The following is a 57,671-nucleotide window of genomic DNA, read 5'->3' as shown; positions in this document are numbered from 1 at the left end:
GTGAGCGATCATCTAACTGCGCTTGCTGAGGCGATTATTGCAAAGGCCGTCGATATTGCTTGGGGGCACATGGTCGCGCGTTTTGGTGCGCCTGAAGGTGCAACATTAGAAGAAAAAGGCTTTGCCGTGATAGCTTATGGTAAGGCGGGCGGATATGAGCTTGGCTACAACTCAGATCTAGACTTAGTGTTTGTGCATAATCGCGACGGCGAAAGTCAAACTCAAGGTGATAAACCTATCTCTTCAAGACAGTTTTATATGAAGCTGGCGCAGCGTTTAATGCATTTATTTAACACCAAAACGCTCTCTGGCATGCTTTACGAATTAGACACTCGACTTCGTCCCGAAGGAAACTCAGGCTTACTTGCTATCAATCTAGAAAGCTTTTACCAATACCAATTAGAGCAAGCTTGGACGTGGGAGCATCAGGCGCTAGTTAGAGCTCGCATGGTGTTAGGTGAGCCGCAAATGGCCGCACGATTTGAGGAAATTCGTCATGCAATACTAATGCAGCAGCGAGATGTGTCTAAATTGGTGGAAGATGTTCGCAATATGCGTGAAAAAATGCGAGCCCACCTTAACCAAGATAGCGACAGCCTTTTTGACTTAAAGCAGGGAGTGGGTGGAATGACTGATATTGAATTTATCAGTCAGTTTATCGTTTTGCGATATGGTAATCAGTACCCGGAACTTTGTACCTATCCAGATAATATTCGTATTTTAGAGGCTGCACAGCAGGTCTCAGTTATATCAGAGGATGAGTGCAAAAGTTTAGTGAATGCTTATTGTTTCTACCGTGATACTTATCATTATCAGTGCCTAAATGCGGGCACACGATGTATTGATTTAACGAAATGCGAAAGCATGAGGAACGCTGTAAGTGATATTTGGCACACAACTTTAAGTATTTAGTGAAACTGGTATAAGCTTCTTTAGTTGTTAGTTTTAGCGTCGAGTGTCCTAAAGAAGGGCAAAAAATCAGTGTTTTAGTTTTTATCTGGGCTTCACCATTATTCAATGGGAGAAAGCAAACTACAGTACTGTGGTTGCGAGGTAAATAACCAGAGGTTTGGATAAGGAATGAGCTAACTCATTGTTTTTTAATCACCTTAAACTATCTTCTTATCTAGCCAGAGAGTTTTGGGGATAACTCCGCTCTCGTGTCCTACTACCGCCCTGGTACCTACATCCTGTAGGCAAGGCGAATTTACGCACCAATAGCTGGCTATTGGAAGTGAATTCAACGAAGTTAGCGCTAAAACTGGCCGCTAGAAAGGCATTAATTATCCGAAGCTCAGGTTAAATATAAGGCCAATACAAATCGAGTGATTGGCCTTATTTCAAGTATTTACTATTAAGGGATCATGCCACAGCGCCACACTCTCACTGTTTGAGTTTCCGTGCGGCAGTTGGTCTTAATTGTCTCGGTTGATGTTGTGGTTACTAGCTTGTTGTTAGTTAACCCTATATTACCGCTGTAAGTGTAATTGCTAATCCACCTTCTTCCTTCTGGATCTGTGTACCAATAAGTTCCAGTTCTTGAAGTGTAAACGCTAGAAGGGCAAGTATTAGACTGTTCAATGATCCTCAAGCCTGTTTCATAGCTTGTCATTGGTAGTGGAAAGTCTGGTTCATGCCATAAATGACCTAACCAAGTGACACCCCCATAGCTACAATGTCTTTTTGTAGTTTCAACCGTTCTCGTTTCAGTGTCACAAACTTGAACTTGTCGTGTTTGATAATCCCAATAACCTTGCCCTCCTGGGCAGTCGATTCTGGCTTCAGAGACTGAGCTACATGCGAGTAGTGTAGTTCCCAATACGGATAGATAAAAGTACTTCATTTTATTCCTTTATTATTAGTTATAGTTAAATGCAACTTTAATCAGTATGTAAACTGTTGGAGCTGCTGTTCATTGAAAAGTGATTTTATTTCAGCCAGCTTTTCAAAGTCGGTGGAAACTTGTTGCTTGGCATAAGGGCTACCTGCTGTACCTAGCGTGATATCACTTGGCGCACTAAAAACAGATTGACTTAATCGAGATACCTCTTGTTTTTGATACTCTGATAATACAATTTTATTTAATTCATTTTGTAACATGGCTAACTTTTGACTTACTAACAGCTTTTGCTCTCTTAATTCAAAAGCTCGATATTGCTTAATTTGATCTGCGCTTAATAAGCTGCTAACGGTTGTTGCGAAAGACTTGGCATTATTTTGTAGTTTATACTCGAAATCAGCTCGAATTTGAGGAGCATTCGTAGGATCTGATGATGCTGTCGCTTGATAATGCTCCCAGATCTCATAGTCTTGATTTGCCTTTGCCATTAAGGCTTCTTGTAATTCGACTTTTTGAACATCATCAAGCTCCATCTCTGCAGACAAGTGACTGACCGTGGGCATAACATTGACAACCTTCAAGTTATCAAGTGAAACAGCGCGAGGCGCTGATAGTTCAGGCTTTGGCCGTTGAGAGAAGGTTGATTGAAGATCGTCTGTGTTATCTAAGTTCGCAAAGTTTGAGTCTCTCTTTGTTTGGCTTTCAACTAATCTCTTTTGTAATTCACTATTTTTAGATTCGATCTGCGCTAATTCTGTTTGAAGTGTATTAATAGTTCGCAGATGAGTTTTATTAATTGACTCTGCAACCTGTGGCTGATTAGTGGAGAAGATAAAATAAGCAGAAGCCAAAGTAATGCCCGTAAAAAAGGAAATCAAGGTGTTAAATATGATGCTCATTGTTTTTTTTATTTTTATTATTTGTTTCTATATTTGATCCTTTGTTATTTTTTGTAAAGTTTTATTTGTGTTTTTATTGAGCTAAACGATATAAATTAACTTTTAGGAATGCGCTTGAAATAAGGTATTTGTATTAAGAACAATCGTACTTTCTAAGTTTAGTTAGTTGATTTTTATTCTTATTTTTAATTCTGTGGAGGAAGTTGCTATGGTGTAATTGCTTCCTTTAAGCATAGTGGACTAAAGGAAGCTTGTATTTTGTTAGCCCGCAAGCTTACGACAGTTTTCACGTACATAGATTGGTGGGTTTTCGGTGATCACAGCAGCGCGCTCTCGTGGGCAAAAAAATGTATAGACTTGAAATTCAAAGTCGTCATTTATAGCCGTTCCAACTTGATAAAGCGCAGTAACAAAGTCAGTATCAAGACGGAAGTTATATTTCACCACGTAATCTCGCTCTAAATACCAAAATAGTTCGACGCCTTCTTCTTTGGCTTGCTTTGTGAGCACATCTTTAAGTGTGTCTCCCGTATCGAAGCGTCTTGGTTGCTTCTCTCCGGTCCATTTAGGGTTAGATGGTTTAACAGCAAGTGCTCTTTGTGCTAGAGCATCATCGAGCGGATAAGTGGGTTTTCCAAGTGTGATAACGTATTTTTCGCGATCCGTATCACGATTGCTCATACTATTTCTAAAACTCTCGTAAAATTGCGACAAGCCTTGCGCCGCGACATTGGTGGTCTCCCTAAAGTTTAGGTTCTTAGAGGCACCAAAAAGGAAATAGTAAGCAGCCCAAATGAGTAACACACCCAGTGACAGATGTTTAGCCCAAAACCAGATTGACGATAATTTATTTTTTTTCTTCTTAGCCATTTCAAACTACTCCAAGACCCTAGTAAAACGAAGGTGCCTTTTCATCAGGTCGCGTTTTAAAGCGACGATGCACCCACATGTATTGATCCGGCGCACAATTGATTGCTTGCTCCATTCTCTCGTTGACGCGAGTAACATCCGCAAGGTCATTACCACTTGGGAATGATTCTAATATAGGTTGTATGTCTAAATGATACATCCCTTTTGCGTCTCTCGTACAGTGTAAGCTTAAAGTCTCAGCTTTTTTGCTTGCAGAAAATAATAAAGTACCAGTTGTTGTTGCTGCATCAGGTACCGCAAAGAAAGGTGCAAACTCACAGCGCTTGCGGCCATAATCTTGATCAGGCAGGTAATAACACACGCGTTTGCTCGAGAGCGTTTTCAATAATCCTTTGACGTCTCGTTTGGTGACTAAATACTCATTTGAGCGCAGTCTCCCACGGGTCATAAAAAACTCCATAAGTGGATTATTGTGTGGGCGATAAAAGCCAACACCTTGCATTTTTGTGCCTAGCACTCGGCTTGCCATCTCGAGGTGCAACATATGGGGGACCAGCATAAGTACCCCTTTTCCTTGTTTTTGTACGGCTTCAATATGCTCTAAACCTTTGATGGAACCCACCACCTGATTAATGCGCCATTCTGGCCACCACCATGCCATTCCCGTCTCAAGCGTTGCTATGCCTGTATTTTCCATATTCTTTAGTAGCATCGCTTTATGTTCTGTTTCACTTAGGTGTGGAAAGCAAAGTTTCAAATTAACATCAGCAATATGGCGGCGACGTTTCATATATTTATGGACTAGACGTCCAAGGCCTTTACCCAGTGCAAATTGAACATTTTGTGGGAGCCATGAGATTAAATACAGGGCGAAAACACCAAGCCAAGTCAGCCAAAATTTAGGTGCTAAGAATGACCATTTGAAAGGTGAATGAGTAACCAAAGTAATATACCTGAGACTTAATTGAAGAGGCTAGTTTATCTATATTGCTGTAAAAATACAAAAAGCCAGCATAGCTGGCCTTTTCAGAGCTGATAATTGAAGTACCTAGCCTTCAATCAAGCCTTGGTTGATCGCTTCAAGATCGGCACGAGATAGCGTACCAGCTGCTTGTTTTAAGCGTAGTGATGATAGTACATAGCGATAACGAATATCAGCTAGGTTACGTTTCGCGTTATAAAGGTTTTGCGTGCTTACTAGTACGTCTACGATGGTACGGGTACCGACATCAAAACCCGCTTCAGTCGCTTGCAAGGCGCTTTCTGCTGAAACTACGGCTTGCTCTAGTGCGCGGTATGTTGCAACATCTGAAACCACTTGGTTGTACGATGTGATCACTGAGCGTGTCATGTTACGCACTGCTGCTTCCATATCCTCGCTGCTAGCAACGAAGTTTGCGCGAGCTTGATCGGTCGCAGCAACGGTTTGACCACCAGTGTAAATTGGTACGTCTAATGTTAAGCCAACAGAGGTTCTGTCACTACGAGGTGCGTGCTGTCTACCTGCGCTATCAGCCAGAGAATCAGAATAGGTGGCGTTTAATTTTAGTGTTGGATAGTGGCCAGCCTTCGCTAAATCGATTTGATCTTTTGCGATGTCAACCGCAGATTTCGCAACTTGAAGATCTAGGTTTTTCGCCTTCGCAATCTCGATAAAATCATTGGTATCTTGCGTTGGTTTAACTGTCGAGAAAGTTTCAGTGTTTAGTTTGTCTAGTTTTGCGTGATACTTACCTGTAATCGTACGTAACGTTTCACGCGCGGTTTCAACTGCATTACTTGCAACAATTTCGTCTGCAACCGCGCGGTCAAACTGCGCTCTTGCTTCATGCACGTCTGTAATTGCAGTCAAACCAACTTCGTAGCGCTGTTTAGTCTGCTCGAGCTGACGTTCAATTGCGCGTTTCTCTGCTTGTACAAACTCTAGGCTATCTAATGCGCTTAGCACGTTGAAGTAACCTTCAGCGATCCGGACGATTAGAGTTTGCTTTTGCTGTTCATACTGAGTTGCTGCTTGCATTGCACGCTTTTCGGCAATTGATAGCCCTTGCCAAGATGCCATATTAAAGATGGTTTGGTTTAAAGAAATAGAACGCTGAAAAGTATCAGTGTCAGACTCATATAATGTGTAACCTGTGCCATCATTTTGCTCGTTCAAGGCGCCTTCTGACGTAACGTCTGTATAGCTCATTTGAAAGCCAAGCTGAGGTAGTAGTACACCTAACGCTTGGTCTTGTGCATATTTTTGTGCATCCGCCTGCGCTTTAGCCTTCAATACGGTAGGATCATTAACCGTTGCAATGTCGTATACTTGCAGTAGGTCTTCAGCGTGGGACAGGCTGCTTGAAAGTGCGCACGACAACCCAACAACTAATGATAGTAGAGTTTTTTTCATTTTTCGCTCAGTCCTTAGACAATTTTTATACTGTCAGCATGTTACCCTGTTTTTGCGGCCCAATTAAAGACCAAATGCGTAAAACATCGCCAACAAGTGTAACAGAATATATTAATACCACTTGGGTATTGTAAAGTGGAAAAAGTTAAAGGTAAACGACTTCGTTTACTTATTCAGGTATGACCCTACTATAAGGGCGATTGGTTAGCTTTTAAACCGTTGCTGTTAAAAAACACAGGATTATTTTATGAAACCTTTGAGTCAGTTCAACAAAGTCGACGTCAATGTTTCTTCAATAGAAACAATCTTCAATGGCTTTTTTACCATTCACAAGTACCAGTTTACCCACGCTTTATTTAATGGCGGTGTGTCAGAGCCGATATCTCGCGAGATATTAGAGCGTGGTCATGCAGTTGCAATATTGCCGTACGATCCTGTTACGGATAGCGTGTTGCTTATTGAGCAAATTCGAATTGGGGCGTTGGCTTCAAAACATTCCCCATGGCTTTTGGAATGCATCGCTGGGATGGCAGAAGGGAGTGAGGATTACGAGTCTGTTGCAAGAAAAGAAGCCAAAGAAGAAGCAGGACTTGAGCTTGATAAGCTCATTTATATGCGCTCTTATTTATCGAGTCCAGGTGGTACAACGGAACGGCTATACTTGTATTTAGCGCTTGCTGATCTATCTGGTGCGGAGGGAGTCTATGGGCTGGCTGAAGAAGGTGAAGATATTAAAGTGCATGTGATGTCACTTGATGAAGCCTTAGCACGCCTTGATAATGAGGAAATCGATAACGCTGCCACTGTTATTAGTCTACAATGGTTGGCAATAAATAAAGCGCGGATTATAGAAGCAGTTTAGGAGTTGTATTTTTGTCACAAGTGCTGAGTTCAAAGCAGTATATTCAATCTCTGCCCCGTTACATCACGCTGTGCGAGCGTAATTATTTACGTGCGCTAAAACTGCTACCCGAAGAAGTGGAAGGTGAGAGTCGAGTGATTGACTTAGCCTCTGCGCGATACTGTTTGAGCGTAGCTGGGGTCAGTAAATACACGACGGACGTTCACATCGAGCAGATGGCGACGATAAGTACTCATTTGCCACACTTTTCGTTGTCTGTGCGCCTCTACCATGATGCTAAAGTGGCTGAAGTAATTCACCGTGATTATCATCGTAGAATCAAGCCATCCTATGGTTACCCAAACCCTGATATGCATCAAAAAGATGAGAAATATCAAATTAATGCGTTTTTAGCCGATTGGCTTATGGTCTGTTTAGAAAAAGGTCGTGTGCATTTAAACTGGGATGTAAACAATGGCTTGGTTTGATCTCGAGCTACAATTCGATAAAGCGCAAATTCGTATCGGGCATTTTACGGATTGCCATTTGTTTGCCACGCCCTCTGGGGAATACTTTGCGGTAAATACCGCTACTAACCTCGCTCGCACTCTGGCCGCGATGGCCGAAGAGCATTTTGATTGTGTGGTGTTTGGCGGTGATTTAACACAAGATCACAGTGCGGCTTCTTATCATGAGTTTGCCCGTATAGTGAGGGAGAGTGATTTGCAATGCCCAGTGCTTTGGGTGCCAGGTAACCACGACGAGTTAGCGTTACTCGAAGAAATGAGTGTTGGGCAAATTGTCCGTCATAAATGCATCTCTGGTCCGTTTGGCCAAGTGCTTTTGATAAATTCAAAGGGTGAATCACCCGCCGGATGGTGCGCTAAGTCACATTTAGGGGCGCTCAAAGACAAGCTTACCAATAATATAGGTAACAATACGATTGTTTTTGCTCATCATCATCCTAGTCCGATTGATGGCTATTTAGATAAACATATCCTTGAAAATGGTCCTGCACTTTTAAACCTGTTGGTGGATTCAGAGCAAGTCTTAGGGCTATTTCATGGTCATGTACACAATGAATATCAACAACAATTTCGCACTTTACCTATCTACGCTACGCCTGCAACATCAATCCAATTTGATAAGCACACCAAGGACTGGTATCAGTCTGATTTGGGTCCCGCTTATCGTGTCATCGTATTTAGTAAAAGCGCTATAACAACAGAGGTAAAATGGCTCGGAAAGTAGTTTATATTCACGGCTTTAATAGCTCTGAGCTATCCTATAAAGCGACGGTGTTTGGTGAATATATGATGGATAAACAGACGCCATACCTTGTCCCTAGGCTGCATTATGACCCGAGAGTCGCATTGGCACAGTTGGATAGCGTCATTGATTCTGATACTGTGTTATTAGGTAGCTCGTTAGGAGGCTATTACGCCACCTACTTTTCGCAACATCTTGGCTGTAAAGCGGTGGTGATAAACCCTGCGGTAAGACCTTTTTCATTATTAAATGACTACCTTGGACCACAATACAATCCTTATCAGGATTGTCATTATGAGCTGCAGCATGCGCATATTGATGCGTTAAAATCCTTGTATGTCGAGCAGCTTAGTAATCCAGAAAACCTGCTATTATTGCAACAAACGGGCGACGAGGTGCTGCCTTTTGAAGAAGCGGTGCGTTATTATAGCCATTGTCGTCAAATTATTGAGTTTGGTGGGGATCATAGCTTTGTTGAATTTCCACGCTATTTTGACACCATCACCAAATTTTTAACTATCAAAAATTAGAATCTATGCACAAAGCGGTACGTTGTGCATATACTAGCGGATAAAAAGATAACTAGAACTAGCCTATGAGTCAGCAAAACTATAATGCCGAAGCTATTGAGGTACTCAATGGCTTAGAGCCAGTTAAGCGCCGTCCTGGCATGTATACCGATACCACAAGACCTAATCACTTAGGTCAAGAGGTTATCGATAACAGTGTCGATGAAGCCTTAGCCGGACATGCCACCAAGATTGATGTGATCTTGCACGAAGACAACTCCTTTGAAGTCATAGACGATGGTCGAGGAATGCCCGTGGATATTCACCCAGAAGAGGGCGTGCCAGGAGTTGAATTGATCCTGACCAAGCTTCATGCCGGGGGCAAGTTTTCCAATAAAAACTACCAGTTCTCCGGTGGTCTTCATGGGGTGGGCATATCGGTTGTTAATGCGCTGTCGACTCGGGTCGAAATTACCGTTAAACGCGATGCGCAAATTTATGAGATGGCATTTGAAAACGGCGATAAAGTCGAAGACTTAAGAGTGACCGGTAGCGTTGGTAAGCGCAATACAGGGACCTCTGTGCACTTTTGGCCCGACGCGAGTTATTTTGACTCAGCTAACTTCTCAATTACTAAGTTGAACCATTTGCTCAAAGCCAAGGCTGTATTATGTCCAGGGCTTAGAATTCGTTTTGTAAATAAACAAACGAAAGAAACACAAGAGTGGCACTACGAAGCAGGTCTCGAGGATTACCTAAAAGACAGCGCTGAAGGCTATGAAGTGCTGCCGAAATCCCCATTTACAGGCAGCTTTAGTGGCTCAACCGAAGGGGTTGATTGGGCATTGCATTGGTTGCCTGAGGGTGGCGAATCTATCGCTGAAAGCTACGTAAACCTTATCCCAACGGCGCAAGGCGGAACCCATGTTAATGGTTTACGCCAAGGCTTACTTGAAGCCATGCGTGAGTTTTGTGAGTTCAGAAACCTGATCCCGCGTGGGGTTAAGCTTACCCCCGATGATGTTTGGGATCGTTGTAGTTATGTCTTATCAGTAAAAATGCAAGACCCGCAATTTGCCGGTCAAACCAAAGAAAAGCTGTCATCTCGTTCGTGCGCTACCTTTGTTTCTGGCATTGTCAAAGACGCCTTTAGTTTATGGTTGAACGAGCATATTGAAACCGCAGAGTTACTAGCTGAGCTTTGTATCAGCAATGCGCAAAAGCGTTTGCGAGCTGCGAAAAAAGTGGTTCGTAAAAAAGTCACTTCGGGTCCAGCCTTGCCGGGTAAACTAACCGACTGTTCTGGAAGTGAAACTGAACGCTCTGAAATCTTTTTGGTAGAAGGGGACTCTGCGGGTGGCTCGGCAAAACAAGCACGAGACCGCGAATTCCAAGCAATCATGCCGCTGCGCGGTAAAATCCTAAATACTTGGGAAGTGGAATCTGGACAGATCTTAGCCTCGCAAGAAGTACACGATATTTCAGTTGCTTTAGGGATTGACCCAGACTCTGAAGATTTATCAGGCTTACGCTATGGCAAAGTATGCATCCTCGCGGACGCGGATTCCGACGGACTTCACATTGCAACTTTGTTATGCGCACTCTTTGTAAAGCACTTCCCAGAACTTGTTCGTAAGGGGCATGTTTTTGTTGCTATGCCGCCGCTATTTCGTATTGATGTTGGTAAAGAAGTTTACTATGCCCTTGATGAAGATGAGAAAAAGGGCATTTTAGACCGTATTGAAGCCGAAAAGAAACGCGGTAAAGTCAATGTACAGCGCTTTAAAGGATTGGGTGAAATGAACCCGATGCAATTGCGTGAAACCACTATGGATCCAAATACTAGACGTTTAGTTCAGCTGACATTAGATGAGCCTGAGCAAACCCTCGAAATGATGGATATGCTGTTAGCTAAAAAGCGCTCTGGCGACCGTAAAATTTGGCTTGAGCAGCACGGAGATAAGGCAGAGGTTTAACATGAAAATACATAGCAAATTGACCACAGTAGCAACGACGTTGGCAGCAGCGCTATTAAGTTCACAAGCACTGGCAAACGATATACTTTCGCGCCTTTCAGTACCTAAAGGGTATGAGCTGAGCTATTTTGCTAAAGATGTAGAAAATGCAAGACAAATGGCGGTGGGTAAAGATGGCACTGTGTATGTTGGCTCTCGCAAAGCGGGTAAAGTTCACGCACTCATCGACAACAACCGTGATGGCGTAGCCGACAAGAAAATTTTGGTTGCAGAAGGGCTGAATATGCCCTCTGGTATTACCTTAAAAGACGGTGATTTATACGTTGCTGAAGTTGAGCGCATTGTGCGTTTTAAGCAAATTGCAAAAAACCTTAAGGCACCGGTAAAAGAAGTGGTGTTCGATGATTTGCCTGACAAACGTCACCACGGCTGGAAGTATCTGACAGTATCGCCTGAAGGAGAATTGATCATTCCCGTTGGCGTACCTTGTAATATTTGTGCCGAAGACCCTAAGTTTGGCCGTATATTTTCATTAAATCTTGAGACCAAAAAGCTTTCGACAATTGCCAAGGGCGTGCGTAACTCAGTAGGTTTTGATTATCACCCAGTAACAGGAAAGTTATGGTTTAGCGATAACGGTCGCGACATGATGGGAGATGATATTCCACCATGTGAAATCAACCGTGTTGACGAAATAGGTCAGCATTTTGGCTTCCCGTATGTCCATGGCGGCAGTGTGTTAGACCCTGAATTTGGCGAGGGTAAATCGGTGACTGACTACGCCATGCCAGCACTTGCACTACAAGCGCACGTTGCGCCTTTGGGCATTCACTTTTACCGTGGCGAGCAATTTCCAAAGGCAATGAAGCATCAGCTTTTTGTTGCTGAACATGGTTCTTGGAACCGCAGCAAAAAAATTGGCTACCGAGTAATGCGAGCAAACGTACAAGATGGCCAAATTAGAGGCTATGAGCCTTTCCTTACCGGCTTTATGGAAAACGAAACAACCTATGGTCGACCAGCCGCAATTGCAGAGCTCGGCGACGGTAGCCTGCTCGTTTCCGATGATTACGCCAATGCGATATATCGCATCAGCTACAACAACAAGTAAGGTGTAACATGACAGATCCTCAAGCCTTGTCCTTGCAAGGCATTGAACAACTTCCGATGGGGCGTTTTACTGAAGATGCCTACCTGAATTACTCCATGTATGTGATCATGGATAGGGCGTTGCCGCATATTGGTGACGGCCTGAAGCCTGTACAACGTCGTATTGTATATGCGATGAGTGAGCTGGGCTTATCTGCTCAAGCAAAATACAAAAAATCTGCCCGTACCGTCGGTGACGTGTTGGGTAAATATCACCCTCATGGCGACAGTGCTTGTTATGAGGCCATGGTACTCATGGCGCAGCCGTTCTCTTATCGCTATCCGCTCGTGGATGGTCAAGGTAACTGGGGTGCTGCGGATGATCCTAAATCATTTGCTGCGATGCGTTATACCGAGGCGCGTTTATCTAAGTTCTCAGAAGTATTGCTGAAAGAGCTTGGTCAAGGTACGGTTGATTGGACCGCTAACTTTGATGGCACCTTAGATGAGCCACAAGTGTTACCCGCGCGTTTACCCCATATCTTGTTGAATGGGGTGACGGGTATTGCGGTGGGGATGGCAACCGATATTCCGCCGCATAACGTACGCGAAGTTGCTGAAGCTTGTTGTTTGTTATTGGATAAGCCTAAAACCGAACTAGAAGAAATTCTAGAATTAGTCAAAGCGCCAGACTATCCAACCGATGCGGAAATCATTACGCCGCAAGAAGAAATCAAAAAGCTTTACACCACAGGTCGTGGCTCAATCAAGATGCGTGCTGTGTACACCGAAGAGCAAGGCGAAGTGGTGATCACCGCGTTGCCACACCAATGTTCGGGTGCCAAGGTACTAGAGCAGATAGCAGCTCAAATGACTGCCAAGAAACTCCCTATGGTGGCGGACTTACGTGACGAATCGGATCATGAAAATCCGACGCGTATCGTCATTGTACCGCGCTCAAATCGAGTTAAGGTCGAGCCACTGATGGCGCACCTATTTGCCACGACGGATCTTGAAAAGAACTACCGTGTTAACATCAATATGATTGGCTTAGACGGGCGTCCACAGGTTAAAGACCTACGTCAGATTTTATCTGAGTGGTTAATATTCCGTCGTGAAACGGTGCGCAGGCGTTTACAGTATCGTTTAGACAAAGTCCTTGCTCGTTTGCATATTCTTGAAGGCTTGATGATTGCGTTTTTGAATATCGATGAAGTCATCGAAATCATTCGCAACGAAGACAAGCCAAAAGAAGAGTTAATGGCGCGTTTTGGTCTTTCAGATAAGCAGGCAGAAGCAATTCTAGACCTGAAATTACGCCACCTTGCAAAGCTTGAAGAAATGAAGATCCGTGGTGAGCAGGATGAGCTTGAAAAAGAGCGCGATGGACTGGAAAAAACCTTAGGCTCTGAACGTCGCATGTCGACATTGATGAAAAAGGAAATTCAAGAAGCTGCCGAATTGTATGGCGATGATAGACGCTCACCGGTAGTTGAGCGTGGTGAAGCCAAAGCGCTTAGCGAAAAGGATTTGATCCCATCAGAGTCTGTAACCGTTGTGTTATCTGAAAAAGGCTGGGCGCGTTTTGCGAAGGGCCATGATATCGATGCCGAAGGACTAAGCTACCGCTCAGGGGACAGTTATAAAGCCTCTGCGAAAGGTAAGAGTAATCAGCCTGCGGTATTCTTAGATACCTCAGGGCGAGCCTTTGCAACCGATGCGCATAGCTTACCTTCAGCCCGAAGTCAGGGAGAACCGATGACGGGACGCTTTAACTTGGCGTCAGGGTGTAATTTTGAACATGTGGTCATGGGCGAAGAGAAGTCGACTTACCTGATGGCGACCGATGGTGGTTACGGCTTTATCAGCGACTTTGCTGATATGGTGAGTAAGAACAAAAACGGTAAAGCGTTCGTCAGCGTGCCAAAAGGTGCGCATTTGATGGCGCCAATTCAGGTATTTGACGTCGCCACCGATATGTGTATGGCTATTTCGAGCGAAGGTAGAATGCTGTTATTCCCATTACGTGATTTACCTAAGCTTGGTAAAGGTAAGGGGAATAAGATTATCTCTATCCCTAGCGCGAAGGTGCAAAGTCGCGAAGAGTTTGTCAAAGTGTTAGCGGTAGTGCCTGAAGGCGTTTCTGTTACCTTGCATGCTGGTAAGCGCAAGCTAACCTTAAAGCCAAGTGACTTAGAACACTATTACGGCGAACGAGGGCGCAGAGGTAATAAATTACCACGCGGATTACAGCGGGTTGATAGCTATGATTTAGAGCATAACGGTGCCGAGACACCAGAAGGCAATGAAGCGAGCGTAGATACCGAAGAATAACCGATACCGGCCGCCCACCGCGGCCTTATTTTTATCTCTTGAAAACCATCGCGAGGTGAACTCGCTCCCACCAAATTAATAACTCCGAGGAGTTGGGACACCCAGCTATCTTTGTGTAGGAGCCGGTTCACCCGGCGATCTTTGAGCCGTTTAGAACATCGTGAGGTGAACTCGTTCCCACCAAGTAAATAACGCTATGTGGTGTCTGTTCACCCAGTGATCCTTAACTTTAGAATATGGCGTCCCAAATCAAAAATGAAAATAAAAAGACACTATTATTGCAGCATTTTATTGCGCTTTACGTTAAAATATTCGGTTATACCAATCACACAAGTGCCTATGGCTTGCAAACAATTGTAATTGGTATCAATTGGCAGCGCTTGCTGCTTGTCACCATCACACGGGCTTCCTAACGGGGTATTTATGTCAGATAAGTGCTATATCACAGCGCAACAATTGCTAGAAGATTCATTTCGCTTAGCCGCTAAAGTTTATGAAGACGGGTTTAGACCTGACTTTATTATCGGTATTTGGCGTGGTGGTGCGCCTATTGGTATCGCAGTTCAAGAATACTACGATTACAAAGGTATAGAGACTGATCATATCGCAGTACGTACTTCTTCTTACTATGGCATTGGTAAGCAATCTAAAGAAATCAAAGTTCACGGTTTGCATTACATTGTTGAAAATGCAAACGCTGACGATTCATTGCTAATCGTTGATGACGTGTTTGATTCTGGGCGCAGTATTTTTGCGTTGAAAGAAAAGCTTGCAGAGCTAATGCGCTTGAATTTGCCTCGCGATATTCGTGTGGCTTGCCCATACTACAAGCCAGCAAACAAAAAAGTACCAATGACACCAGATTACTTTATTCATGAGTCTGACGAGTGGTTGGTATTCCCTCACGAGCTGTCAGGTTTAACGCCGGAAGAATTAGTGGAAGGAAAGTCTGACTTAGCAAATATTAAACACCTATTTGCAAAATAAGCTAATCAGTACTCAAGGGCGAGCAAGTACTCGCCCTAGTTACTCTAAACGCGAAAAATTAAGCTTGCGCGAAGCTATCGACAAAATCCTCAAGAGCATCAACATCGACTGGTTTTAAGCCTTCACTACTACGCACTATCAAGCCCTTTTCCACCAGTTCACTGACCACACGACGATATGCGCGCTCAGTGGTCGCAAATCTTTCTGCTTCAGCACTTACCGTCGAGTAGGCTCGAAGTAAAGTCGGATTTGAATTTTCGGCACGCAATAAGCAGTCTTTAGCAATGTTGTAGCTAAGCGGCAACAACAACTTGTCTAAGTTTATCTTTTGATTTTCGCTAAACTTAGCGGCGATGGTTTGTGCGGTATACAGACTTAGCTCTGGCTGCTCTAACAGTAATTTTCGCCAATATTTCAGCTCGATGAGATGATAAGTTACATCGCTTAAGCAAGTCACTGTATAAATACAAGGCTGATGGTTCAGCGCTTCGATTTCGCCAATTAGCGTGTTGTTACAGTCCAGTTGACCGAGTAATAAGCGCCGGCCATTACCGACATCATAACTAAAAGACACCGTACCACTGGTCACCAATATGAGTTTACTCAATGGTTCATCTTGGTGGATCAAGACTTCTTTTTTGCTGTGCTGAAAACTATTACCAGCAAAAGCGAGTAACTGTTCGACCAAATTGGTTGAAAAATGATATTGAAACATCTAGATGGCTCTTCGGACATATGTCCTATTTATTAAACTATAATGACGTTAGCATGAATTTTTCAGTTTTACGCTAACTCACACCGTTTAAGTAGTATCGGTTTTATCTCAGCGCTGTGGCGAAGAATTTAATCAACGATATTACCATTAAACCCCCACTTCCCGTGTTAGAGCTAATTTATTGGTGCTAATTTCTAGGGGCTTGTGGGTTAGCCTTTTTATTCTGCACGATACGTAAATTCGAGCATAAACTATATGCTAACGCAACTTAGGGGAGAGGACAAATGAGTTGGGAATATTTAGGCTATTTAGCCTCTGCTTTTTTGGTCGTTTCTTTGATGATGAGTGATGTTGCTAAGTTGCGTTGGTTCAATTTAATGGGCTGTATTTGTTTTACCGCTTACGGCGCACTTATCCAAGCTTGGCCGGTGGCATTAACTAATGGTTTACTGGCACTAGTTAACACCTACCACTTGGTCAAATTACAAAAAGATCAGCGCTGATATTTAAGCTCACCTGCAATCCAGGTCTGCTCGACTTTAATATCATCAATTTTATCTTCGCTTACGGTAAAGTAATCTTGGTCGATTAAGATAAAATCGGCCCACTTTCCTTGCTCTAAACTTCCCAGTTTATATTCTTGAAACGCCGCATAAGCAGCATCAATCGTAAATGCTTGGAGTGCTTGTTCTCTGGTTAGCTTTTCTGTTGGACGCCAGCCATCTTTGGGTAAATCTTGATGGTCTTGTCTGGTGATAGCGGCATGCAGACCATGGAAAGGGTTTGCAAGCTCCACTGGAAAGTCAGAGCCCGCCGCGACTCTACTTCCTTGCTTTAAGAATGTTTGCCATGCGTAAGCGCCGCTAAGCTGTTTGTCGTCTAGGCGCTTTTCGGCCATATGCATATCAGATGTGGCATGAACAGGCTGCATTGATGGAATAATATCTAACGTCTTAAAGCGAGGGATATCATCCGGATGGACAATTTGTGCGTGCTCAATACGATTTCTTAGCAGTCTTCCTCCTGCTTTTTTAAAAACGTGTTGATATGAGTCTAGCACGATGCGATTCGCTCTATCGCCAATGGCGTGGGTGTGCGCACTGTAGCCGCTGCGTATGGCTTGGGTGATCAATGCTTCCAAGGTCGCTTGGTTTTCGAGCATTAATCCTTTGTGGCCTTTGCGATCATGGTAGTCGCGAATAAGTGCCGCCCCTCGGCTGCCAAGTGCACCATCAGCATAGATCTTTACACTACGAATAGAGAGTTGATCTCGTGTGTCTTTTATCACTCCGGCGTCTAGCATCTCTGCGAGTTTAGGCGAGCTTGCGCTTAACATAGCGTAGACGCGTAGAGGCATAGTGTGTTCCTTGGCGCGTGCTTGGTAAACCTGCCAAGTGGTGTGATCAATCCCGGCATCATGGGCTGAGGTAATACCTAAACTCAGCAAGTGTTCTCCTGCTTTATTCAGCGCCCTGTTTACCTGTGTATCCGACTGAGCTGGGACATGAGTGCGGATAAGATCTTCAGCCTTGTCGATAAAAATACCACTCGGCATACCGCTATTGAGTGTGATGATTTCACCGCCTTCAGGTGTCTTTGTTGATTGTGAAATGTTGGCAAGCGCCATCGCTTTTGAGTTTACCCAAATAGCGTGACCATCAACGCGAGTGAGTATGACGGGCTTATCTTTTACGTATTTGTCGAGATCGGCTGCGGTTGGGAATTGTCCACCAGGCCATAAGGTTTGATCCCAGCCACGACCTATTATCCATTCACCTTCATGGGCTTTTGCATATTGGCTAAGCTGTTTTCCCACTTCTGCAATGGTTTTGCTGCCGCGTACGTCGAGTGTGAGTAAATTATTGCCCAGTCCAATGATGTGACCGTGTGCATCAATTAAACCGGGCAATAGGGTTTTCCCTTCACCATCAAACTTTGTCGCACTTGGGTATTGGGTGCTGAGATCCTTTAAACTCGTTTTTACGACTTTACCATCTTTAATTACCAAAGAAGAAAAGCGTTCAACTTGCTGCGATTTAGTGGGCGTATAACCATTTACATTGTGAATTAAGGTCACTTGAGCTGTTGATGAGAGGCTAAAGCTTGCCAAAAGCGCGAGGAATGTTTTTTTCATTATACTGTCCTTCACTGAGAGTGTTTATTCAGAATAATCATCTAACTCAATAAAGCCAAGTCTTTGAGTTGATCGTATACTTGGGTTTTAAAGGAGTGGAGTATCAATGTGAAGTTGTTTGTTGTATACCTAGGCGGTCGCATACAAGGCTGCCATATCGAAATGCACGATGTGCGCTTTGTCGCGGCGAATACAATTGAAGAGGCTTGTCCCAAATTAAAGCAGCAATGGGTTGGCGATAAAAATTCGGTGCATATGGATAGTTATACGGTAATTGAGCATGCTGATGGCTATGCTATTGAGCTTACAGAAGAAGATGTTGAGCAAGCCGAGCATTTGTACTTTGTGAATTTGGGGGGATATAAACCAGATAGTTTAGCCGAGGCACACGACTTCGGGCTGTTCGTTGCAACGAGTGCTGACGAAGCAAAAGAGAAAGCAAAAGCGCTTTTACTTAACGGCTTTAGCCATATTCATAAAGATGATTTGCATGATGTGGATGACTGTTTTGCAGTTGATTTATTTGATCAGAAATTAAATATCAAGCTCACCCACAGTGGCCAATCAACGCCGCTTACCCCCTTGTGGTTTGGTTATCATCCTCTGTAACCAATAAGGTGAGGGGAAACCTTAGCCCTCACCCTCTTCGTTTTCATCGTTATCCGCTTTTATGGCTATTTTGATAGCGACAATCACGACGGCAAACATTAAAAACGGCAGTGCAGCCAGAGAATACTCAACGATGTGGCTGTCTTTGTAGCTAGGTTGCAAAATAAAATGGCCGCCGACACACATTAAGATCACTACGAATAGCAAAGGTAGCATCATAATCTCTTTGTTCTTTTTGTGTTTTTTCATTCTGAACTCAGCTAATTATTCTTTCATTGAATGGTGATCACTCTCTCACACGCGGTGCAAAAAAGCCTTGATCGAAATCAGTGCGGCGGATTATACCAATTCACTCTGAGTTAGAAATAAAATTCATGAGTTTATACCAATTGTATTAATTAAATGAGCTATTTGAAGCGGAGGAATAGCTTTAGTAGCTCCGCTCTCGCGTCCTGCTACCGCCAAGGTACCTATATCCATATAGGCAAGGAAAAAATTTTGCTATTTAGTTGTTCTAAATGAGAAATTTTTAACGACGCTAATATGGTATTTCACCCTTCAAATTGGTTGGAGAGTTAATGCAATTGGTATTATTACTTGGGAGGGGGAGTGTCCGTGGTATAACGAAGGTCTATCGCTGTAAAATTCAACAAATACTATGACCAAAAACAATACACAAACCATTGTTGTCAAGCTCGGCACAAGTGTCTTAACTGCAGGCAGTCAGAGCTTAAACAAGCCCAGAATTGTTGAGCTGGTGAGGCAGTGTGTAACGTTACGTCAAGCTGGTCATCAGGTCATTGTTGTATCTAGCGGTGCTGTTGCTGCAGGGCGCGGTACATTACAGCAACAAATTGGTCATTCACTAGCTGAAAAACAGATGTTGGCAGCAATTGGGCAAGGTCAATTAATCCATTTATGGCAGTCTTTGTTTAGTATTTACGACGTTAATGTGGCACAAATGCTACTGACACGGGCCGATCTTGAACACCGTGAACGCTATCTAACTGCACGGGACATGCTCACTAAGCTCTTAGAGCATCATGTCGTGCCAATCATCAACGAAAACGATGCAGTGGCAACGTCTGAAATCAAAGTTGGTGATAACGACAACCTCTCAGCTTACGTCGCAATTTTAGCAAATGCTGATAAATTGGTATTACTCACCGATCAGCATGGTCTTTTTACCGCAGATCCCAGAGCCAATCCAGATGCGCAGTTGATAGAGCAAGTAACACATATAAACGACGAACTTAGAGCACTAGCAGGCGGCAGTGGCACGCAACTTGGCACGGGAGGTATGGCGACGAAGTTGCAAGCGGCAGACATCGCGCAGCGAGCAGGCGTTGATGTCGTGATAGCAAAAGGAAGCGAATATGACATTTTACCGCAAGTACTAACGCAAACTGCACCAAGCACGACGTTTTTGAAGTTTGATGCACCTGTTGGGGGGCGCAAACGCTGGTTACTGTCTGGCCCTAAATCAACTGGTAAAATTATTTGTGATAGTGGTGCAATTAATGCGATATGCAATCAAGGAGCAAGTTTACTAGCAAAAGGCATTGTGTCGGTTGAAGGGCAATTTAAACGTGGCGAGCTGGTTCAAGTGTTTTGCCAACAGGGTACGTTACAGGCACAAGGTTTATCTAGCCTAAGCAATCATGAGCTTGGTTTGGTAATAGGCCGCCACAGTAGTGAATTTGCACAGTACCTTGGCTTTGAAAGCGCTGAAGAAATCATCCATCGTGATAATTTGGTGGTATTGAATCAGCATAGCCAACACGAAGCGTTAAATTAGCCTATAAATTACTGTAAATTCAGGAGGCTGTTCTACACTTATCAAGAGTCAATTTATTAAGAGGCCTTGAATGTCGATTAGCTATTCACCCTGTGGTCATGAACTTACGTTAGAGCTCTTGGCGCAAAAGAGTGAACGGGTGCTAACGCAGGCACTTGAGCGCGTTATCTCCGATGTTTGCAAAGAAAGCTACGCATTTTATTTCAGTAAAAGCCTATCGGAAAAAGAAATCCCAAAGTCCGTATTTGTTAGCCATCGCGACTTTTGTATCGTGGTGGGGTCTGCAGATGCTGTTGTGGATAAATTACAGCAGCGTCAAGACGATAAACATCTCATTCAATACCATGGTGATAGTGTTATCCCGCTTTATCACCAAGCCCAACTCGTTGGCTTTTTGTATGTAGAAGGTCAAGTAAATCTTACGACCGCGACTTTAATGAAACACTTACTCACTGTTTTTGCGCATCAAATGGCGACATTGCACTTTGCTCGAATCGATCCGCTCTCTGAGCTACTAAATCGGCAAACGTTTGATGAAAAAGTCATGGAAATAACCAATGGTGATGGGTTTACGGTATGCCGTGATGACAGTGAGGCGCGCAGGTGGTATTTGGCTATGGCAGATATCGATCACTTTAAGCAGGTGAACGACAACTTTGGCCATGTGATCGGCGATGAAGTGATTCTGCTGGTGGCACAAAAGATTAAAGCCAACTTCAGAGCAGAAGACTATGTGTTTCGCTACGGCGGTGAGGAATTTACTGTGCTGTTTCAAAGTCACAATGACGACTCTGCCTTAGTGGCGCTTGAGCGCTTGAGGGAAGCAATTGCCTCTAGCCGTTTTCCGCAAGTAGAGCATGTTTCTGTCAGCCTAGGTTTTACTGAAGTGGTCGATACACTACAAGTTTCTGAGCAAGTTCATAAAGCCGATCTCGCGCTTTATCACTCAAAAGAAAATGGCAGAAACCAAGTCACAAACTACCTCGCTTTGGGGCTAGCTGAATCACAATACGCATGTGCAGAAATAGAGTTGTTTTAAGCTCATCTTATATATAGCGCTTAAAGAATATGCTAAACTCCCCGACCTCTTTTTTAGCGAATTTAGCAAAAGGTTTGGGAAACGTTATGCAATTTGTAAGATGGTTTTTAGGACGTCTGATTTTACTTTTTGATTTTATTTTTACCCCACGCAGTAAAAAACGTGCCGCTGAACAACAGCAAAAGCTAGATGCAATGACGGCGAACTTAAAGTTATACCAGTTTAAGGCATGCCCATTTTGCGTTAAAGTACGCCGCGCTGCCAAGCGTGAAGGGCTTAAACTTGAAACCCGTGATGCCAAAAATGATGAGCAATATCGCCAAGAGCTGCTAGAGCAGGGCGGTAAAGTGAAGGTGCCATGCTTGCGAATCGAAGAGCAAGGGAAAGTCACTTGGTTGTACGAATCCAATGACATTGTTGCTTATCTAGAAAAGCTAGAAAAGGCAGCTTAATTCACGCGCCTCACTATGCGCTAATCGGGGGCTATGCTAGCATAGCGCCATTAATCGACTAATCCATTTTTAAGAGAATTTTGATGACTATCCGTACTCGTGTCGCACCCTCTCCAACAGGTGATCCGCATTTAGGAACGGCTTATATTGCCTTATTCAACTATTGCTTTGCTAAGCAGCAAGGTGGTGAGTTTGTATTACGAATTGAAGATACCGATCAGGTACGTAGTACTGTTGAGTCTGAGCAAGCTATCATGGACAGCCTGCGCTGGTTAGGGCTTGACTGGGATCATGGTCCAGATGTGGGTGGCGAGTTTGGTCCATACCGTCAATCAGAGCGTTCTGACTTATACAAAAAGTTTGCACAGCAGCTTGTAGATGATGGTAAAGCGTTTTACTGCTTTGCGACGGCTGAAGAGCTAGAGCAAATGCGTGAAGAACAGATGGCAGAAGGGTTACGTCCTAAATACGACGGTCGTGGCTTGCGTCTATCTGAAGAAGAAGTAAAGGCAAATCTTGAAGCAGGTAAGCCTTATGTTATCCGCATGAAAATCCCAGAAGAAGGTACGTTTAAGTTTAACGATTACCTACGCGGCGAGATTGAGATCCCATGGGAAAACGTAGACATGCAAGTTTTGTTGAAAGCCGATGGCTTTCCAACTTACTTCCTTGCAAACGTAGTAGATGACCACCACATGGAGATAAGCCATATCTTCCGTGGTGAAGAGTGGATCAACTCTGCGCCTAAACTACTAAAACTGTATGAAGACTTCGGCTGGGAAGCGCCTGTGCTTGGTCACTTACCGCTACTTCGTAACCCTGATAAGTCTAAGCTGTCAAAGCGTAAAAACCCGACTTCGATTAACTACTATAAAGAAATGGGTTTCTTACCAGAAGCACTACTTAACTATTTAGGTCGTATGGGTTGGTCAATGCCGGATGAACGTGAAAAGTTCACTTTGGCTGAGATGATTGAACACTTTGATATGAAACGCGTATCACTTGGTGGACCTATCTTTGATATTGACAAGCTTAACTGGTTAAACGGTCTATGGATCCGCGAAAACCTAACTGATGCCGAGCTTATCCAGCGTTTTGTCGACTGGAAGTTTAACGGTGATATGTTGGCTCGCGTACTTCCTGAAGCTAAGGCGCGTATCAACACGCTATCAGACTTGGTGGGGCTAGCAGGTCACTTTGTAGCGGGCTTACCTGAATACGATCCAGCGTTATTAACTGCTGGTAAAGCAGACGAAGAAGTGGTTCGTCAGGCGCTGCAATTCTTTATTTGGGAATTAGAAAAGCTGCGCATTTGGAACAAGTCTGAGATCTTCTCTATTGCAAAAGCTGTTGCGACACACCATGAGTTAAAGATCAAAGAGTTCTTAGAGCCTATCTTCGTTGCTATCACTGGCAAAACTTCATCGACTTCGGTAGTAGATGCGATGGAAGTGTTAGGCTCAGACCTTTCTCGTGCGCGCTTAAGAGTGGCACTCGAGCATATCGGCGTATCTAAAAAGCAAGCTAAAAAGCTTGAAAAAGCATACCGTGAGTATCCGTCAATTGCATAATTGCGAGACCGTATTGCAAAAGCCGCTAATGTAGCGGCTTTTTTATTGTCTGAAATTTATCGCGTTTACCGTTTTCCTTGTAACAATAACGCATCAAGAGACTGCTTTAACAGTTGAATTTGCTCCATACTTAAGCCCGCTTTTGCCATCATTTGTGCTGGGATACAAGCGCATGATTGCTCAAGGGCTCTACCGGCCTCGGTTAAGTGAATGAAGGTTTGCCGTTCATCATCCGGGTTTTTGCCACGGGTAACGAGACCACGCTCTGCTAATCGCTTAAGGAGTGGTGTTAGGGTGTTACTATTAAGTTCAGCTCGCTCGCCTATTTCTTTCACGAGCTGTCCGTCTTGCTCCCATAAAATCAATAACACTATGTATTGCGGATACGTGAGCCCAACCTCTTTGAGTAATGGCTGATAAAGTCTTGTGACCTGTCTTGACGCACTATATAGCCGAAAACAGATCTGGTTATCGAGATTGAGCTGCGGATTAGATAGACTCATTTAATAACTTTTCGATATCTTTGGCTATTTGTTCAGGTTTGGTGATTGGGGCATAGCGTTTAACCGGTTCACCCTGTTGGTTAAATAAAAACTTAGTGAAGTTCCACTTGATTTTATTACCAAATAGCCCCGGGAGTGCAGACTTTAGGTATTGATATAGTGGGTGTGCTTTGTCGCCATTAACCTCTATCTTTTCCATCATCTGAAAATCAACGCCATAATTGATTAAGCAGCCTTCTTGAATTTGTTTTGCATCACCGGGCTCTTGTTTACCAAACTGGTTACAGGGAAAGCCAATGATCACAAGGCCCTTATTTGCGTATTCTTGATGTAGTTTTTGTAGCCCTTCGTACTGTGGTGTTAATCCACACTCACTAGCCGTGTTAACAATAAGCACAGCCTTGCCTTGTAAGTCGGTAAAGCTATATGCCTGACCTTGTAATGTGTTTGCTTCAAACTGATAGAGTGTCGTCATTTTTAATCTTATGCGATTTAATCGTGTGCGATTTAATTTAAACTAAGTACGATGTGTGTGCAACAGCTGTTGAGATTATTTTGCAGCACCTTGTTGATATTTGGCGCTTAGCATCGCAAGTCGTCTGGTGATCAAAGTGTGATCTTGCTTAGGGAGATATTTTAAGTGTGTGGTTAAATAGGTATTAGTGGGATATAACGCACGGATCATTTGGTTGGCTTTTTCGATAAACGCTTGAGTTTCTCGGGTGTGGCTACAAGCAATATGACCTTCGAGGTGAGGGAGATTATTTGCTATTGGCAACGAACCCACTAGGTGTGCCTTGTCCTTTGGAAAGCTTTGCTGAAAAATTGCGGGGTAGGCTAATATAAAGTCGACCTTACCTTCGCTGAACTGTTCCATAATGGTTTGTGCTGACGTTTTATACGGTCTAATGGCAACATTTTGCGGTTCTAGTTGTGCTAATGCGGAGTCAATGGTATTGCCGTAAGACTTACCGACCTCTTTGATGATGATGGCTTGTGGATAGTAAGCCATCAAGCTTGCAAGCGACTTCAGTTTACCCGTGGCATTCACAAGGCTGGCATCCATCGGAGTGCGTTGTTTGAAGTAATATAATCTATGGCTCGGATAAAGGTGGATAGGGATGGTAAACAAGAAAGCTTGCTGGCGACTCGGAGTTTTTAGGCGAGACACCGCGCATACTGGCTCTTCACTTGTAAGTAACTGGTTAAGTTTGGCTGGAGTAACAATTTTAAAATCAAAGTAATCTCGGCCAAACTGGTTTAACAGCAAGTTGTTGGTATCTGACTCTAAACTATGGGATTTTTTGGTAAAAAGTCTGTACTCGTCGGCAGGTTCATTCGAGATCAGCAATATTTTTGCGTTGCAGCACGCACAAAACAACAGCAGTATTAGCAGTAAATATTTCATTATCGCTCCAACCCAGCAAAGCAAACACCAGTTTACTATAGAACATTGTGCTTAATTAGCATTCAAAATGCGATGCTAAATCAAGATAAGCGGTTATTTAATCTTAACTCTTTGTGCTGAGTTTTATAACCTGTCATCATTGCAGTGATTTTTACCTATGGGGCAAATAAACGATGACCAAAGTGTGGGATGGATTTATCCGCGGGTTTCACTGGCTGCTCGTAGCAGGGCTAGTAACCTTATATATTACCGGTGAAGAAGGCATGATGGATCTTCACTTTGTTACCGGCTATTTATTGTTGGCGCTGATGGCAACGCGATTAATTTGGGGTGTTATTGGAAGCCAAACCGCTAAATTAAGTACGCTATTTCATTCACCTAAAGCTATTTTATCGGCTATTAAGTCAAAACAAAGCCATGTGGGGCATAATCCTGCAGGGAGCTTGATGGTACTGCTCTTTTTTGTGCTGATCATTGTTCAGCTCGTATCAGGTCTGATGACAACAGATGATATCTTGGTGGAAGGACCACTTGCGCAATATGTGTCTTACGACTTAGTTGAATTAGCTGGCGATATACATCACACCAATATTGAATTCTTAATTGCTGCCATTGCACTGCATATATTTGCTATTGTGGTGTATCGCCTAAAAGGTCAAAACCTAGTAAAGACGTTAGTCACCGGCAGGCAAGACAACGCAGTTAGCACACCCGCTATGAAATCGGGTGTTGTTGCATACCTTGTCTTTATTGCACTTTCAGCTTTGTTACTCATGACTTGGGGCGCTGAGCCACTGCAAGGTTTAATGTAACTCAATTCTGAACAGAAGTTAGCAAGGTTATTGCTTTCAATAACCTTGCTAACCTTTCGTGGCAAGTTCGGTCAATGTAATATTTGTTAACAGGTTATCGTAACAGATATGACCTCTATTTCAGAAAATTCTGGTAAGATGGCGCAGTTTTATCTTAGAGGTTAGAGAAAAGTAGCGATGTTAGAGCCGTATTATCAACAACAAGCAAATGAGATCACCATCACCAGAGAGCAGGGGAGCTTATTTGCAAAAGGAGTCGCGGACGACTACAACCCACTGCACGACATCGATGCAAAGAAGTTTTGTGTACCGGGTGATCTACTTTTCTCCCTAGTGTTAAAGCACTATGGTTTAAGCGAGAATATGGAGTTTAGCTTTGTAGGCATGGTTGATGAAACGACAACGCTCATATTGCCAGAAGGTGCTGCACAATTTGATATTACCGCAAATGATAAAGTGATGCTGTCTGTGTCACGTGCTGGTGAAACCAGTACTTGCCCAACACTCATCAATAGTTTAACGAGAAATTACGTTGAATTTTCGGGCACCACTTTTCCTCACGTCATCATCCCATTGATGGGTGAGCAAGAGGTAATGATCAACCCTGCAAGGCCAATGGTGATTTACGAGTCTATGTCTATTCATATGGATGATATATCGGTAACGGAAGTGACATTGGAAGCGGCTAAGCCTGAGTTTAGCTATGAAGGCAAACGTGGCAAGATCAACCTGCGCTTTAATTTGCTGTCGAACGGCACTAAAGTCGGTTATGGTGAGAAGCACATGTTAGTATCAGGGATCCGTGAGTATTGCCAGCAAACGGTTGATGATTTGATTGCCTACTACAACGATAGAAAAGTCGCATTAAAGCCGTAACCTTCCTGTACACGCTGACGTGAAAGTCAGCGTGCTGCCCTCACAGCCTTCTTTTTAAACAATAATTCATCTACTCCTCAGCTGTCCGCTATACTGTTTAGATAAAATGGTAATTGAACTAAATGGTATCACTGTGCCGTATGCAGATTTGCTCAAACCAGAAGCCTCACAACAAACATTATTAAAATGGCAAAAAACAGTCGATTTAATGGCGAAGATTTTTTCGGCGCCTGCTGCATTTGTGGTGCAAAAAAAAGAAGATGGCTTTGCAGTGATGATTGCAAGCGACCAAGAAGAAAACCCGTATCCTGCTGGTGGTTTGATACCGCAAGAAACCAATATCTTTTGTAAGCATGTTGTCGCCAATAACCGCAATCTATATGAGCAACACGCCAGTGTAAATTATCAATGGGACGATAACCCAGAGGTTGCCAATGATGGGTTTGAGTCTTATTTGGGTGTACCCATCCATTGGCCCAATGGAAAGTCGTTTGGCACTTTGTGTGTGATGGACTTTAAACCCACGAATTACGCCGCTTCGCTGGTTGAGTTTATAGAGCACTTGCGCGATATGCTAGAAGACGATTTGGTGATGATTGAGCGCTATAGCAAAATAAAAGCGATAGCGATGCAAGATCCGTTAACTGAAGTATTAAATCGTCGCGCGACCGAAATACTCGCAGAACATAAGCGTGACATTGCCATGAAACTGGGTGGTGCAGTTTACTGTATCTTTCTTGATTTAGATGGTTTTAAACCGATAAACGACAGCTATGGTCATGAAATTGGTGATCTGGTGCTACAAAGTTTGGCTGAAGCCTTGAAGGCCGCAAGCTGCGAAGATGATATTATCGGGCGCTATGGTGGCGATGAGTTTCTGGCTATTGTGCAACGACATGACGAGAAAGCGGTAAACGATTTTATTTTTCAAAGCGAGGCTAATTTCTATCAAGCGTTAAAAGAGAAAAAGCTTCCCAAGTGCGGATTTTCAGCCGGATTTGCCAAGTGCGAAAGTAAGTTTGAAAGCATGGCTAGTTTATTCTCTCGAGCAGATAAACACATGTATAAGCAAAAACTGAGCTGAATGCTCAATGTGACCTAAAGCATATAGGCGACACCGTTCCTGACAAGAGATGCTCTTTGGTGAACAATGGCGATTTTACGTAAAAAGCGGACTAATAAACTAGCCATCACAGCCCACCTTTCATCAACTACCGCAATGGCTAAATAACATCTGCTATTTAGCTGCGAAAATTACCGTCATCAAGTTGTTAAAATGGCCAAGATCGGAGAGAATATAGCAATCTTTGTTCGAATTTAGCGTGGCCGAGTTTTGGTTCGGTTGCCAATGCCATAAGTAGAATTTCAATGTCAAATATGAGTATTCCGCAGGAAGTGTCGCGCAGACGTACTTTCGCGATCATTTCACACCCGGATGCGGGTAAAACCACCATCACCGAAAAAGTACTTTTATTCGGAAAGGCGTTACAAAAAGCCGGTACGGTTAAAGGCCGTGGCTCAAACCAACACGCCAAGTCTGACTGGATGGAAATGGAAAAAGAGCGTGGTATCTCGGTAACAACTTCCGTGATGCAGTTTCCATACAATGATGCCTTAGTAAACCTACTAGATACCCCAGGACACGAAGACTTCTCTGAAGATACTTATCGTACGCTCACCGCTGTTGACTCGTGCTTGATGGTAATTGATGCAGCAAAAGGTGTAGAAGACCGCACCCGTAAACTGATGGAAGTAACGCGTTTACGCGACACGCCAATTGTTACCTTTATGAACAAATTGGACCGTGATATTCGTGACCCGATGGAAGTGATGGATGAAGTTGAAACTGAACTTAACATCATGTGTGCGCCTATCACTTGGCCAATTGGCTGTGGAAAAGAATTTAAAGGTGTTTACCACATTCACCGTGATGAAACGATCCTATACGCAACGGGTCAAGGCCATACCATCCAAGAAAAGCGTATTATTAAAGGTTTAGATAACCCAGATCTGAACGCAGAAATCGGTGATGAATTAGCAGAGCAGCTTCGTGAAGAGCTAGAGTTGGTAATAGGGGCGTCAAACGAATTTGACCACGACTTATTCCTATCAGGTGAGTTAACGCCAGTTTACTTTGGTACGGCACTAGGTAACTTCGGTGTTGACCACATGCTTGATGGATTAACCGAGTGGGCGCCAACGCCATTGCCGCGCCAAACTGATGAGCGTGAAGTAAAAGCCGACGAAGAAAAGTTCTCTGGTTTCGTGTTTAAAATCCAAGCAAACATGGATCCGAAACACCGTGACCGTATCGCCTTTATGCGTATTGTGTCGGGTAAATATAGTCAGGGCATGAAGATGAACCACGTGCGTCTTGGTAAACAAGTCAGCATTGCGGATGCGGTAACCTTTATGGCGGGTGACCGTGAGCGTGCTCAAGAAGCGTTCGCGGGTGATATTATCGGTTTACATAACCACGGTACTATTCAAATTGGTGATACCTTCACACAAGGTGAAACGCTTAAATTTAGCGGTATTCCAAACTTTGCGCCTGAGCTATTCCGTCGCATTCGTCTAAGAGATCCACTTAAGCAAAAGCAGCTCCTAAAAGGGTTGGTACAGCTTTCTGAAGAAGGTGCGGTACAGGTATTTAGACCACTAATTAATAACGACCTGATTGTAGGTGCGGTTGGGGTGCTACAGTTTGATGTGGTTGTGGCACGCTTAAAGTCTGAATACAACGTAGATGCGATTTACGAGAGCGTAACGGTTCAAACCGCGCGCTGGGTCAGCTGTGATGACGATAAGAAAATGGCTGAGTTCCGCCGCAAGTGTGAGCAAAACTTGGCGTTGGATGGTGGTGATAACCTAACTTACATCGCACCAAGTCGCGTAAACCTGAATCTATCTATGGAGCGTTATCCTGACGTGAAGTTCCATGAAACTCGTGAACACTAATCGCTGCGTATTAAAGGAAAACAGATGAACATCAAAAGTATTTTAATTGAAAAAGCCAATGCAGCGATGCAAGCGGCTGGTATCCCTGAAGGTACAAACCCAGCGGTAACACAAAGCACGCGTCCTCAGTTTGGTGATTACCAAATTAACGGTGCGATGGGGGCTGCTAAAGCACTAAAAACTAATCCAAGAGAGCTGGCGCAGAAGATCATCGACAACCTAGACGTTGCCGATCTTGCAGAAAAAACAGAAATCGCAGGCCCAGGTTTTATTAATATTCACCTCAAGCCTGAGTTTTTAGCCACAAGCCTAGAGGCGGCAAATACGGATGCCAAGCTAGGTGTTGCTGAACATGCTACGCCTCACAAAGTTGTGGTCGATTTTTCTTCGCCAAACCTTGCTAAAGAGATGCACGTAGGTCACCTGCGCTCAACTATCATTGGTGATGCCGTTGTGCGTGCCCTTGAGTTCCGTGGTGACACCGTTATTCGCCAAAACCACATGGGCGACTGGGGTACCCAGTTTGGAATGTTGATAGCACACCTTGAAGATTTGCTAAACCAAGGTGTTGACCTTGAAAACGTCGCACTTGCGGATCTGGAAAGCTTTTATCGCGATGCCAAAAAGCGCTTTGATGACGAAGCTGGTTTTGCCGATAAAGCCCGTGATTACGTAGTAAAACTACAAGGTGGTGATGCACATTGTAAGAAGCTATGGCAGATGTTTATCGACACTTCTGTTAAACATTCTGAAGAAGTATACGGCAAGCTAAACGTGACGCTAACGCGTGATGATATCATGGCAGAAAGTGCTTACAACGACCGTCTTGCCGGTGTAATTGAGCTGCTAAAAGAGCAAGGCATTGCGGTTGAAGATCAGGGCGCTCAAGTCGTATTCCTTGACGAATTGGCAAATAAAGACGGTGAACCTTCCGTATTTATCGTGCAAAAATCAGGTGGTGGTTTCTTATATTCAACGACTGATTTAGCAGCCTGTGATTACCGCTCAAATGAGCTAGACGTTGACCGTATCCTAATTTTTGTTGATGCGCGTCAGGGCTTACATTTCAACCAAGTTGAGATCACAGCACGTAAAGCGGGTCTTTTAAAAGACAAAACCAGCTACGAGCCGAGCCTATTCGGTACGATGATGGGTAACGACGGCAAACCGTTTAAAACTCGTACTGGCGGTACGGTGAAGCTATCAGACTTACTTGACGAAGCGGTGAGTCGTGCGACAGAAAAGCTCGCTGACAGAGCCTCTGACTTATCTGATGAAGCCCGCCAAGAAATCGCACGCAAAGTGGGTATTGGTGCGGTGAAGTACGCCGATCTGTCAAAACACAGAACCAGCGATTATATCTTTAACTGGGATACGATGCTGAGCTTTGAAGGGGCGACGGCGCCATATTTGCAGTACGCCTATACCCGTGTTCGTAGTATTTTCCGTAAGGCAAACATGGATAGCGCCAGCCTAACTGGTCGCATTCAAATTCAAGCACCACAGGAAAAGGCACTAGCGCTTAAACTGCTGCAACTGGAAGAAGTACTTGATCTGATGATCAGCGAAGCAACGCCACACGTATTATGTAGTTATTTATATGAGCTTGCGAGCTTGTATATGACATTCTATGAAGCGTGCCCAATTTTGAAAGATGATGTAGCAGCAGACGTTCGTGAAAGTCGTCTAGTGCTATGTAATCTGGTTGCTAACTCACTGAAAACCGGCCTAGATTTGCTTGGTATCGAAGTGATGGAGCAAATGTAAGTTAGTTTTAACTTGCATTAAGGTATACTAGAAGCCGCTTTATAGCGGCTTTTTTTGTTAAGGAAATTGTGATGAAACTTGAAGACATTCGCAGAGAATATACCAAAGACGGTTTACGTCGTGAGATGCTAAAAGACACACCCGTTGAGCAGTTTGAAGCTTGGCTACAGCAGGCGATTGATGCCAAGTTTACCGACCCAACAGCGATGGTCGTCGCTACGGTTGACGAGCACGGTCAGCCGTCTCAACGCATTGTTTTACTCAAGTATGTAGACGAGCACGGTTTTGTCTTCTTTACCAATACCGGTTCACGCAAAGCGCAAGAATTAAAGCAAAACAACAAGATATGCTTGCACTTCCCATGGCATGAAATTGAGCGTCAGGTTATCGTGTACGGGGAAGCAGTTCCGTTACCAACCAGTCGCGTTGCCAAGTATTTCTTATCAAGACCAAAAGAAAGTCAGCTTGCAGCGTGGGCATCTCAGCAATCGCGCCCAGTGTCATCTCGTCAAGCGTTGATGCAAACCTTTAGTAGCATGAAAGACAAGTTCGCTAAAGGCGAAATCCCACTACCTGATTTTTGGGGCGGTTACTGTGTTGAGCCCACTAAAGTTGAGTTTTGGCAAGGTGGAGAGCACCGCCTTCATGATCGCTTTATGTATGTGAAGCAAGCCGATGGCAGTTGGGAAATTGAGCGGCTCAACCCATAAATTCGCCTTTATAGATAGTCACTGTCACCTCGATTTTGACGAGTTGGCAGATGACTTAGCTATGCATATCAAAGCTGCCCACAGCGCTGGTGTTGAGCGTTTTGTGGTGCCTGGCGTTACCCTTAAGCAATCTCAACAGCTTGTTGAGTTTCAAGCACATCATCCACAATGTGAAATCGCGGCGGGGTTGCACCCTTATTTTATTGGCGAACACCGCGACGAGGATATGACCGCGTTGGTCGAGCATGTAGTGCATAATCGTACCCAACTGTGTGCGATAGGAGAGTGCGGCATCGATACAACCTGCGATGCGCTGGAGCGGCAAATTGCGCTGTTTGAGGCGCATATCGCACTGAGTAATCAGGTAAAGCTCCCGCTAATCGTCCATCACCGTAAAAGTCATCACTTAATCGCCGCCGCGTTTAAACGTGTTAAGCCACAATATGGCGGGGTGATCCATGCTTTTTCAGGTTCAAAACAGCAGGCTGAATATTATATTGCTCAGGGTTTTAAACTCGGAGTAGGTGGCACAATTACCTACTCAAGAGGTGAAAAAACAGCGCAGGCAATATCACAGCTGCCGCTTGAAAGCTTAGTGTTGGAAACTGATGCGCCGTCGATGCCATTACATGGTTATCAGGGGAAGCCGAATTCCCCCAAGCGAGTCGCCCAAGTATTTGACAGGCTTTGTGAATATCGAAGCGAAACACCAAGCGAGCTCGCCTCAGCGCTCTATCGAAATACCACGCAGTTGTTTGGCTTGGGCTAAATTGATGATGTCGAGATAAATCTCGACCTACGAGTCAATATCACAAATGGGATATAAAACCATACCTACCAGCAATAGAAAAGCAGGTGTAGGAGCCGGTTCACCCGGCGATCTTTACGCTTTTACCACGATATAAAACCATACTTACCAACAATAGAAAAGCAGGTGTAGGAGCCGGTTCACCCGGCGATCTTGATGCTTTTATCGCGATATAGACCTGCAATCTCATTCCTTGCTCTAGCGCACTGTTCACTTCTGGTTAATGCTTATACACTTAATTTCAGCTCTCATATTTTTTGGACGAAAAAGCTTAAACATACCATTAAGAGGTTTTCACTTGTACGGGGTTAATCTCAGGCCGAACTAAGAAATCACCAACAGTTACAGAACAAAACTAGAATTAATCACAACAGGGATTGAGTTGTTATGTTTAATATAATTTTACTTGCTGCGTTAATGTTCACCTCAAATTTGGTAATTGCGTCACAAAAAGAGAACCCTTTTCCAAACGCATCCTGTAGTAATAAGGTCAATATCAGAGTTGTTGATGTTGTTTATTGTGTCGATAGCACGACACTATCAAAAATTAATTTTTTAGGGCTAAGTAACCAAACTGCGGTTGTAACTAGCCAAGATCAATCTGAGTTGGCAATTGCGTTAAACCCACCGGAAATTTCACTTGGTGATATGCATAAAAAGTTGAATATGAGCGTAAACGAATTTTTTCATGTCCTGTATCATTCGGATCCTAAAGTAAAAAACATAGCAAAGCTTCGCTCGGCTTTTGACATAGACGAAAACAATCCGATGAGTGTGTACCAAAACGGCGATACTTTTGCTTTTGTCGTTATGGGAGAAAATCAAGACTACGATAGGGTTTATATTAATAAAAAGGGAAGCGATGTTATCTATCAGATAAGTGGTGAGTTTAACCAATCTCAGTTAAATCGTATTCTCTCCTCGCTTATTTTGGATCTGTAGCATAGATGTTTGCCTTTTAAAGCGGGAGCCAGCTCACCCGGCGATCTTTACGCAGTTACCGCGATATAAAACATACTTACCAGCGATAAATAACCCGTGTAGGAGCCGGTTCATCCGGCGATCTTGATGCTGTTACCGCGATATAAAACCATACCTACCAGCAATAGAAAAACAGGTGTAGGAGCCGGTTCAACCGGCGATCTTTATGCTTTTTCCGCGAATTAAAACCATACCTACCAGCAATAGAAAAGCAGGTGTAGGAGCCGGTTCACCCGGCGATCTTTATGCTCTCCCGGCATAGCACCAAAGCTACTTAAGCCAATTGCCGATTAATAATTGAGATCATTTCATCAGCGTATTGGTGAATAAAAAAGTGCCCACCAGAAAACTCAGTAAGCTGATATGGTTGTGCTGTTAGCTCTTGCCATGCAGTAACATGTTCATTCAAGATCTCATCATCAACGCCATGGAAAACATGAATGGGGATAGGTAATGCACGCTGTTCTGCGACATAGGTATCTGCTATTTTAAAATCAGCTCTCAGCAATGGTACCAGTAGCTCCATAAGCTCTTTATTTTCAAGGACTTCTTTTGGCGTACCATTTAAGTCACGAAGCTCAGCAATAAATTCATCGTGTGGCAGAGCATGTAAATGACGTTTAGTTGAGGTGCAATGCGGTGCACGACTCGCAGAAGCAAATATTTTACGTGGAGTAGGCAAGCCTGCGTCTAATAATTGAAAAGCAAGCTCATATGAAATGCGACTACCAAGACTATGTCCAAAAAACGCGAAAGGCTTACTGGTCATATAGTCTTTGTGTACCATGAGTTCAGAGATAATATCCGGCATATTGTCTATTGCTGGCTCAATCAGTCGAGCCCCTCTCCCTGGAAGCTGCACAAAAACGAGCTCTACAGATTCACTAGTTTTATCTATCCACGGCGTAAATATAGCTGGTGACCCCCCGCATAAGGGAAGCAAAATAGCCGCAACTCAGCGTTTGGATTGGGTTTTGGGGTAATAAAAAGTTTACTATTCATATCCTTTATCATTTATCGTTCTTATATAAACCAACAGTCATATTATCAAAATATTTACAATAGTGACAATGGGAACTTGGCTTCATTTAATGAGTAACATTTTCAGGCGATGGTAGCATCTTTACTTTCTTGCGAATTTTGCGTTTTACTTCCCAGCGTTTTAATGCTCGACCTATTTGCCATGTGAATACCATCGTAATCACCAGCATCAGTAAAACGACTCGTCCAAGTTCATGGAAATGAGAGTGGCTTTGTGACATAGCAGCTTCTGTCAAATAGACCATGTTGACGAACCCAAGAGGTTGTCCGGTAGGCGTATAAACGGGTTCAGAAATAATGCTTTTGGTTTTGCTTAGCCCAGGCAAGGTTTGAGGTAGCTGCTGGTAATCTGTAGGTGAGGAGTTACCGTCGTTACCAACAATAAAGCGTCCTTGATAATCATAAATCGCGACTTGAAGCACAAAGTCATCGCTAGCGAGGTGATTTGCCAGTGCGCTGAGCCTTGGCGTATCACTGCGAGAGAGGGGCAATGCCACATTTTTTGCAAGCTGCTTGGTGAGGCTCCTTGCGGTAAGGTCTGCGCCATTATGGAGCAAGCGATGAGACTCAAAACTGGTATTAAACGCAAGCCAAGTCACCATTATTAAACACGTCGCGGCGATGCACAGGCGAAATAATCTACGCCCTCTGGTCGAGTTTAACACTTCTAATACATGTAAATTTTTCATATTTATCGCATATTGCCCGCTTTTGCTAAGGTCCAGTGCTGACAGCTTAGCGCAATCATGTTAAAAATCGGCTTAACGCTATCAAGGAGCAACTTATGTCGTCAATCATTCAATTCGCTAATCGTGAACTAAACACACCAATTCAGGAACATATGGCGCTGGATCATTGGTATAGTTGCCAAGGTAACACAAGCCTCACACAAGTAAATCAATTACCTGAGCTGACGACCCAATCAATATGCTTTTTTGGCCCAAATATACAATTGCAACACCTTGTGGAAGTCGCGAAGTTTCTTCGAACATTTGCTATCGAGCAAACTTATTTTACGGTATATCAACCTCATGAACAGCTCCCTGTTGCATTGGGTATGCGTTTTAACGCTTCGCAATTGCCGAGCAAGGCTGAAGTAAGAGATTTTGCAAAAAGCATTAATGCGCAAGGTGCGATTATAACGCAAGCACCTACTTTAGAAGAACCGGGGCTACTTGTGATGGATATGGACTCCACCGCAATTCAAATTGAATGTATTGACGAAATTGCTCGATTGGCCGACCGATATGATGAAGTGGCTTCTGTCACCGCACAGGCAATGGCGGGGGCACTCTCTTTTTCTGAAAGTCTACACCGCCGCGTTGCGTCACTTTCTGGCGTACCGTTATCACAAATTCAATCATTAAAAGAAAACTTACCGCTAATGCCCGGTATAGAGCTGTTGTGCCAGGCACTAAAACAGCATCACTGGCATCTTGCCATCGCCTCGGGTGGCTTTACATGGTTTGCAGAATCATTGATAGAGCCACTCCTGCTAGACGCTGTATTTGCCAATACCCTAGAAGTGGAAAACGCGCACCTCACCGGCAAAGTGCTAGGAGATATCGTAGATGCCGACAAAAAGGCGGAAGTGCTAGGTCAACTCGCAACCCAGTATGCGATCCCAATGACTCAAACCGTTGCCATTGGTGATGGCGCAAATGACTTAGTGATGATGGCAAACGCCCAACTAGGTGTGGCAATCCATGGTAAGCCAAAAGTGGTAGAAAGTGCCGACGCGGCTATTTGTGAAGGATCTTTGTTACAACTGTTATATTTGCTAGGTGTGCCGAAATAATATACGCTTTGATACGTACCATGGAAGGTGATTTCTCCAATAACTCGAGACTATGAGTTAAGTCAGCTCGTCTTCCTGACGGATTTCGACGCTCATCCATGGGCTACGACTACCTTTTCTTTGATGCCCAAAGAATCGTTGCGCAAAAGAAAGGGCACTCCCTCATCACCCGAAAAGCTTAACTTCTCGGCGGGTAAACCGCCTCCCACAACGCTATTTACACTGTGAGGCTGGAGCCGCTTTTGAGCTTATAAACTACTCTATTGCTACTGAGAAAGTGGAAATTCCACAGGCGACTTACTCCCCTCCATCACACCCGAAAAGCATAAGTCGATATGCAATGTGCCGATAGGATGTCGGCCAAGTCTTGTCATGCACAAGGACGTGCCTTACAAGACGGTTGCACTATGTCGGTTTAGGGTTTGAGGATTAAGTGTGATGCTGGGGCGACGTTTTCTTGGTTCGTTCTTTTTCGTCGTTTAAAAAGAATGAACGAGAAGCGCATGGATGCGCTTTGATACGAGCCATGGAGGGTTAGGCTAATATGTCCTCCTGACGGATTTCGACGCCCATGCATGGACTACAAATATCTTTCTTTGATACCGAAAGAAAAGGCACTCCCAACTTCACACTGACTCCTCAAGTAAATTGCCAATATGAACGTCACCGTGGTGTAAGGGCCATCCTTGGCCCTGTCACCGCTTTTCACGCATCCATGCGTTGAAATGACTCATTGGCAATTTACTTTCGGGTGTGATGAGGGAGACACAAGGCGCTGATAAATTCTTGTGGTGCTTGCAAGCAACTATGTTTCTGATGGCTTTGTGGACAGCTAACAGACAACTTATTTCCCCCTCCATCACACCCGAAAAGCATAAGACGATATGCAATGTGCCGACAGGATGTCGGCCAAGTCTTGTCTGGCACAGGGACGTGCCTTACAAGGCGGTTGCACTATGTCGGCTTAGGATTTGAGGGTTAAGTGTGATGCTGGGGCGACGTTTTCTTGGTTCGTTCTTTTTCGTCGTTTAAAAAGAATGAACGAGAAGCGCATGGATGCGCTTTGATATTAAACATGGAGGTTTATGTTACTAACGACTGGTAGCTCGAAATTTACCGTAAAGTCAGCCCGTCCTCCTGACGGATTTCGACGCCCATCCATAGACTACGACGACCTTTTCTTTGATGCCCAAAGAATCGTTGCGCAAAAGAAAAGGCACTTCTTCTTCACCCGAAAAGCATAAGCCGATATGCAATGTGCCGACAGGATGTCGGCCAAGTCTTGTCAGGCACAGGGATGTGCCTTACAAGACGGTTGCGATACCAATTGCATTAGGTAAATGAGCAATTTGAAGCGGAGAAATAGCTTTAGTAGCTAGGCAAAAATTTTGCTATTTAGTTGTTCTAAATGAGAAATTTTTAACGACGCTAATATGGTATTTCACCCTTCAAATTGATTGGAGACTTAGTGCAATTGGTATTATATATCGGCTTAGGATTTGAGGGTTAAGTGTGATGCTGGGGCGACGTTTTCTTGGTTCGCTCGATCGCGTCGTTTAAAAAGAATGAACGAGGAGCGCATGGATGCGCTTTGATATTAAACATGGAGGTTTATGTTGCTAACGACTGGTAGCTCGAAATTTACCGTAAAGTCAGCCCGTCCTCCTGACGGATTTCGACGCCCATCCATGGGCTACGACTTACTTTTCTTTGATGCCCAAAGAATCGTTGCGCAAAAGAAAAGGCACTCCCAACATCACACTGACTCCTCAAGTAAATTGCCAATATGAACGTCACCGTGGTGTAAGGGCCATCCTTGGCCCTGTCACCGCTTTTCACGCATCCATGCGTTGAAATGACGCATTGGCAATTTACTTTCGGGTGTGATGAGGGAGACACAAGGCGCTGATAAATTCTTGTGGTGCTTGTAAGCGACTTAGCTGCTTCAGGAGATAAAATCAGAATTAACAATCAGCGCTACTTTCCTCTCTCCAGCACACCCAATAAGCATTCTAATGCTGAATAAAAAAAATGAGTTAAAAATGCTTGCCTTTTATGTAACAATAACGCGCAAATAAAAACCAATCGCAGCACACTAGGAAGTCGTATTGTGTATTGGTGGAACAGCTTTAACCAACAACAGTGGACATAAAAAATGCAAACAAGGATTGTGGTGTATGGTACTAACCATCCTGTACATGTCGTCGATTTTGAACTCACGACCTGTATCAATAGCGGCTTTTTACTCAAAGCGAACCTAGAATCCCAATTTGACCTGGCTGATGAGTTACTTGTCGGCAATATGCTCACGTTTGAAATTGAGTCACCAGATGCAATATCGACGTATTTCACTGGGACTTTGTTTGATATCCAATCTGGTTTTGTGTCTGAGCACACCTGTAGTGCAGAGGTGGTTTTAAAGCCTCGCCTTGAGTTACTTAAGCAAACAGAAAAAAGCCAAATCTTTGTACAAGCCAATGTCCAGACTGTCCTCAATAAGTTGATACAAAAAGCCGGCTATTCACAAGACCGGATAAAATGGCGAGTCACTAAAGACTTACCCACGCTACCGCAGTGCGTACAAGCGCTAGAAAACGACTACACCTTTTTCACCCGACTATTAGCAAAGTACGGCTTAATTTATTGGTTTGAATGCCATGATTTTATTGAGTCGATAGTGATTGCCGAGGGGAATCTTGCAAGCCCGTATATTGAGCGAGGCTTACTGTCGGTGACGGATAAAGATGGTCTGGTTCACGAACATGAAACTGGCTTTGTTGGGTTTACGCAGTGCCAAAGTCGCCATCGTTTTAGAATGGGTGGCTCCCAAGTGCATATGAATGCCCATCCACCAACCTCGGTCAGCTCGGCGCAGCGCAGCTATTTTGAGCCTGCTGCACACAATCCCGCTGAGCAATTTGAGCGCACCGGCAATCTTGAGCTTGCCTATCAACAAGGTAAAAATGAAGTCACGCTGGTAGGGAACGTAGCCGAAGCCAATGCCGGTTATTCGTTTTCGTTAAATGGTAAATTGGGCACAGCGAAAGGTGGCGATTATACCTGTATTCGCAGTAAACAGGTGTATAAGCAAGGCAGTGCTAATGACCCTAAGCAAGTTGCATATCATAGCGAGTCGGTGTGTGTACCACGGGGTGAGCCAATACGTATCGCGCCCCCAGAGCATAGCCCTAAACCGATGGTGTTTACCGCCACAGTGCGCTCGCTGTCAGGGTCAAAGGCCAATCCTCATCTAGATACCCAAGGGCAATATGCCACGCAAGTACATTTTGATAGTCAGGTGACTGAATCAGTAAAGCGCCTCACACAATATGCCTGTCGCGGTCAAAAGCAACCAACGGGATTACACTTTCCACTGCTGCCAGACAGTAATGTGCTCATCGGTTGTATGAACAACGACCCTGACCAAAGTTACCTGTTAGGGTTTGCGCTTAACGACACCCAACCATCGGTTGTTACTAGCGCCAATAACGCCCAAAACGTGTTGTGCTCTCGCGGCCAAAACCTGTTGATGTTTGATGACACCCCAAATACCCCGCATATTGTGTTGCAAACCCTAGCGAGCAATCAGTACTTAGTCTTACATGGGGATAAAAAGCAGCCCTATATTCACTGGCTTGCGCAACTTGGTGCGATGAATATTTTTGCGGCCAAAGACATACAACTTGGCAGTGTTAAAAGCGCAATTCGACTACTCACCAATAAAACCTTTATTGCCAGCGCCAAACAACAACTGGCACTGGAGAGTAAAAAGTCGGTGATTATTGATGCAGCAACCAACCTAGACGTCACCGCCAATCAAATTGACGTCAGCGCCAAACAAAATTTGACCCTTAAGGCGGGTCGCAGCCATCGCAGTGTTATCCAAAGTGATATAAACCTCAAGGCAGATAACAACCTTACCATTACCGCTCCCGCGGGAAGTCAAATCATCCAAAGTCAAGGCAATATCGCAGTAAAAGGCAGTGGCTCTGGCAACCTCACCCTTGCCAATGGCGGCAGTGAAATCAGTATTGACTCAAGTGGTAACGTCAACATCTTTGCAGACAAGTTACTGACCTTAAAAGGCAAAGCCATGACCGTGTTTGACGGTAGCATGGAGCAAGATATTGGTGGTAAACAAAGCGCCACGATGCCGAGTGTGCCGCAAATTCAAGCGCTGTCTGAAAATGCTCGACTCTCACTGGCCGCCGATGGCATTGCCACCATGGCGAGTAGTACCATTGAGCTGTCTTATACCTATCAAGATGGCAGCCCAATTATGGGCGCGCCTTATACCATTCGATTTGCAAACGGCACAGAGTTGACTGGTAACTTAGATGACAGCGGTAAAGCAAAAATTGAGAATGCCCCGCCTGGTCAATACACCGTGCAATATGGTGAGGACAAACGCGATTACCTGCCAGAAGATAATCGCCCTAAAAACCCACTGTATGGACAAATCACTCCAGCGCAAGCGGCTGAAATGGTACGCAGCGGCAATACCGCACCACTGATAGAAGCCAATGGCATTGCAACCCAAGCAGGGGATTGGTTGTGGGGCACACTACAAGGCGACTTTAATCAAAACCCCTCCACGTCACAAATCGTGGTAGGTACCTTGATTTCCATGATACCGATTATCGACCAAGTCATGGATTTACGAGATATCACCGCCAATGTCATGTTACTGACCGACGATGATGAAGCCAACGACACCGACGCTTGGCTTGCCTTTACCCTAACGGGTATTGGTTTAGTGCCAGTAGTGGGCTCAGCAGTCAAAGGCGTGGGCAAGGTTATCTTAAAAAATACTGGAGAATCGCTCTCTGCTGCGCTTGCCGTTTTACGCAAGCTCGGTAAAGGCGACCCAGTTAAATACCTAAGAGACATCAACTGGCAAGACCTAGGAAAACAATCCGCCACGGAAGTAAAAAACATCGTCAAAGGCCTGCGCGATTCACTTGATGACATGTCTACCAGTTGGCAGTACGACCTACTACTTCCAGACGCCGCCATCGAAGGCATGCAAGCCACGGTTAAACGCCTAGACGATGTCACCCCCAAAATCGACCAGCATATGCAACAAGCCGCCCAAGAAATCGGACAGCGAGTTAATAAAGCACTGGATGAATATCAAGGCCAACCACCAATTCGAGGCGTTACCGATAAGCCCACCAAAGCCAAAGCCGATGAGTTGGAGCCGCCAAAAGGGAATGAGTTGCCGGGGGCTAAACTCAAAGCTATAAAAATGAAGAAGTATAGACCTCCTTGCTTCATGCCTGGCGAAGACTTAGCGAAGAACTTTAAGGGTGGTAAGCAAGCTCTAGAAAAAGAGTTTTATAAACAACTAAAAGCTCAGCAGCACGGCATCAATAAAATGACGGTTGAACAATATTTAGAAAACCGTAAAACCTTGACTGACCTTGTTAAAGAGCATGGACATAAAAAAGCAAGAAAAATTCTAACGAATGGCGGAATGGCACAAGTATCAGCAAGAAAAAAGTTAGAGGACGAAATGTATGAATCAATATTAAAAAGTTTGAGAAAGCAGGGTATTAAAGGTCGAAATGCTGATAAAGTCGCAACAGAGAAGATAAAAGAACAAATGTCTCAGTTAGCTGCTTTACATGATCCTGACCTGATAGCGGGCGGTAGTGATAAGATCAACAAACTCGGAAATAAAAATGTAAACTCCTCTCTCGGTTCTCAGTGGTCTAAAGGGGGAGAGTTTCCGGTATGGATGAGGCAGCAAGGGTTGCGTTGAGAACAATGGGCCCTACCACCCAAATGAATATAGAATTAGAACGGTGTAAGTAAGGAGGTTAGAATAATGACCAAACAATTTGAAATAGATGAAGATTTCGAGTGGTTTCTTGAAAAGTTTGAAGAGCCTAGTGAAAAAAATCAAGCCCCAGCAGAAATAATAAAAAAGTTTGAAGGTAAACTACCTACTAGATTATTAGAATATTGGAGTGAATACGGATTTTCTGGTTTCGGGGAAGGACTTTTTTGGTTAACTAATCCCGATGATTTTGAAGATACCTTAGATGCATGGCTTGGAGATATAGGTATCATCGAGCAAGACACATATTATGTAATTGCTCGCAGTGCTTTTGGAGAGCTATTCTTATGGGGAGAGAAATTTGGACATAAATATCTAATCGACCCATCTCACGGTTGGATTATAGAGAAAGAAGGTAATGCCGAAGACATAGCAGTTGGAGAAGAAAACGATGCCATACAGTTTTTCTTTGGTGCAAAAAGGCCAACATCGCTGGATATAGATGATACGAGTGGAGGCTTACTTTTTGAGAAATGTAAACTTCGATTATCTCAATTAAAATATAACGAAATGTATGCTTTTGAACCTGCTTTTTTTCTTGGTGGGCAGCCTACCATTGACAATGTCAGTAAAGTAAATATTTTCGCCCATCTAAGTGTATTAGCATCATTTGGTCAGAAAGAAATACTAGACCAACAAGGGCTTATAGCTAAGGCTTATTCATAATAAATGCTCCTGTTATTAAAGTAGCAAATAAAAACCACTTAACTCCTTACCACTAAAAACACTTACTTATTAATTGAAAATGCGATGATGATTAACTTTGAACTCATCGCTAATCAAATAGACGTCAGCGCCACACAAAATATCACCCTTAAGGCGGGTCGCAGCCATCGCAGTGTTATCCAAAGTGATATAAAGCTCAAGGCAGACAACAACCTTACCATCACCGCGCCGGCGGGAAGTCAAATCATTCAAAGTCAAGGCAATATCGCAGTAAAAGGCAGTGGCTCTGGCAACCTCACCCTTGCCAATGGCGGCAGTGAAATCAGCATCGACTCAAGTGGTAACGTCAACATCTTTGCAGACAAGTTACTGACCTTAAAAGGCAAAGCCATGACCGTGTTTGACGGTAGCATGGAGCAAGATATTGGTGGCAAACAAAGCGCCACTATGCCAAGTGTACCGCAAATTCAAGCCCTCTCTGAGAATGCTCGACTCTCACTGGCCGCCGATGGCATTGCCACCATGGCGAGCAGTACCATTGAGTTGTCTTATACCTATCAAGATGGCAGCCCAATCATGGGCGCACCTTATACCATTCGATTTGCAAACGGCACAGCGCTGACTGGTAACTTAGATGACAGCGGTAAAGCAAAAATTGAGAATGCCCGCCTGGTCAATACACCGTGCAATATGGTGAGGACAAACGCGATTACCTGCCAGAAGATAATCGCCCTAAAAACCCACTGTATGGACAAATCACCCCAGCGCAAGCCGCTGAAATGGTACGCAGCGGCAATACCGCACCACTGATAGAAGCCAATGGCATTGCAACTCAAGCAGGTGATTGGTTATGGGGCACACTACAAGGCGACTTTAATCAAAACCCCTCCACGTCACAAATCGTGGTAGGTACCTTGATTTCCATGATACCGATTATCGACCAAGTCATGGATTTACGAGATATCACCGCCAATGTCATGTTACTGACTGACGATGATGAAGCCAACGACACTGACGCTTGGCTGGCCTTTACCCTTACGGGTATTGGTTTGGTGCCAGTAGTGGGCTCAGCAGTCAAAGGCGTAGGTAAGGTTATCTTAAAAAATACCGGAGAATCACTCTCCGCTGCGCTTGCCGTTTTACGCAAGCTCGGTAAAGGCGACCTGTAACTCCCCAAAAAATGAAACAGTTTATAAGTAGAATTTTCCATTAACTAAAATAGGAAAATTTACGATGAGAAAAAGCAAGTTCACCGAAACCCAAATTGTCAGCATGATCAAGGAAGCTGAGTCAGGTATTCCTGTGCCAGAAATCTGCCGCAAACATGGTATCGGCCAAAGTACATTTTACAAATGGCGCTCAAAATATGGCGGGATGGAAGCTTCAGACGTTAAGCGACTTAAAGAGCTTGAAGAAGAAAACCGTAAGCTAAAAGATATGTTTGCAACGCTTAGCCTAAAGCACTCGATGCTTGAGGATATCATCGCAAAAAAGCAGTAAAAACAAGTAGGCGCAGAGCTTGGGTAGAGCATTTAAGAGCTCAATTTAACGTCAGCGTCGCATTTGCTTGTGAAGTGGCAGGGCTAAGCCGCTCAGCTTTTTACCACAAACATAAACGGCCGTTAGATGATGACGTTATCGACGCATTACTTGCGCTGGTAGAGCGCCATCCTAGGTGGGGGCTGCCTAAGCTATTCAAAAGGCTTCGCAATAAAGGTAAGCCGTGGAATAAAAAGCGTGTTGAACGCGTTTACAACATGCTAAAACTAAACTTGAGACGTAAGGGGAAGCGCCGTGTTCCAACAAGAACACCTGAACCATTAAGTGCACCGACACAACATAATGAATCGTGGTCAATGGACTTTATGAGTGACGCATTAAGCTATGGACATCGTTTTAGAACACTGAATGTGCTGGATGATTTCAACCGACAAGCACTGGCGATTGAGGTCGATACAAGCTTAACTTCTGAACGAGTTATTAGAACGCTACAACAAATTATTGCTTGGCGCGGTAAACCAAAGCAGATTAGAGTGGACAATGGCCCAGAATTTACTTCAGCGGCACTCGAAGATTGGGCAATAAAAAATGACATCAAGTTGGAATTTATAGAGCCAGGCAGTCCTTACCAGAATGGTTTTGTGGAAAGGTTTAACCGAAGTTATCGTGAAGAAGTGCTCGATTTATACTTGTTTGAGTCACTGCAAGAAGTACGTGAAATCACTGATCAGTGGTTAGATATTTATAATTATGAGCGACCACATGATTCACTTGGCGATATGACACCAATTGGTTATCTTGAGGCTGCATAAAATTCTACGAAATAGCTGTACTAAATTGGGTGGAGTTACAGTACAGCTCTAAAAATTTAAGCATGGATACTGTGCTGGTAGTTTTTGCGATACTTGCAAGCAGCTTAATCGCTAAAATCGTAGAAAATCTCACAAGCAACTTACTCCCCTCCATCACACCCGAAAAGCATAAGTCGATATGCAATGTGCCGACAGGATGTCGGCCAAGTCTTGTCTGGTACAAGGACGTGCCTTACAAGACGGTTGCACTATATCGGCTTAGGGTTTGAGGATTAAGTGTGATGTTGGGGCGACGTTTTCTTGGTTCGTTCTTTTTCGTCGTTTAAAAAGAATGAACGAGGAGCGCATGGATGCGCTTTGATATTAAACATGGAGGTTTATATTGCTGACGGCTGGTAGCTCGAAATTTATCGTGAAGTCAGCCCATTCTCCTGACAGTTTTCGACGCCCATTCATGGGCTACGACAACCTTTTCTTTGCTTGCCCCAAAGAAAAGGTAGCAAAAGAAAAGGTACTTCTTCACCGCACCCGAAAAGCATAACTTCTCGGCGGGTAAACCGCCTCCCACAACGCTATTTACACTGTGAGGCTGGAGCCGCTTTTGAGCTTATAAACTACTCTATTGCTACTGAGAAAGTGGAAATTCCACAGGCGACTTACTCCCCTCCATCACACCCGAAAAGCATAAGTCGATATGCAATGTGCCGACAGGATGTCGGCCAAGTCTTGTCTGGTACAAGGACGTGCCTTACAAGACGGTTGCACTATATCGGCTTAGGGTTTGAGGATTAAGTGTGATGTTGGGGCGACGTTTTCTTGGTTCGTTCTTTTTCGTCGTTTAAAAAGAATGAACGAGGAGCGCATGGATGCGCTTTGATATTAAACATGGAGGTTTATATTGCTGACGGCTGGTAGCTCGAAATTTATCGTGAAGTCAGCCCATCCTCCTGACAGTTTTCGACGCCCATTCATGGGCTACGACAACCTTTTCTTTGCTTGCCCCAAAGAAAAGGTAGCAAAAGAAAAGGTACTTCTTCACCGCACCCGAAAAGCATAACTTCTCGGCGGGTAAACCGCCTCCCACAACGCTATTTACACTGTGAGGCTGGAGCCGCTTTTGAGCTTATAAACTACTCTATTGCTACTGAGAAAGTGGAAATTCCACAGGCGACTTACTCCCCTCCATCACACCCGAAAAGCATAAGTCGATATGCAATGTGCCGACAGGATGTCGGCCAAAGTATTGTCTGGCACAGGGAGGTGCCTTACAAGACGGTTGCACTATATTGGCTTAGGGTTTGAGGATTAAGTGTGATGCTGGGGCGACGTTTTCTTGGTTCGTTCTTTTTCGTCGTTTTAAAAGAATGAACGAGGAGCGCATGGATGCGCTTTGATATTAAACATGGAGGTTTATTTTGCTAACGGCTGATTGCTTGAAACTTATCGTGAAATCAGCCCATCCTCCTGACAGGTTTCGACGCCCATTCGTGGGCTACGACTACCCGAAAAGCACACTTCTCGGCGCGTGAACCGCCTCCCTACAAAGCTATCTGCACTGCTTATTAGGAGGCTATGCTGATTGTTTTTGTCGTTGTTACAAACAGCTTAATTGCTAAAATAATCCGTGCTTACTCTCACAGGAAGAGTTATTGCCATGTACCGCTTTGAATTTGGCGAGGTGTGTTACGCCATCCCTCAAAATGTGTTTCGACGTTTTCATTAAAGTTACGAAAGAGCTGCTCGATGTTTTGTGCAGGGACTATATTGCACGGATTGCTGCTTTCTTGTCGTAAATACTCGAAAAAAGCGTTGCTGTTGTGCTCGACCATAAATCCCGTAAACAGGTAACTATTGGCATATAAGGTGGTACTTTGCATGGTTTGCCACTGATTTTCGCTATTGAATAGGGTGTTAATATCAAGCTTGGTAAAGCGCGATTTCAAAATCCCTTCTTTCGTCAGCCAATCTTCGTCAGAGAGGTAAACTGAAAATTGACCTGTGTCGGTAATTCTTAGGTGCTCAAAATACTCGGCTAAGCCTTCCGTTACCCATCGAGGGGTTACGCCGAAATAGTAAAAAACTAGGGCGTGCACGGACTCGTGAATGAGCGTTCTTAGCGTTTCTTCTTCAGTGCGACCGCCATTGATAAAGCCTTGGTTTTGAAACAAGAAGTACATACCCAAGGTGTCAGCGGGCTCTGCATCGCGAGAGAGGATTAGCGCATTGTAGTCAGCGTCATTGGCGGCAATATGCATGTTCAACTGGATTGGAGATAAGGCTTTTTTATGCGCTAACTGGTTAAAAAAGTGCTTAAACATCATATACACCACGTTGAGGGCTTGCTGCGCCTGATACTCAACATAAGGGCTCACGGGTTCACCCGTTAGATTAAGTTTAAAATTTTCCATGTTGTTGAATTGCGTTTGCAAGGAAAATACTTCGCGCTTTAGTGCCCCGCAGGTAGGTGTTGAGATACCGCTGAACATATTAACAATATCACTGTGCCCGTTTAGGTTATAAAAGGTTTTTTCTGGTATTTTAGGTAGCTGTTGTCTTGTTACTTTTGGTGGTGCAACCGTTAGGTGAGGAGTGGTGTTTGGCTGACTTAAACGTTTTTCTGTATGGGTTTCTAGCTGTATACCAAATTCAGTCAATAAAGGCTTGATAGACCTCATCGAGTTTGCTGCTGCACTTGGATAGATAAAATAAAGTGCAAACAATATCATTGTGATGATAAGTAGTAGGACAAAGACCCGCCAAACCAAAGTGATATCCTTGTATAATACATGCCCAGAGACTCTGGTTATACTCGATTATCGGTAAACTTGGCAATGGGTAATTTGATTATCGGCTTACTCCCATGGCATTAAATAACATCTACTTTAGTGTGTCATAGCGTGTCGTTTGCATTATTTGCCATTCTTTTTTCTACAACAATGTACCCATAATCTAATTCGTTGCCTATACTTTTTGAAAAAATAACAGAGCATACAGATGAAAGTAGTTTGGCCGTTGATTTTACTGTGCTGTGTGGGCAGGAGTGCGAGCGCACTAGAGACTCAAGCGAAACAAGATCAAGGCTGTGTGGCTGCTGTGATCCGAGATGTCTTTGCGCGCTCTGATATAAAAGTCCGGTTTTTATTTATGCCTTGGGAGCGCGCCTATCAAGAAGGAATGAAGGCGGCTTACATCGGTAGTGCTTATTGGTATTACAGTGAGCAAAGGAGCAAAGATTATATTTACACTCAACACCCACTCACTGAAGAAACGGCTCGCTTTTATCACCATCGAGATTTAGCGTTTACCTATACGAGTTACGCAGATCTTAAGCCATTTAGATTGTTGCTCAATCAAGGGTTAACTTATCCGCCTTCTCTGCTAGAGGCGATAGAGACGTTTGAAATCAAAACTTCATATGCCACGTATACCAGTAAAAATGTGGCACTGATCCTACGAAATCGTGCAGATATTATGATTATGGACGAAAAGTCGGCGAAGTCCTATCAGCAGGAACTGCCAGCTGAAGAAGCGGAGTTATTAGCTGCGCAAGCGATCCCTGCTTTTATCCAAAAAGGCTATTTGCTTATCAATAAGCATCATAGTGAATATGTTGAGTTGTATAACGAAGGGCTTAAAAAGCTATGGGCTGATGAAGACTATGTTGTTCAGTATCGTGCTCGTTGCTCTCGTGTGTTTACCGATTGATTGCTTTTTGGTTTTGCTAAAACCAAATAATGTCCTGATCCGTTGCGAAATCATTCATAAGTTAGAATCCAAATTTGTTTTTAATGTTTTTCATAGCCTGTTGCCTATTTTGACGGTATATAAAGCATAAAGAATGTTATTACACGTAAAGCCTAATAGTGTATTCAGTGGGATTTTAGAGCATGCTTTGCAGCCAACAATCGTAAAGACTATCTTGAATCGTCATTGGCTGCTTTAGATTAAGACTTGCCTTATCCAAATCGCCTTTCTGGCAGCTTGATTTTGCGTTAAATGGTATATGTCTATCTGGTCTGACCATTTAAATCGCCTTTTAAATTTACCCGATTCTTGGTTAAAGTTTATGCACGCCAACTGTTGTTTTTACACTCAGCTAATTATTGAATTGGGCTGAATTTTGACAGTTGTCATGGATTTTGATAACGTATTGTGCAAATTTGGTATGACCAATTTACCTATGAAGTTAATTCTTACCAAATTGATTAAAATAAGTCAGCGGTCTGGCTAGGTCACATCATAAAAAATTGGCGTTATTTCAATGTCTTTAAAGATTAAAGCAGCAAAATTATCCGACGTAATACTAGAACAGCTTGAGAATATGATCCTCGAGGGCTCGTTATTACCCGGTGCAAAGTTGCCGCCTGAGCGTGAACTAGCTAAGCAATTTGAAGTGTCGCGTCCATCACTTCGTGAGGCTATCCAGAAATTGGAAGCTAAGGGGCTTGTTACCCGTCGTCAAGGTGGTGGCACGTATGTTAAAAATCAGCTAGAAGAAGGGCTGACTGATCCGTTATTCGACTTGATCAGTAAGCATCCAGAATCTCAGTTTGATTTACTTGAGTTTCGTCATGCATTAGAAGGCATCGCCGCCTACTACGCGGCACTCAGGGGCACAGAAAATGACTTTGCAAAGGTACAACAAAGCTTTGACAATATTGCAGAGATAGGTGATGACCTGATGCAAAAGGCAAGGGCAATTAATGCTTTTCACTTTGCCGTTGCAGAAGCGTCACATAACGTCGTCCTGCTTCATCTTGTAAAAGGGATGCAGTCATTGCTTGAGCAAAACGTGTTGCAAAACTTAACGGTCTTGGTGCAAAAATCAGACGTGAGTGAGCAGCTCGGTGAGCACAGAAAGTTGTTATTAGATGCGGTGATCAATGGTAACCCTGAACAAGCAAGACTTGCTAGTAACGCCCACTTAGCCTTTATCGAAGAAGCGTTATTAGAAGCCGGTAAAGAGCGTTCGCGAATAGAACGTTCACTGCGTAGAACTAAGCAGCAGTAATCGGGCTTGATTCAGTAAGAATTGGCACAAATAGAATAAATTCGTATTTTAAACATAAGGAACACTCCATATGTCTGAAGTCAATAAAATTGACGTAGACGCGCTAGAAACCCAAGAATGGTTACAGGCGCTTGAGTCGGTCGTAAAAGAAGAAGGCGTAGAGCGCGCTCAGTTCTTGTTAGAGCAAGTATTAGAGCAAGCGCGTCTTGATGGCGTAGATATGCCAACAGGCACTACGACTAACTATGTCAACACTATCCCAGCAGATCAAGAGCCTGCGTATCCTGGGGATGTGAACCTTGAGCGTCGTATTCGCTCTATCATCCGTTGGAATGCTATTATGATCGTACTTCGTGCTTCGAAGAAAGATCTTGAGCTGGGCGGGCATATGGCCTCTTACCAGTCGTCAGCTGCATTCTATGAAATGTGTTTCAACCACTTCTTCCGTGCACCAAACGAGAAAGACGGTGGTGACTTAGTGTATTACCAAGGTCACATCTCTCCGGGCATTTATGCTCGTGCATTTGTTGAAGGCCGCCTAAGCGCTGAGCAGCTAGATAACTTCCGTCAGGAAGTAGACGGTAACGGTATTTCTTCATACCCACACCCTAAGTTAATGCCTGAATTTTGGCAGTTCCCGACGGTTTCTATGGGTCTAGGTCCAATCGCGTCTATCTACCAAGCGCGTTTCCTTAAGTACCTAGATGGCCGTGGTCTAAAAGATACGTCTGAGCAACGCGTTTACGCCTTCCTTGGTGATGGTGAAATGGACGAGCCAGAATCACGTGGTGCGATTTCATTCGCTGCCCGTGAAAAGCTAGACAACCTATGCTACCTAATCAACTGTAACCTACAGCGTCTTGACGGCCCAGTAATGGGTAACGGTAAGATCATCCAAGAGCTAGAAGGCCTATTTAAAGGTGCTGGTTGGAACGTGATCAAAGTCGTTTGGGGTTCTGGTTGGGATAAGCTACTTGCCAAAGACACTACGGGTAAATTGCTACAACTGATGAATGAAACAGTTGACGGTGATTACCAAACTTACAAAGCAAAAGATGGTGCCTTCGTACGTGAACACTTCTTCGGTCGTTACCCAGAAACAGCAGCGCTTGTTGCTGATATGACTGACGACGAAATCTTCGCGTTAAAGCGCGGTGGTCATGAGCCATCTAAGCTATTTGCTGCATTTAAAGCGGCACAAGACACCAAAGGTCGTCCAACGGTTATCCTAGCTAAAACCGTTAAAGGTTACGGCATGGGCGCTGCGGCTGAAGGTAAAAACATTGCTCACCAAGTTAAGAAAATGGACATGACACACGTAGCGCACCTACGTTCACGTCTAGGTCTAGATGACTTGGTATCTGATGAGCAATTACAAGAGCTACCTTATTTGACGCTAGAAGAAGGGTCAAAAGAGCACGAATATCTACATGCTCGTCGTAACGCGCTTCACGGCTATACACCTAAGCGTCTACCTAACTTCACAGAAACGCTTACGCTACCTGAGCTTGATGCATTTAAACCGCTTCTAGAAGAACAAAAGCGTGATATCTCAACCACAATGGCATACGTTCGTGCGCTAAATATCTTGTTAAAAGACAAGAATATCGGCAAGAGCATTGTTCCAATTATTGCTGATGAAGCGCGTACCTTTGGTATGGAAGGTTTATTCCGTCAAATCGGTATTTACAACCCGCACGGCCAAAACTACAGCCCAGAAGACCGCGATATCGTTTCTTACTATAAAGAAGCAACGTCAGGTCAGGTACTACAAGAAGGTATCAATGAGCTAGGCGCGATGTCTTCATGGGTTGCAGCAGCAACGTCATACAGCACCAACGACCTACCAATGATCCCGTTCTATATCTACTACTCAATGTTTGGTTTCCAACGTGTAGGTGATATGGCGTGGATGGCGGGCGACCAACAAGCGCGAGGCTTCCTATTGGGTGCAACCGCTGGTCGTACAACGCTAAATGGTGAAGGTCTACAGCACGAAGATGGTCATTCGCATATTCAAGCAGGTACCGTGCCTAACTGTATTTCTTACGACCCAACGTTTGCTTACGAAGTAGCGGTTATTCTGCAAGATGGTATCCGTCGTATGTACGGTCCAGAGCAAGAGAACGTGTTCTACTACCTAACGCTCATGAACGAAAACTACCATATGCCAGCAATGCCTGAGGGCGCTGAAGAAGGTATTCGTAAGGGTATTTACAAGCTTGAAAGCTACACTGGCGACAAAGCACAGGTTCAGCTAATGGGCTCGGGTACTATCCTGAACGAAGTACGTAAAGCGGCGCAGATCCTAAGCGACGACTACGGTATCGGTTCAGACGTATTCTCTGTAACGTCATTCAACGAGCTTGCTCGTGACGGTCAAGATGCAGAGCGTTTCAACATGCTTAACCCAGAAGCAGAGCAAAAAGTAGCTTACATCACCAGCGTACTTGGTGATGCGCCAGCAATTGCTGCTACGGATTACATGAAAAACTACGCTGATCAAGTACGTGCATTTATGCCAAGCGCATCTTACAAAGTACTTGGTACAGACGGCTACGGTCGTTCAGACAGCCGTGAAAACTTACGTCGTCACTTTGAAGTGAACGCCGGTTACGTGGTAGTTGCAGCACTTGGCGAGCTAGTTAAGCAAGGCAAAGTTGAAAAATCAGTAGTGACTGACGCTATCAAGAAATTTGATATCGACACCACCAAAACTAACCCACTTTACGCATAAGAGGACGAGTGATGGCAATCGAAATTCATGTTCCAGATATTGGTGCCGATGAGGTTGAAGTAACCGAGATCCTAGTTAGCGTAGGTGACACGGTTGCAGAAGAGCAATCGCTTATCACTGTTGAAGGCGACAAAGCATCAATGGAAGTACCTGCCTCAGTGGCGGGTACTGTTAAAGAAATCAAAATAGCGGAAGGCGATAAAGTATCGACTGGCTCTTTGATTATGGTTTTTGAAGCTGCAGGTGAAGAAGCACCGGCAGAGCAACCAGCAGAAGAAGCTAAGCCAGAAGCAAGCGCCTCTGGCAAGACAGAAGTGAAAGAAGTTCACGTACCAGATATTGGTGGCGATGAAGTTGAAGTAACTGAAATCTTAGTGGCTGCGGGCGATGTTGTTGAAGAAGAGCAATCGCTTATCACGGTTGAAGGCGACAAAGCTTCAATGGAAGTACCAGCACCATTTGCAGGTACTATTAAAGAAGTGAAAATCAACGCAGGTGACAAAGTGTCAACCGGTTCATTGATCTTCATCTTCGAAGTGGCAGGTAGCGGTGATGCGCCTGCGACTACTGAAGCTGCAGAAGCGCCAGCTGAAGAGCAAGCACCAGCTGCATCAGCTGAAAAAGAAGTGCATGTACCAGATATCGGTGGCGACGAAGTTGAAGTCACTGAAATCATGGTTGCTGTTGGCGACAGCGTTGAAGACGAACAATCTCTTATCACGGTTGAAGGCGACAAAGCCTCAATGGAAGTACCAGCACCGTTTGCAGGTACGATTAAAGAGATCAAAGTCAATGCTGGCGACAAAGTATCAACGGGTTCTTTAATCTTCGTATTCGAAGTAAAGGGCGCGGTACCTGCACCTCAGGCAGCAGCTAAAACTGAAGCTAAACCAGCTCAATCTGCGGCTCCAGCGGCAAAATCTGAAGCACCAAAAGCATCGGCACAAAAAGATGACTTTGTGGCCAATGATCAGTATGCCCACGCCTCGCCTGTGGTACGTCGTTTAGCGCGTGAGTTTGGAGTTAACCTAGCTCGCGTTAAAGGTACAGGTCGTAAGAACCGTGTACTAAAAGAAGACGTACAAAACTACGTGAAAGAGCTGGTTAAGCAAGTTGAGTCTGGTCAAATCGCAAAAGGTGGCAACACTGGCGGCGGTGAGCTTGGTCTTATTCCTTGGCCAAAAGTAGACTTCAGCAAGTTTGGTGAAATTGAAGAGAAGAAACTTTCTCGCATCAACAAGCTATCGGGTGCAAACCTTCATCGTAACTGGGTACAAATCCCACATGTTACGCAGTTTGACGAAGCAGATATCACTGAGCTTGAAGCGTTCCGTAAAGAACAGAACGTTTTGGCTGAGAAGAAGAAAATGGGTGTGAAGATCACGCCACTAGTATTCGTGATGAAAGCGGCTGCAAAAGCACTTGAAGAGTTCCCAACGTTTAACTCTTCACTATCTGGAGATGGTGAGAGCTTAATCTTGAAGAAATATGTTCACATCGGTATCGCGGTTGATACACCAAATGGTCTAGTGGTTCCTGTTGTTCGCGACGTGAACAAGAAAGGCATCATTGAGATATCACGCGAGTTGATGGAAATTTCTAAGAAAGCACGTGATGGTAAACTGACGTCTGCTGATATGCAGGGCGGCTGTTTCACTATTTCAAGCCTAGGCGGTATCGGCGGTACGGCGTTTACGCCAATCGTTAATGCTCCTGAAGTTGCGATTTTGGGTGTTTCTAAGTCAGACTTCAAACCGAAATGGAATGGTAAAGAGTTTGAGCCGCGCCTAATGGTGCCGCTAAGTTGTTCATACGACCATCGTGTCATTGACGGCGCACTAGCAGCTCGCTTTACTGTGACACTTGCAAACTACCTAAGCGATATTCGCCAGCTAGTAATGTAAGAATAGAAACCGCATGACTTAGGTGATGCGGTTTTGTTGTATTTTGTTGTTCCGCTTGATAATTAGGCGGGACAATAGAGAGTGTGAATGATACACTTTCGAGCAATAATAACTCTCTCTGCCCTGTGCCCCGAAGCGGGTGTTTGGCAGGCACTTTGGGTCGGCTACTCTCGACGAGTAAACCCGTTCAAATAACAGTTAAGGTAATAACATGAGCAACGAAATCAAAACTCAAGTTGTTGTACTAGGCGGTGGTCCTGGTGGTTACTCTGCAGCATTCCGTGCAGCAGACTTAGGTTTAGACGTTACACTAATCGAATCTCGCGACACGCTAGGTGGTGTGTGCTTGAACGTTGGTTGTATCCCTTCAAAAGCCCTTCTTCACGTTGCAAAGGTAATTGACGATGCAGCTGAAATGGCTTCTCACGGTGTTTCTTTCGGTGCTCCACAAATTGACCTAGACAAAATCCGTTCATGGAAAGAGTCTGTGATCGGTCAACTTACTGGTGGTCTTGGCGGAATGGCTAAGATGCGTAAAGTAACGGTAGTTAACGGCTACGGTAAGTTCACCGGTTCTAACACTATCGCAGTTGAAGGTGCTGACGGTGCGAAGACAGTGACCTTTGATAACGCAATCATTGCAGCGGGTTCTCAACCTGTAAGCCTACCTTTCATCCCTGAAGACGAGCGTATCATCGACTCTACAGGTGCACTTGAGCTTAAAGACGTACCTGAAAAGCTACTTGTACTAGGTGGTGGTATCATCGGTCTTGAGATGGGTACTGTTTACCGTTCACTAGGTTCAGCTATCGACGTAGTTGAGTTTGCTGATCAACTAGTACCAGCGGCTGACAAAGACGTTATCAAGATTTACCAAAAGTACGTTAAAGACAAGTTTAACGTGATGCTTTCTACTAAAGTTGTTGCTGTTGAAGCGAAAGAAGACGGTATCTACGTATCTTTCGAAGGCAAGCAAGCACCAGAAGGCCAAGTTCGTTATGACAAAGTACTAGTTGCTGTTGGTCGTACACCAAATGGTAAGCTAATCGACGCTGACAAAGCGGGCGTAAATGTTGATGAGCGTGGCTTTATCAGCACTGACAAGCAAATGAAAACCAACGTTGATCACATCTTCGCTATCGGTGACATCGTAGGTCAACCTATGCTTGCGCACAAAGCAGTTCATGAAGGTCACGTTGCTGCTGAAGTTATCTCTGGTAAGAAACATTACTTCGATCCTAAGTGTATTCCTTCAATTGCGTACACAGACCCAGAAATCGCTTGGGTTGGTGTGACTGAGAAAGAAGCAAAAGAGCAAGGTCTAAGCATCGAAACTGCGGTATTCCCGTGGGCTGCTTCTGGTCGTGCGATTGCTTCTGCACGTACTGAAGGTTCAACTAAGCTTATCTTTGATAAAGAGTCAGGCCGCGTGATCGGTGGTGCTATGGTTGGTATCAATGCTGGTGAAATGCTTGGTGAAATTGGCCTAGCAGTAGAGATGGGTGCTGACGGTGAAGACCTAGCGCTTACTATCCACGCTCACCCAACACTGAACGAGTCAATCGGTCTAGCTGCTGAAATCTTCGAAGGTTCTATTACTGACCTTCCAAACAAAAAAGCAGTGAAGAAAAAGTAAGTTTTTCTGAGCTATTAAAAACCCAGCCTTGTGCTGGGTTTTTTGCTTTTTGGCTAAGTGGGGGAGCTTACGCTCATTTTTTCTAATTAAGCCATCAGCCTGAGAAAATTAATAATGACGAGTAGTAAGGCGGAAGTGGCAATAAATAGCCAGCGCATTTGATTGAGTAGTCCAAGTAACTGCTGAATATGTTCAGCTGTGGGCTGCGCTTTTGCACCTACCCGCATCACATCATAACGTTCACCGAAATAAAAACGGGGTCCTGCGAGCTGTGTATTTAAATTTGCGGCAAAAAAGCTCAGTGCCCATCCAGTATTTGTTTGGCTAAAGTGACGGCCGTAGTATTTGATGTAGTGCCAAGTTTGCTTTGGTCTAAGTAGCAACGAAAAGCAGGTAATTAATAACCGAATAGGTACAAACTCAATGAGCCAAATCACGCGGGAAAGGCTTGCCATAAAACGGCTTGAGGGGGCATTACTTGCCGCCAGGCATGGTCGCATAGCAATAATAGCTTATAAAATAGCGCGAGATAGGGGCCTGCCGTTAGATACAGTAAAGCAATGACAAAAAAATG

The 57,671-nt window shown here is 44.2% G+C and carries 51 protein-coding genes (2 of these 51 only partly in view); 34 read left to right on the top strand and 17 right to left on the bottom strand.

The genetic code is table 11. The annotated features are described in order from the left end of the window. Window positions 1-912 carry the end of a bifunctional [glutamate--ammonia ligase]-adenylyl-L-tyrosine phosphorylase/[glutamate--ammonia-ligase] adenylyltransferase gene (gene glnE / locus B1L02_RS13820; protein WP_088531480.1) on the top strand. Its footprint begins 1,887 nt before the window's first position, so the window shows 912 of its 2,799 coding nt (coding positions 1,888-2,799); the start codon falls outside the window, past its left edge; it ends in the stop codon at window positions 910-912. 442 nt (window positions 913-1,354) lie between these two features. Here the strand turns inward: glnE and B1L02_RS13815 are convergent, their stop codons facing one another. The 5 genes from B1L02_RS13815 to tolC all read right to left on the bottom strand — a co-directional run bounded on the left by B1L02_RS13815 (window position 1,355) and on the right by tolC (window position 6,004). After that, window positions 1,355-1,843, bottom strand: coding sequence for a hypothetical protein (locus B1L02_RS13815; protein WP_088531479.1), 489 nt, complete (start codon window positions 1,841-1,843; stop codon window positions 1,355-1,357). Between the two features lie 41 nt (window positions 1,844-1,884). Continuing rightward, entirely contained in the window at window positions 1,885-2,739 is an 855-nt protein-coding gene (locus tag B1L02_RS13810) for a hypothetical protein (RefSeq protein ID WP_088531478.1), read from the bottom strand. Between the two features lie 261 nt (window positions 2,740-3,000). After that, on the bottom strand, window positions 3,001-3,609 hold the full coding sequence (locus B1L02_RS13805; RefSeq protein ID WP_088531477.1) for a TcpQ domain-containing protein: 609 nt from the start codon (window positions 3,607-3,609) through the stop codon (window positions 3,001-3,003). A 19-nt stretch (window positions 3,610-3,628) separates the two neighbouring features. Beyond that, the gene (gene lpxL, locus B1L02_RS13800; protein ID WP_088531476.1) at window positions 3,629-4,552 is read right to left on the bottom strand and encodes an LpxL/LpxP family Kdo(2)-lipid IV(A) lauroyl/palmitoleoyl acyltransferase; all 924 of its coding nucleotides are present in this window, start codon (window positions 4,550-4,552) and stop codon (window positions 3,629-3,631) included. Window positions 4,553-4,657: 105 nt separating this feature from the next. Then, window positions 4,658-6,004 (bottom strand): outer membrane channel protein TolC, encoded by a 1,347-nt coding sequence (gene tolC, locus B1L02_RS13795; protein ID WP_088531475.1) that lies wholly within the window; start codon window positions 6,002-6,004, stop codon window positions 4,658-4,660. Window positions 6,005-6,251: 247 nt separating this feature from the next. Here tolC and B1L02_RS13790 point away from each other — a divergent pair, with 247 nt between their 5' ends. The 8 genes from B1L02_RS13790 to B1L02_RS13755 all read left to right on the top strand — a co-directional run bounded on the left by B1L02_RS13790 (window position 6,252) and on the right by B1L02_RS13755 (window position 15,009). Beyond that, a complete protein-coding gene (locus B1L02_RS13790) occupies window positions 6,252-6,866 on the top strand; it encodes an NUDIX domain-containing protein (protein ID WP_088531474.1) in 615 nt (204 codons plus the stop codon). A gap of 11 nt (window positions 6,867-6,877) precedes the next feature. Then, window positions 6,878-7,333, top strand: coding sequence for a DUF1249 domain-containing protein (locus tag B1L02_RS13785; RefSeq protein WP_088531473.1), 456 nt, complete (start codon window positions 6,878-6,880; stop codon window positions 7,331-7,333). Further along, a complete protein-coding gene (locus B1L02_RS13780; protein WP_088531472.1) occupies window positions 7,320-8,096 on the top strand; it encodes a metallophosphoesterase in 777 nt (258 codons plus the stop codon). The genes B1L02_RS13785 and B1L02_RS13780 overlap by 14 nt, the downstream gene beginning before the upstream one ends. Next, window positions 8,081-8,644 carry a YqiA/YcfP family alpha/beta fold hydrolase gene (locus B1L02_RS13775; RefSeq protein WP_088531471.1) on the top strand — a complete coding sequence of 188 codons (564 nt, stop codon included), beginning with the start codon at window positions 8,081-8,083 and terminating at the stop codon, window positions 8,642-8,644. The genes B1L02_RS13780 and B1L02_RS13775 overlap by 16 nt, the downstream gene beginning before the upstream one ends. 65 nt (window positions 8,645-8,709) lie before the next feature. Beyond that, entirely contained in the window at window positions 8,710-10,599 is a 1,890-nt protein-coding gene (gene parE, locus B1L02_RS13770) for a DNA topoisomerase IV subunit B (RefSeq protein WP_088531470.1), read from the top strand. 1 nt (window position 10,600) lies between these two features. Continuing rightward, window positions 10,601-11,710, top strand: coding sequence for a PQQ-dependent sugar dehydrogenase (locus B1L02_RS13765; protein WP_088531469.1), 1,110 nt, complete (start codon window positions 10,601-10,603; stop codon window positions 11,708-11,710). An 8-nt stretch (window positions 11,711-11,718) separates the two neighbouring features. Continuing rightward, entirely contained in the window at window positions 11,719-14,022 is a 2,304-nt protein-coding gene (gene parC, locus B1L02_RS13760; RefSeq protein WP_088531468.1) for a DNA topoisomerase IV subunit A, read from the top strand. Window positions 14,023-14,445: 423 nt separating this feature from the next. Further along, window positions 14,446-15,009, top strand: a complete 564-nt coding sequence (locus B1L02_RS13755) for a phosphoribosyltransferase (RefSeq protein WP_010607696.1) — start codon at window positions 14,446-14,448, stop codon at window positions 15,007-15,009. A gap of 58 nt (window positions 15,010-15,067) precedes the next feature. Here the strand turns inward: B1L02_RS13755 and B1L02_RS13750 are convergent, their stop codons facing one another. Further along, a complete protein-coding gene (locus tag B1L02_RS13750; RefSeq protein WP_088531467.1) occupies window positions 15,068-15,724 on the bottom strand; it encodes a Crp/Fnr family transcriptional regulator in 657 nt (218 codons plus the stop codon). Window positions 15,725-16,008: 284 nt separating this feature from the next. On the opposite strand from B1L02_RS13750, the gene B1L02_RS13745 reads away from it, so the two are divergent. Continuing rightward, complete coding sequence (locus B1L02_RS13745) at window positions 16,009-16,227, top strand: YgjV family protein (protein WP_010379202.1); 219 nt, start codon at window positions 16,009-16,011, stop codon at window positions 16,225-16,227. On the opposite strand, the gene B1L02_RS13740 is transcribed toward B1L02_RS13745, so the two are convergent. Beyond that, window positions 16,218-17,858, bottom strand: coding sequence for an amidohydrolase (locus tag B1L02_RS13740; RefSeq protein WP_088531466.1), 1,641 nt, complete (start codon window positions 17,856-17,858; stop codon window positions 16,218-16,220). The genes B1L02_RS13745 and B1L02_RS13740 overlap by 10 nt on opposite strands. Window positions 17,859-17,966: 108 nt before the next feature. On the opposite strand from B1L02_RS13740, the gene B1L02_RS13735 reads away from it, so the two are divergent. Next, window positions 17,967-18,467 carry a DUF1543 domain-containing protein gene (locus B1L02_RS13735; protein WP_088531465.1) on the top strand — a complete coding sequence of 167 codons (501 nt, stop codon included), beginning with the start codon at window positions 17,967-17,969 and terminating at the stop codon, window positions 18,465-18,467. A gap of 21 nt (window positions 18,468-18,488) precedes the next feature. Here the strand turns inward: B1L02_RS13735 and B1L02_RS13730 are convergent, their stop codons facing one another. Then, window positions 18,489-18,716, bottom strand: coding sequence for a hypothetical protein (locus B1L02_RS13730; protein WP_088531464.1), 228 nt, complete (start codon window positions 18,714-18,716; stop codon window positions 18,489-18,491). A gap of 409 nt (window positions 18,717-19,125) precedes the next feature. On the opposite strand from B1L02_RS13730, the gene proB reads away from it, so the two are divergent. From proB to gltX, 4 genes are all read left to right on the top strand, one after another. Further along, a complete protein-coding gene (gene proB / locus B1L02_RS13725; protein ID WP_088531463.1) occupies window positions 19,126-20,265 on the top strand; it encodes a glutamate 5-kinase in 1,140 nt (379 codons plus the stop codon). A 70-nt stretch (window positions 20,266-20,335) separates the two neighbouring features. After that, the gene (locus tag B1L02_RS13720; protein ID WP_088531462.1) at window positions 20,336-21,304 is read left to right on the top strand and encodes a GGDEF domain-containing protein; all 969 of its coding nucleotides are present in this window, start codon (window positions 20,336-20,338) and stop codon (window positions 21,302-21,304) included. Window positions 21,305-21,390: 86 nt separating this feature from the next. Beyond that, entirely contained in the window at window positions 21,391-21,756 is a 366-nt protein-coding gene (locus B1L02_RS13715; protein WP_128728591.1) for a glutaredoxin family protein, read from the top strand. Between the two features lie 83 nt (window positions 21,757-21,839). After that, complete coding sequence (gene gltX, locus B1L02_RS13710) at window positions 21,840-23,327, top strand: glutamate--tRNA ligase (RefSeq protein WP_088531460.1); 1,488 nt, start codon at window positions 21,840-21,842, stop codon at window positions 23,325-23,327. A gap of 65 nt (window positions 23,328-23,392) precedes the next feature. Here gltX and B1L02_RS13705 read toward each other — a convergent pair whose 3' ends face one another. The 3 genes from B1L02_RS13705 to B1L02_RS13695 all read right to left on the bottom strand — a co-directional run bounded on the left by B1L02_RS13705 (window position 23,393) and on the right by B1L02_RS13695 (window position 25,238). After that, window positions 23,393-23,830 carry a MarR family winged helix-turn-helix transcriptional regulator gene (locus B1L02_RS13705; RefSeq protein WP_088531459.1) on the bottom strand — a complete coding sequence of 146 codons (438 nt, stop codon included), beginning with the start codon at window positions 23,828-23,830 and terminating at the stop codon, window positions 23,393-23,395. Further along, window positions 23,817-24,305 (bottom strand): glutathione peroxidase, encoded by a 489-nt coding sequence (locus tag B1L02_RS13700; RefSeq protein ID WP_088531458.1) that lies wholly within the window; start codon window positions 24,303-24,305, stop codon window positions 23,817-23,819. Before B1L02_RS13700 ends, B1L02_RS13705 begins: the two co-directional genes overlap by 14 nt. 75 nt (window positions 24,306-24,380) lie before the next feature. Continuing rightward, window positions 24,381-25,238, bottom strand: a complete 858-nt coding sequence (locus B1L02_RS13695; RefSeq protein ID WP_088531457.1) for a transporter substrate-binding domain-containing protein — start codon at window positions 25,236-25,238, stop codon at window positions 24,381-24,383. A 173-nt stretch (window positions 25,239-25,411) separates the two neighbouring features. On the opposite strand from B1L02_RS13695, the gene B1L02_RS13690 reads away from it, so the two are divergent. The 8 genes from B1L02_RS13690 to B1L02_RS13655 all read left to right on the top strand — a co-directional run bounded on the left by B1L02_RS13690 (window position 25,412) and on the right by B1L02_RS13655 (window position 34,111). After that, the gene (locus B1L02_RS13690; protein ID WP_088531456.1) at window positions 25,412-26,050 is read left to right on the top strand and encodes a cytochrome b/b6 domain-containing protein; all 639 of its coding nucleotides are present in this window, start codon (window positions 25,412-25,414) and stop codon (window positions 26,048-26,050) included. A gap of 177 nt (window positions 26,051-26,227) precedes the next feature. Beyond that, the gene (locus B1L02_RS13685) at window positions 26,228-26,926 is read left to right on the top strand and encodes a DUF3581 family protein (protein ID WP_088531455.1); all 699 of its coding nucleotides are present in this window, start codon (window positions 26,228-26,230) and stop codon (window positions 26,924-26,926) included. 106 nt (window positions 26,927-27,032) lie between these two features. Continuing rightward, the gene (locus B1L02_RS13680) at window positions 27,033-28,010 is read left to right on the top strand and encodes a sensor domain-containing diguanylate cyclase (RefSeq protein ID WP_223192001.1); all 978 of its coding nucleotides are present in this window, start codon (window positions 27,033-27,035) and stop codon (window positions 28,008-28,010) included. Between the two features lie 284 nt (window positions 28,011-28,294). Further along, window positions 28,295-29,884, top strand: coding sequence for a peptide chain release factor 3 (gene prfC, locus B1L02_RS13675; protein WP_088531454.1), 1,590 nt, complete (start codon window positions 28,295-28,297; stop codon window positions 29,882-29,884). Between the two features lie 24 nt (window positions 29,885-29,908). Beyond that, window positions 29,909-31,651 (top strand): arginine--tRNA ligase, encoded by a 1,743-nt coding sequence (gene argS / locus B1L02_RS13670; RefSeq protein WP_088531453.1) that lies wholly within the window; start codon window positions 29,909-29,911, stop codon window positions 31,649-31,651. Window positions 31,652-31,719: 68 nt separating this feature from the next. Next, the gene (pdxH, locus tag B1L02_RS13665) at window positions 31,720-32,361 is read left to right on the top strand and encodes a pyridoxamine 5'-phosphate oxidase (RefSeq protein WP_197696989.1); all 642 of its coding nucleotides are present in this window, start codon (window positions 31,720-31,722) and stop codon (window positions 32,359-32,361) included. Then, window positions 32,327-33,130, top strand: coding sequence for a TatD family hydrolase (locus B1L02_RS13660; protein WP_088531451.1), 804 nt, complete (start codon window positions 32,327-32,329; stop codon window positions 33,128-33,130). The genes pdxH and B1L02_RS13660 overlap by 35 nt, the downstream gene beginning before the upstream one ends. Before the next feature lie 426 nt (window positions 33,131-33,556). Next, complete coding sequence (locus tag B1L02_RS13655) at window positions 33,557-34,111, top strand: hypothetical protein (RefSeq protein ID WP_088531450.1); 555 nt, start codon at window positions 33,557-33,559, stop codon at window positions 34,109-34,111. 313 nt (window positions 34,112-34,424) lie between these two features. On the opposite strand, the gene B1L02_RS13650 is transcribed toward B1L02_RS13655, so the two are convergent. Together B1L02_RS13650 and B1L02_RS13645 are read right to left on the bottom strand one after the other, a co-directional pair. After that, window positions 34,425-35,093, bottom strand: a complete 669-nt coding sequence (locus B1L02_RS13650) for a thioesterase II family protein (RefSeq protein ID WP_223192002.1) — start codon at window positions 35,091-35,093, stop codon at window positions 34,425-34,427. 145 nt (window positions 35,094-35,238) lie between these two features. Next, window positions 35,239-35,880, bottom strand: coding sequence for an AhpA/YtjB family protein (locus tag B1L02_RS13645; RefSeq protein WP_088531449.1), 642 nt, complete (start codon window positions 35,878-35,880; stop codon window positions 35,239-35,241). A gap of 95 nt (window positions 35,881-35,975) precedes the next feature. Here B1L02_RS13645 and serB point away from each other — a divergent pair, with 95 nt between their 5' ends. From serB to B1L02_RS13605, 6 genes are all read left to right on the top strand, one after another. Then, window positions 35,976-36,989 (top strand): phosphoserine phosphatase SerB, encoded by a 1,014-nt coding sequence (gene serB / locus B1L02_RS13640; protein WP_088531448.1) that lies wholly within the window; start codon window positions 35,976-35,978, stop codon window positions 36,987-36,989. Window positions 36,990-39,144: 2,155 nt separating this feature from the next. After that, the gene (locus tag B1L02_RS24565; RefSeq protein WP_167651258.1) at window positions 39,145-42,753 is read left to right on the top strand and encodes a polymorphic toxin type 15 domain-containing protein; all 3,609 of its coding nucleotides are present in this window, start codon (window positions 39,145-39,147) and stop codon (window positions 42,751-42,753) included. Between the two features lie 66 nt (window positions 42,754-42,819). Further along, on the top strand, window positions 42,820-43,497 hold the full coding sequence (locus B1L02_RS13620; RefSeq protein WP_088531447.1) for a GAD-like domain-containing protein: 678 nt from the start codon (window positions 42,820-42,822) through the stop codon (window positions 43,495-43,497). 84 nt (window positions 43,498-43,581) lie between these two features. Next, on the top strand, window positions 43,582-44,307 hold the full coding sequence (locus B1L02_RS24560; RefSeq protein ID WP_232003092.1) for a hypothetical protein: 726 nt from the start codon (window positions 43,582-43,584) through the stop codon (window positions 44,305-44,307). After that, window positions 44,277-44,666, top strand: coding sequence for a hypothetical protein (locus B1L02_RS24135; protein ID WP_174694556.1), 390 nt, complete (start codon window positions 44,277-44,279; stop codon window positions 44,664-44,666). Before B1L02_RS24560 ends, B1L02_RS24135 begins: the two co-directional genes overlap by 31 nt. Window positions 44,667-44,730: 64 nt before the next feature. Further along, window positions 44,731-45,809, top strand: a protein-coding gene (locus B1L02_RS13605) for an IS3 family transposase (protein ID WP_117332817.1) whose coding sequence is annotated in 2 segments (ribosomal slippage) — window positions 44,731-44,983 and window positions 44,983-45,809 — 1,080 coding nt in all. Because the reading frame shifts where the segments join, the coding sequence is not laid out codon by codon here. Between the two features lie 1,646 nt (window positions 45,810-47,455). On the opposite strand, the gene B1L02_RS13600 is transcribed toward B1L02_RS13605, so the two are convergent. Further along, window positions 47,456-48,535: a DUF1570 domain-containing protein gene (locus B1L02_RS13600; protein WP_232003091.1), complete on the bottom strand. Its 1,080-nt coding sequence runs from the start codon at window positions 48,533-48,535 to the stop codon at window positions 47,456-47,458. Window positions 48,536-48,803: 268 nt separating this feature from the next. Here B1L02_RS13600 and B1L02_RS13595 point away from each other — a divergent pair, with 268 nt between their 5' ends. Beyond that, window positions 48,804-49,514, top strand: a complete 711-nt coding sequence (locus tag B1L02_RS13595; RefSeq protein WP_088531444.1) for a substrate-binding periplasmic protein — start codon at window positions 48,804-48,806, stop codon at window positions 49,512-49,514. A 175-nt stretch (window positions 49,515-49,689) separates the two neighbouring features. On the opposite strand, the gene B1L02_RS23785 is transcribed toward B1L02_RS13595, so the two are convergent. After that, window positions 49,690-49,833 carry a hypothetical protein gene (locus B1L02_RS23785; protein WP_157757246.1) on the bottom strand — a complete coding sequence of 48 codons (144 nt, stop codon included), beginning with the start codon at window positions 49,831-49,833 and terminating at the stop codon, window positions 49,690-49,692. Window positions 49,834-50,070: 237 nt separating this feature from the next. Between B1L02_RS23785 and pdhR the strand changes: the two genes are divergently transcribed. From pdhR to lpdA, 4 genes are all read left to right on the top strand, one after another. Then, window positions 50,071-50,820 carry a pyruvate dehydrogenase complex transcriptional repressor PdhR gene (gene pdhR, locus B1L02_RS13590; protein WP_010370324.1) on the top strand — a complete coding sequence of 250 codons (750 nt, stop codon included), beginning with the start codon at window positions 50,071-50,073 and terminating at the stop codon, window positions 50,818-50,820. Between the two features lie 70 nt (window positions 50,821-50,890). Further along, window positions 50,891-53,557 (top strand): pyruvate dehydrogenase (acetyl-transferring), homodimeric type, encoded by a 2,667-nt coding sequence (gene aceE / locus B1L02_RS13585; RefSeq protein WP_088531443.1) that lies wholly within the window; start codon window positions 50,891-50,893, stop codon window positions 53,555-53,557. 11 nt (window positions 53,558-53,568) lie between these two features. Beyond that, a complete protein-coding gene (gene aceF / locus B1L02_RS13580) occupies window positions 53,569-55,461 on the top strand; it encodes a pyruvate dehydrogenase complex dihydrolipoyllysine-residue acetyltransferase (RefSeq protein WP_088531442.1) in 1,893 nt (630 codons plus the stop codon). Window positions 55,462-55,672: 211 nt separating this feature from the next. Continuing rightward, the gene (lpdA, locus tag B1L02_RS13575) at window positions 55,673-57,097 is read left to right on the top strand and encodes a dihydrolipoyl dehydrogenase (RefSeq protein WP_010607389.1); all 1,425 of its coding nucleotides are present in this window, start codon (window positions 55,673-55,675) and stop codon (window positions 57,095-57,097) included. 86 nt (window positions 57,098-57,183) lie between these two features. Here the strand turns inward: lpdA and B1L02_RS24935 are convergent, their stop codons facing one another. Both B1L02_RS24935 and B1L02_RS24930 read right to left on the bottom strand, forming a co-directional pair. Further along, the gene (locus B1L02_RS24935; protein WP_250644906.1) at window positions 57,184-57,552 is read right to left on the bottom strand and encodes a cobalamin biosynthesis protein; all 369 of its coding nucleotides are present in this window, start codon (window positions 57,550-57,552) and stop codon (window positions 57,184-57,186) included. Beyond that, window positions 57,531-57,671: the final stretch of a cobalamin biosynthesis protein gene (locus B1L02_RS24930; RefSeq protein WP_250644905.1), read on the bottom strand. Its footprint extends 468 nt past the window's final position; only the last 141 of its 609 coding nucleotides appear in the window; its start codon lies beyond the right edge, outside the window; the stop codon is at window positions 57,531-57,533. Before B1L02_RS24930 ends, B1L02_RS24935 begins: the two co-directional genes overlap by 22 nt.

It is taken from the genome of Pseudoalteromonas piscicida (assembly GCF_002208135.1).
GTDB classification, from domain to species: domain Bacteria; phylum Pseudomonadota; class Gammaproteobacteria; order Enterobacterales; family Alteromonadaceae; genus Pseudoalteromonas; species Pseudoalteromonas piscicida_A.
This window is presented reverse-complemented; position numbering and strand designations above follow the sequence as displayed.

Bases quoted from the DNA above. Each gene is read 5' to 3' on its own strand.
- B1L02_RS13815 (WP_088531479.1), bottom strand. From the start codon at position 1,843: ATGAAGTACTTTTATCTATCCGTATTGGGAACTACACTACTCGCATGT.
- B1L02_RS13810 (WP_088531478.1), bottom strand. From the start codon at position 2,739: ATGAGCATCATATTTAACACCTTGATTTCCTTTTTTACGGGCATTACT.
- B1L02_RS13805 (WP_088531477.1), bottom strand. From the start codon at position 3,609: ATGGCTAAGAAGAAAAAAAATAAATTATCGTCAATCTGGTTTTGGGCT.
- tolC (WP_088531475.1), bottom strand. From the start codon at position 6,004: ATGAAAAAAACTCTACTATCATTAGTTGTTGGGTTGTCGTGCGCACTT.
- B1L02_RS13790 (WP_088531474.1), top strand. From the start codon at position 6,252: ATGAAACCTTTGAGTCAGTTCAACAAAGTCGACGTCAATGTTTCTTCA.
- B1L02_RS13780 (WP_088531472.1), top strand. From the start codon at position 7,320: ATGGCTTGGTTTGATCTCGAGCTACAATTCGATAAAGCGCAAATTCGT.
- B1L02_RS13775 (WP_088531471.1), top strand. From the start codon at position 8,081: ATGGCTCGGAAAGTAGTTTATATTCACGGCTTTAATAGCTCTGAGCTA.
- parE (WP_088531470.1), top strand. From the start codon at position 8,710: ATGAGTCAGCAAAACTATAATGCCGAAGCTATTGAGGTACTCAATGGC.
- B1L02_RS13765 (WP_088531469.1), top strand. From the start codon at position 10,601: ATGAAAATACATAGCAAATTGACCACAGTAGCAACGACGTTGGCAGCA.
- parC (WP_088531468.1), top strand. From the start codon at position 11,719: ATGACAGATCCTCAAGCCTTGTCCTTGCAAGGCATTGAACAACTTCCG.
- B1L02_RS13755 (WP_010607696.1), top strand. From the start codon at position 14,446: ATGTCAGATAAGTGCTATATCACAGCGCAACAATTGCTAGAAGATTCA.
- B1L02_RS13750 (WP_088531467.1), bottom strand. From the start codon at position 15,724: ATGTTTCAATATCATTTTTCAACCAATTTGGTCGAACAGTTACTCGCT.
- B1L02_RS13745 (WP_010379202.1), top strand. From the start codon at position 16,009: ATGAGTTGGGAATATTTAGGCTATTTAGCCTCTGCTTTTTTGGTCGTT.
- B1L02_RS13740 (WP_088531466.1), bottom strand. From the start codon at position 17,858: ATGAAAAAAACATTCCTCGCGCTTTTGGCAAGCTTTAGCCTCTCATCA.
- B1L02_RS13730 (WP_088531464.1), bottom strand. From the start codon at position 18,716: ATGAAAAAACACAAAAAGAACAAAGAGATTATGATGCTACCTTTGCTA.
- proB (WP_088531463.1), top strand. From the start codon at position 19,126: ATGACCAAAAACAATACACAAACCATTGTTGTCAAGCTCGGCACAAGT.
- B1L02_RS13720 (WP_088531462.1), top strand. From the start codon at position 20,336: ATGTCGATTAGCTATTCACCCTGTGGTCATGAACTTACGTTAGAGCTC.
- B1L02_RS13715 (WP_128728591.1), top strand. From the start codon at position 21,391: ATGCAATTTGTAAGATGGTTTTTAGGACGTCTGATTTTACTTTTTGAT.
- gltX (WP_088531460.1), top strand. From the start codon at position 21,840: ATGACTATCCGTACTCGTGTCGCACCCTCTCCAACAGGTGATCCGCAT.
- B1L02_RS13705 (WP_088531459.1), bottom strand. From the start codon at position 23,830: ATGAGTCTATCTAATCCGCAGCTCAATCTCGATAACCAGATCTGTTTT.
- B1L02_RS13700 (WP_088531458.1), bottom strand. From the start codon at position 24,305: ATGACGACACTCTATCAGTTTGAAGCAAACACATTACAAGGTCAGGCA.
- B1L02_RS13695 (WP_088531457.1), bottom strand. From the start codon at position 25,238: ATGAAATATTTACTGCTAATACTGCTGTTGTTTTGTGCGTGCTGCAAC.
- B1L02_RS13690 (WP_088531456.1), top strand. From the start codon at position 25,412: ATGACCAAAGTGTGGGATGGATTTATCCGCGGGTTTCACTGGCTGCTC.
- B1L02_RS13685 (WP_088531455.1), top strand. From the start codon at position 26,228: ATGTTAGAGCCGTATTATCAACAACAAGCAAATGAGATCACCATCACC.
- B1L02_RS13680 (WP_223192001.1), top strand. From the start codon at position 27,033: ATGGTAATTGAACTAAATGGTATCACTGTGCCGTATGCAGATTTGCTC.
- prfC (WP_088531454.1), top strand. From the start codon at position 28,295: ATGTCAAATATGAGTATTCCGCAGGAAGTGTCGCGCAGACGTACTTTC.
- argS (WP_088531453.1), top strand. From the start codon at position 29,909: ATGAACATCAAAAGTATTTTAATTGAAAAAGCCAATGCAGCGATGCAA.
- B1L02_RS13660 (WP_088531451.1), top strand. From the start codon at position 32,327: ATGGCAGTTGGGAAATTGAGCGGCTCAACCCATAAATTCGCCTTTATA.
- B1L02_RS13655 (WP_088531450.1), top strand. From the start codon at position 33,557: ATGTTTAATATAATTTTACTTGCTGCGTTAATGTTCACCTCAAATTTG.
- B1L02_RS13645 (WP_088531449.1), bottom strand. From the start codon at position 35,880: ATGAAAAATTTACATGTATTAGAAGTGTTAAACTCGACCAGAGGGCGT.
- serB (WP_088531448.1), top strand. From the start codon at position 35,976: ATGTCGTCAATCATTCAATTCGCTAATCGTGAACTAAACACACCAATT.
- B1L02_RS24565 (WP_167651258.1), top strand. From the start codon at position 39,145: ATGCAAACAAGGATTGTGGTGTATGGTACTAACCATCCTGTACATGTC.
- B1L02_RS13620 (WP_088531447.1), top strand. From the start codon at position 42,820: ATGACCAAACAATTTGAAATAGATGAAGATTTCGAGTGGTTTCTTGAA.
- B1L02_RS24560 (WP_232003092.1), top strand. From the start codon at position 43,582: ATGATGATTAACTTTGAACTCATCGCTAATCAAATAGACGTCAGCGCC.
- B1L02_RS24135 (WP_174694556.1), top strand. From the start codon at position 44,277: ATGGTACGCAGCGGCAATACCGCACCACTGATAGAAGCCAATGGCATT.
- B1L02_RS13600 (WP_232003091.1), bottom strand. From the start codon at position 48,535: ATGATATTGTTTGCACTTTATTTTATCTATCCAAGTGCAGCAGCAAAC.
- B1L02_RS13595 (WP_088531444.1), top strand. From the start codon at position 48,804: ATGAAAGTAGTTTGGCCGTTGATTTTACTGTGCTGTGTGGGCAGGAGT.
- B1L02_RS23785 (WP_157757246.1), bottom strand. From the start codon at position 49,833: ATGGTCAGACCAGATAGACATATACCATTTAACGCAAAATCAAGCTGC.
- pdhR (WP_010370324.1), top strand. From the start codon at position 50,071: ATGTCTTTAAAGATTAAAGCAGCAAAATTATCCGACGTAATACTAGAA.
- aceE (WP_088531443.1), top strand. From the start codon at position 50,891: ATGTCTGAAGTCAATAAAATTGACGTAGACGCGCTAGAAACCCAAGAA.
- aceF (WP_088531442.1), top strand. From the start codon at position 53,569: ATGGCAATCGAAATTCATGTTCCAGATATTGGTGCCGATGAGGTTGAA.
- lpdA (WP_010607389.1), top strand. From the start codon at position 55,673: ATGAGCAACGAAATCAAAACTCAAGTTGTTGTACTAGGCGGTGGTCCT.
- B1L02_RS24935 (WP_250644906.1), bottom strand. From the start codon at position 57,552: ATGGCAAGCCTTTCCCGCGTGATTTGGCTCATTGAGTTTGTACCTATT.